The sequence below is a fragment of the Acidocella sp. genome, from assembly GCF_035535915.1.
Classification (GTDB): Bacteria; Pseudomonadota; Alphaproteobacteria; order Acetobacterales; family Acetobacteraceae; genus Acidocella.
Map to the genome: position 1 here is coordinate 1 of NZ_DATLPB010000048.1, position 55,912 is coordinate 55,912.

The 55,912-nt window shown below is 63.3% G+C and carries 51 protein-coding genes; 23 read left to right on the forward strand and 28 right to left on the reverse strand.

The annotated features are described in order from the left end of the window. The 5 genes from VNC39_RS05910 to VNC39_RS05930 form a co-directional block, all read left to right on the forward strand. On the forward strand, positions 1–397 hold a 397-nt coding region (locus VNC39_RS05910), incomplete at its 5' end, for a hypothetical protein (protein ID WP_325397145.1). Positions 398–527: 130 nt separating this feature from the next. Next, on the forward strand, positions 528–716 hold the full coding sequence (locus VNC39_RS05915) for a hypothetical protein (protein WP_325397147.1): 189 nt from the start codon (positions 528–530) through the stop codon (positions 714–716). A gap of 219 nt (positions 717–935) precedes the next feature. Further along, positions 936–1,121: a hypothetical protein gene (locus tag VNC39_RS05920; protein WP_325397149.1), complete on the forward strand. Its 186-nt coding sequence runs from the start codon at positions 936–938 to the stop codon at positions 1,119–1,121. Positions 1,122–1,194: 73 nt separating this feature from the next. Beyond that, positions 1,195–1,362, forward strand: coding sequence for a hypothetical protein (locus tag VNC39_RS05925; RefSeq protein ID WP_325397151.1), 168 nt, complete (start codon positions 1,195–1,197; stop codon positions 1,360–1,362). 238 nt (positions 1,363–1,600) lie between these two features. Continuing rightward, positions 1,601–2,419: a class I SAM-dependent methyltransferase gene (locus VNC39_RS05930; protein ID WP_325397153.1), complete on the forward strand. Its 819-nt coding sequence runs from the start codon at positions 1,601–1,603 to the stop codon at positions 2,417–2,419. On the opposite strand, the gene VNC39_RS05935 is transcribed toward VNC39_RS05930, so the two are convergent. After that, positions 2,416–3,585, reverse strand: coding sequence for an acyltransferase family protein (locus VNC39_RS05935; RefSeq protein ID WP_325397155.1), 1,170 nt, complete (start codon positions 3,583–3,585; stop codon positions 2,416–2,418). The genes VNC39_RS05930 and VNC39_RS05935 overlap by 4 nt on opposite strands. 843 nt (positions 3,586–4,428) lie before the next feature. Here VNC39_RS05935 and VNC39_RS05940 point away from each other — a divergent pair. Further along, positions 4,429–4,635 carry a hypothetical protein gene (locus VNC39_RS05940; RefSeq protein ID WP_325397157.1) on the forward strand — a complete coding sequence of 69 codons (207 nt, stop codon included), beginning with the start codon at positions 4,429–4,431 and terminating at the stop codon, positions 4,633–4,635. A gap of 144 nt (positions 4,636–4,779) precedes the next feature. Here VNC39_RS05940 and VNC39_RS05945 read toward each other — a convergent pair whose 3' ends face one another. After that, positions 4,780–5,061 carry a hypothetical protein gene (locus VNC39_RS05945; protein WP_325397159.1) on the reverse strand — a complete coding sequence of 94 codons (282 nt, stop codon included), beginning with the start codon at positions 5,059–5,061 and terminating at the stop codon, positions 4,780–4,782. A 16-nt stretch (positions 5,062–5,077) separates the two neighbouring features. Here VNC39_RS05945 and VNC39_RS05950 point away from each other — a divergent pair, with 16 nt between their 5' ends. After that, positions 5,078–5,521, forward strand: coding sequence for a hypothetical protein (locus tag VNC39_RS05950; RefSeq protein WP_325397161.1), 444 nt, complete (start codon positions 5,078–5,080; stop codon positions 5,519–5,521). 155 nt (positions 5,522–5,676) lie between these two features. On the opposite strand, the gene VNC39_RS05955 is transcribed toward VNC39_RS05950, so the two are convergent. From VNC39_RS05955 to VNC39_RS05970, 4 genes are all read right to left on the reverse strand, one after another. Then, a complete protein-coding gene (locus VNC39_RS05955) occupies positions 5,677–6,528 on the reverse strand; it encodes a class I SAM-dependent methyltransferase (RefSeq protein WP_325397163.1) in 852 nt (283 codons plus the stop codon). 733 nt (positions 6,529–7,261) lie between these two features. Continuing rightward, positions 7,262–8,290, reverse strand: a complete 1,029-nt coding sequence (locus VNC39_RS05960) for a phosphotransferase family protein (protein WP_325397165.1) — start codon at positions 8,288–8,290, stop codon at positions 7,262–7,264. Positions 8,291–8,304: 14 nt separating this feature from the next. Beyond that, on the reverse strand, positions 8,305–9,078 hold the full coding sequence (locus tag VNC39_RS05965; RefSeq protein WP_325397167.1) for an SDR family NAD(P)-dependent oxidoreductase: 774 nt from the start codon (positions 9,076–9,078) through the stop codon (positions 8,305–8,307). Beyond that, positions 9,075–9,257, reverse strand: coding sequence for a hypothetical protein (locus VNC39_RS05970; protein ID WP_325397169.1), 183 nt, complete (start codon positions 9,255–9,257; stop codon positions 9,075–9,077). Before VNC39_RS05970 ends, VNC39_RS05965 begins: the two co-directional genes overlap by 4 nt. Positions 9,258–9,288: 31 nt before the next feature. On the opposite strand from VNC39_RS05970, the gene VNC39_RS05975 reads away from it, so the two are divergent. The 3 genes from VNC39_RS05975 to VNC39_RS05985 are packed head-to-tail and all read left to right on the forward strand — an operon-like array spanning position 9,289 to position 12,478. Beyond that, complete coding sequence (locus VNC39_RS05975) at positions 9,289–10,572, forward strand: acyl-CoA dehydrogenase family protein (RefSeq protein WP_325397171.1); 1,284 nt, start codon at positions 9,289–9,291, stop codon at positions 10,570–10,572. Between the two features lie 41 nt (positions 10,573–10,613). Then, positions 10,614–10,949 carry a carboxymuconolactone decarboxylase family protein gene (locus VNC39_RS05980; RefSeq protein ID WP_325397235.1) on the forward strand — a complete coding sequence of 112 codons (336 nt, stop codon included), beginning with the start codon at positions 10,614–10,616 and terminating at the stop codon, positions 10,947–10,949. Next, entirely contained in the window at positions 10,946–12,478 is a 1,533-nt protein-coding gene (locus VNC39_RS05985) for a UxaA family hydrolase (protein ID WP_325397173.1), read from the forward strand. The genes VNC39_RS05980 and VNC39_RS05985 overlap by 4 nt, the downstream gene beginning before the upstream one ends. Positions 12,479–12,618: 140 nt before the next feature. Here the strand turns inward: VNC39_RS05985 and VNC39_RS05990 are convergent, their stop codons facing one another. Beyond that, a complete protein-coding gene (locus VNC39_RS05990; protein ID WP_325397175.1) occupies positions 12,619–13,983 on the reverse strand; it encodes an MFS transporter in 1,365 nt (454 codons plus the stop codon). Between the two features lie 323 nt (positions 13,984–14,306). On the opposite strand from VNC39_RS05990, the gene VNC39_RS05995 reads away from it, so the two are divergent. After that, positions 14,307–16,097 (forward strand): IlvD/Edd family dehydratase, encoded by a 1,791-nt coding sequence (locus VNC39_RS05995; RefSeq protein ID WP_325397176.1) that lies wholly within the window; start codon positions 14,307–14,309, stop codon positions 16,095–16,097. Between the two features lie 156 nt (positions 16,098–16,253). Here the strand turns inward: VNC39_RS05995 and VNC39_RS06000 are convergent, their stop codons facing one another. After that, a complete protein-coding gene (locus VNC39_RS06000; protein ID WP_325397178.1) occupies positions 16,254–16,607 on the reverse strand; it encodes a hypothetical protein in 354 nt (117 codons plus the stop codon). A gap of 103 nt (positions 16,608–16,710) precedes the next feature. Further along, positions 16,711–17,619, reverse strand: a complete 909-nt coding sequence (locus VNC39_RS06005; RefSeq protein WP_325397180.1) for a LysR family transcriptional regulator — start codon at positions 17,617–17,619, stop codon at positions 16,711–16,713. A gap of 115 nt (positions 17,620–17,734) precedes the next feature. Between VNC39_RS06005 and VNC39_RS06010 the strand changes: the two genes are divergently transcribed. After that, positions 17,735–18,340: an FMN-dependent NADH-azoreductase gene (locus VNC39_RS06010; RefSeq protein ID WP_325397182.1), complete on the forward strand. Its 606-nt coding sequence runs from the start codon at positions 17,735–17,737 to the stop codon at positions 18,338–18,340. Positions 18,341–18,489: 149 nt separating this feature from the next. Here VNC39_RS06010 and VNC39_RS06015 read toward each other — a convergent pair whose 3' ends face one another. Then, positions 18,490–19,542 carry a glycosyltransferase family 4 protein gene (locus VNC39_RS06015; protein ID WP_325397184.1) on the reverse strand — a complete coding sequence of 351 codons (1,053 nt, stop codon included), beginning with the start codon at positions 19,540–19,542 and terminating at the stop codon, positions 18,490–18,492. A 157-nt stretch (positions 19,543–19,699) separates the two neighbouring features. On the opposite strand from VNC39_RS06015, the gene VNC39_RS06020 reads away from it, so the two are divergent. After that, a complete protein-coding gene (locus VNC39_RS06020) occupies positions 19,700–21,481 on the forward strand; it encodes an ABC transporter ATP-binding protein (RefSeq protein ID WP_325397186.1) in 1,782 nt (593 codons plus the stop codon). Positions 21,482–21,637: 156 nt separating this feature from the next. Here VNC39_RS06020 and VNC39_RS06025 read toward each other — a convergent pair whose 3' ends face one another. Further along, the gene (locus VNC39_RS06025; RefSeq protein ID WP_325397188.1) at positions 21,638–22,372 is read right to left on the reverse strand and encodes a glycerophosphodiester phosphodiesterase family protein; all 735 of its coding nucleotides are present in this window, start codon (positions 22,370–22,372) and stop codon (positions 21,638–21,640) included. A 74-nt stretch (positions 22,373–22,446) separates the two neighbouring features. Between VNC39_RS06025 and VNC39_RS06030 the strand changes: the two genes are divergently transcribed. Next, the gene (locus VNC39_RS06030) at positions 22,447–23,769 is read left to right on the forward strand and encodes an LLM class flavin-dependent oxidoreductase (RefSeq protein WP_325397190.1); all 1,323 of its coding nucleotides are present in this window, start codon (positions 22,447–22,449) and stop codon (positions 23,767–23,769) included. Positions 23,770–23,986: 217 nt separating this feature from the next. Beyond that, positions 23,987–24,673: a 2-C-methyl-D-erythritol 4-phosphate cytidylyltransferase gene (gene ispD / locus VNC39_RS06035; protein WP_325397192.1), complete on the forward strand. Its 687-nt coding sequence runs from the start codon at positions 23,987–23,989 to the stop codon at positions 24,671–24,673. A gap of 86 nt (positions 24,674–24,759) precedes the next feature. On the opposite strand, the gene VNC39_RS06040 is transcribed toward ispD, so the two are convergent. From VNC39_RS06040 to ribA, 9 genes are all read right to left on the reverse strand, one after another. After that, complete coding sequence (locus VNC39_RS06040) at positions 24,760–25,194, reverse strand: hypothetical protein (protein ID WP_325397194.1); 435 nt, start codon at positions 25,192–25,194, stop codon at positions 24,760–24,762. Between the two features lie 183 nt (positions 25,195–25,377). Continuing rightward, positions 25,378–26,070, reverse strand: a complete 693-nt coding sequence (locus VNC39_RS06045) for a response regulator transcription factor (RefSeq protein ID WP_325397196.1) — start codon at positions 26,068–26,070, stop codon at positions 25,378–25,380. Further along, on the reverse strand, positions 26,067–28,706 hold the full coding sequence (locus VNC39_RS06050; RefSeq protein ID WP_325397198.1) for a sensor histidine kinase KdpD: 2,640 nt from the start codon (positions 28,704–28,706) through the stop codon (positions 26,067–26,069). Before VNC39_RS06050 ends, VNC39_RS06045 begins: the two co-directional genes overlap by 4 nt. Before the next feature lie 76 nt (positions 28,707–28,782). Next, entirely contained in the window at positions 28,783–29,421 is a 639-nt protein-coding gene (gene kdpC, locus VNC39_RS06055; RefSeq protein WP_413788784.1) for a potassium-transporting ATPase subunit KdpC, read from the reverse strand. 12 nt (positions 29,422–29,433) lie between these two features. Then, positions 29,434–31,473, reverse strand: a complete 2,040-nt coding sequence (gene kdpB, locus VNC39_RS06060; protein ID WP_325397200.1) for a potassium-transporting ATPase subunit KdpB — start codon at positions 31,471–31,473, stop codon at positions 29,434–29,436. An 18-nt stretch (positions 31,474–31,491) separates the two neighbouring features. After that, positions 31,492–33,189 carry a potassium-transporting ATPase subunit KdpA gene (gene kdpA, locus VNC39_RS06065; RefSeq protein WP_325397202.1) on the reverse strand — a complete coding sequence of 566 codons (1,698 nt, stop codon included), beginning with the start codon at positions 33,187–33,189 and terminating at the stop codon, positions 31,492–31,494. 10 nt (positions 33,190–33,199) lie between these two features. After that, complete coding sequence (gene kdpF, locus VNC39_RS17420) at positions 33,200–33,286, reverse strand: K(+)-transporting ATPase subunit F (protein WP_408840271.1); 87 nt, start codon at positions 33,284–33,286, stop codon at positions 33,200–33,202. Between the two features lie 372 nt (positions 33,287–33,658). After that, positions 33,659–34,123, reverse strand: coding sequence for a L,D-transpeptidase family protein (locus tag VNC39_RS06070; protein ID WP_325397239.1), 465 nt, complete (start codon positions 34,121–34,123; stop codon positions 33,659–33,661). A gap of 19 nt (positions 34,124–34,142) precedes the next feature. Beyond that, positions 34,143–35,264, reverse strand: coding sequence for a GTP cyclohydrolase II (gene ribA / locus VNC39_RS06075; RefSeq protein ID WP_325397203.1), 1,122 nt, complete (start codon positions 35,262–35,264; stop codon positions 34,143–34,145). 123 nt (positions 35,265–35,387) lie between these two features. On the opposite strand from ribA, the gene VNC39_RS06080 reads away from it, so the two are divergent. Beyond that, positions 35,388–36,125, forward strand: coding sequence for a response regulator transcription factor (locus VNC39_RS06080; RefSeq protein WP_325397205.1), 738 nt, complete (start codon positions 35,388–35,390; stop codon positions 36,123–36,125). A gap of 531 nt (positions 36,126–36,656) precedes the next feature. On the opposite strand, the gene VNC39_RS06085 is transcribed toward VNC39_RS06080, so the two are convergent. Both VNC39_RS06085 and VNC39_RS06090 read right to left on the reverse strand, forming a co-directional pair. Next, the gene (locus VNC39_RS06085) at positions 36,657–40,601 is read right to left on the reverse strand and encodes a Pls/PosA family non-ribosomal peptide synthetase (protein ID WP_325397207.1); all 3,945 of its coding nucleotides are present in this window, start codon (positions 40,599–40,601) and stop codon (positions 36,657–36,659) included. Between the two features lie 79 nt (positions 40,602–40,680). Then, positions 40,681–42,018, reverse strand: a complete 1,338-nt coding sequence (locus VNC39_RS06090) for a KamA family radical SAM protein (protein ID WP_325397209.1) — start codon at positions 42,016–42,018, stop codon at positions 40,681–40,683. Between the two features lie 572 nt (positions 42,019–42,590). Here VNC39_RS06090 and VNC39_RS06095 point away from each other — a divergent pair. Next, positions 42,591–43,070, forward strand: coding sequence for a hypothetical protein (locus VNC39_RS06095; protein WP_325397211.1), 480 nt, complete (start codon positions 42,591–42,593; stop codon positions 43,068–43,070). 67 nt (positions 43,071–43,137) lie between these two features. Here VNC39_RS06095 and VNC39_RS06100 read toward each other — a convergent pair whose 3' ends face one another. Then, positions 43,138–43,791 carry a BON domain-containing protein gene (locus tag VNC39_RS06100; protein ID WP_325397213.1) on the reverse strand — a complete coding sequence of 218 codons (654 nt, stop codon included), beginning with the start codon at positions 43,789–43,791 and terminating at the stop codon, positions 43,138–43,140. Positions 43,792–43,921: 130 nt separating this feature from the next. On the opposite strand from VNC39_RS06100, the gene VNC39_RS06105 reads away from it, so the two are divergent. Beyond that, a complete protein-coding gene (locus tag VNC39_RS06105; RefSeq protein WP_325397215.1) occupies positions 43,922–44,905 on the forward strand; it encodes a zinc-dependent alcohol dehydrogenase family protein in 984 nt (327 codons plus the stop codon). A gap of 156 nt (positions 44,906–45,061) precedes the next feature. Here the strand turns inward: VNC39_RS06105 and VNC39_RS06110 are convergent, their stop codons facing one another. The 5 genes from VNC39_RS06110 to VNC39_RS06130 form a co-directional block, all read right to left on the reverse strand. After that, entirely contained in the window at positions 45,062–46,186 is a 1,125-nt protein-coding gene (locus VNC39_RS06110; RefSeq protein WP_325397217.1) for an ABC transporter permease, read from the reverse strand. Positions 46,187–46,389: 203 nt separating this feature from the next. Further along, positions 46,390–47,526 (reverse strand): ABC transporter permease, encoded by a 1,137-nt coding sequence (locus VNC39_RS06115; RefSeq protein ID WP_325397219.1) that lies wholly within the window; start codon positions 47,524–47,526, stop codon positions 46,390–46,392. Next, positions 47,523–48,452, reverse strand: a complete 930-nt coding sequence (locus VNC39_RS06120; RefSeq protein WP_325397221.1) for an ABC transporter ATP-binding protein — start codon at positions 48,450–48,452, stop codon at positions 47,523–47,525. Before VNC39_RS06120 ends, VNC39_RS06115 begins: the two co-directional genes overlap by 4 nt. Then, positions 48,449–49,381: an ABC transporter ATP-binding protein gene (locus VNC39_RS06125; protein WP_325397223.1), complete on the reverse strand. Its 933-nt coding sequence runs from the start codon at positions 49,379–49,381 to the stop codon at positions 48,449–48,451. Before VNC39_RS06125 ends, VNC39_RS06120 begins: the two co-directional genes overlap by 4 nt. Then, positions 49,378–50,454, reverse strand: coding sequence for an HlyD family secretion protein (locus VNC39_RS06130; protein WP_325397225.1), 1,077 nt, complete (start codon positions 50,452–50,454; stop codon positions 49,378–49,380). The genes VNC39_RS06125 and VNC39_RS06130 overlap by 4 nt, the downstream gene beginning before the upstream one ends. Before the next feature lie 254 nt (positions 50,455–50,708). Between VNC39_RS06130 and VNC39_RS06135 the strand changes: the two genes are divergently transcribed. The 5 genes from VNC39_RS06135 to VNC39_RS06155 form a co-directional block, all read left to right on the forward strand. Next, positions 50,709–51,179 carry a host attachment protein gene (locus VNC39_RS06135; protein WP_325397227.1) on the forward strand — a complete coding sequence of 157 codons (471 nt, stop codon included), beginning with the start codon at positions 50,709–50,711 and terminating at the stop codon, positions 51,177–51,179. A 221-nt stretch (positions 51,180–51,400) separates the two neighbouring features. Then, positions 51,401–53,224 carry an ATP-dependent zinc metalloprotease FtsH gene (gene ftsH / locus VNC39_RS06140; protein WP_325397241.1) on the forward strand — a complete coding sequence of 608 codons (1,824 nt, stop codon included), beginning with the start codon at positions 51,401–51,403 and terminating at the stop codon, positions 53,222–53,224. 78 nt (positions 53,225–53,302) lie between these two features. After that, complete coding sequence (locus VNC39_RS06145) at positions 53,303–53,881, forward strand: NnrU family protein (protein WP_325397229.1); 579 nt, start codon at positions 53,303–53,305, stop codon at positions 53,879–53,881. A 230-nt stretch (positions 53,882–54,111) separates the two neighbouring features. Further along, the gene (locus VNC39_RS06150; RefSeq protein ID WP_325397231.1) at positions 54,112–55,062 is read left to right on the forward strand and encodes a 3-hydroxyacyl-CoA dehydrogenase NAD-binding domain-containing protein; all 951 of its coding nucleotides are present in this window, start codon (positions 54,112–54,114) and stop codon (positions 55,060–55,062) included. Further along, positions 55,059–55,912: alpha-hydroxy acid oxidase (locus tag VNC39_RS06155; RefSeq protein ID WP_325397233.1), on the forward strand; the 854-nt coding region annotated here is incomplete at its 3' end. The genes VNC39_RS06150 and VNC39_RS06155, both read left to right, overlap by 4 nt.

Here is a 55,912-nt window from a genome sequence, read left to right on the forward strand (position 1 = left end):
TAGAAAAAATTCTGGAGACGGAAGTATGATCGGACGCGATTGGCTGGGATATATCGGCTTTCTTACCAACAGGATATCTGAGGCGGAGGATGCCGATGACAAGTTACAGGACATTGAAGATTGTTTTGCAGCGATCAACACCCTTGCGGCCGATACCACGGCCAGCCCAGAAGATCGCAAGACCGCGTGTGAACTACAAGCCGCATTGTCTTCGCACGTTCGGCCCCACATCGGAGCGGCCATAGCCGCACTAGCAAAAATCGCCAATTCAGATGTCGCTGAGCCTGAGGAGAGGGACGAAGCAAGAAAATATCTTAAGCATGTAACAGAGAGACTGCGCGAACAGGGCAGTGACATTAGTCAATGGGTAAAGCCAGAAACCAACCGCCTCCATTAATAAATGGTTCCCGATTGGTCCGTTACTTGATTCGTTGTTTGTGGACCACCAGTGCCCACGGTGGTTGTTCAAAACAGCCAAACCGCGCGAATCCCGGCCAAAGCTCAAATAAAATAACAGCAGGTGGATTATGAACATCGAAGAAGTCAAGATTGCCAGTGGTTTGTCAGATGCCAGCCCAGACGACCACGCCACGGCTGCTGGCCTGGATTGGAAACGGGAGGCGGGCGAGGGGGTGGAGGACTTCCGATTAAGGGTAGTTGCCGAGGCTCGGGCCGCGGGGGCGGATTTCGTTATTTTCGGGGGCTTGCCCCTTTAGCTAGATGGCTCGCGATCACTGAGCGATCCTGGACCCGTGTGTCTATGCGCTGATATGCGCCGGTATGGCACGTAATTTAATGGGTGGGTTTGTGGGATATATAAACGCAAATAATAATCAATTGATTTTACTAAGTAATTAGACATATTAAGCGGACATCTCCTCCGCCAGAACCCCTTGCACACCCCTGCATCCCTGATCAAAAAAGCCAAGCTTCCCGTGACCGAGATCGAGACCGGCCATGTGACCAAGATCTTGGAGCCGATCTCGACAACCAAACCCGAGACAGCCTCCCGCGTGCGGGTGCATCAAGACGGTGCTGAGCTACGCCACGACGCATGGATCACAAATCACCTAAAAGCTGCCCCTCATCTCCTGACAAACAAGGAAGGAAATAGCATCTAACGGTTTCCCTAAAGCGCACCCGTCTCTGCCTGCTTAATGCCTCCGCACGCACACTCAAGCACTGGAGGTTTGGATGAATTTGACCATCAAATCTGAAGCTACGCCGCTAACGGGACCCGTTCCAAAATTCGGTTCCATCGATACGTGGTGCTCCCTCACGGGTATGGGACGCCGTGCCACGTATGCCGCGCTTGGTCACGGCACCCCGATGCTGATCAATATCGAGAAGGGACTGGCCTAGCTGGAATCTCAGCCGCCCGGGCAGATCAAAGCGTCTCTCTCGCCGTCTAACCGGAAAACCCACATGACAGATATTATAGCTTCCGCTGACGGGTAGCGAACGTGTAACCATTCTGCAGATGCAGAATAGTCTACTGACAAAATGCACTGCACCTCTATCGGCGATCGTATCGCCATTTGCAGCTCTCGCCAGAGCTGTTATAGTTTTCGGAGCAGAAACGATCCAGGAAAGAGTGGCGATGGCGATTGATTTGGCATCGGGCATCAATATGCCGACCGAAAAGTGGATTGATCTGAATGGTAGGCTTGCATTCGAAAGTCCAGGCCTGGCGGTCCATGTGGCTCCCTTTCCTCCCCAGGAGCTTATGTACATAGTTTCGGGCCTGACTTCGGAGCGGGATTTTGCGGCCCATGGCATTGCCATCTACGAAGCTCTTCAAAAGGCAAGTCCAAAACCTCTTTCAGAGTTTTCTGACCTTTTTGATTTTGGGTGTGGTTGTGGCCGGTTGGCGCGTATGTTCAAAGGCTTTAAGGGGAACATGATCGGTTGCGACATCGACGCGCGGCACGTCGAATGGATCAACAAAAATTTCTCTCATATGAAGGCCGTTCTCTCGTATCCGAACGCCGCGTTGCCCTTTGGCGATGAATCGTTCGACGGCGTGATCAGCATCTCTGTTTTTTCGCACATGGATGAAAGAGCTCAACGATTCTATCTATCGGAGCTGAACCGGATTTGCAGGCCGGGGGCTTATCTGTTCCTGACGACACACGGAGCGCGGGCGCTGGAGCGCGCAAACGCTGAAACCCGTATCTTTGAGATGCTGTCGATTGACCGCGAGGCGCTTAAGACGGCGACAAGAAAGATCCGGGACGGCGGGTTCCATTGCATCGTCCAAGACGAGGGACATTTGACTTCGGACGATTATCAATATGGCATCACATTCATTGCCTCAGATTATGTGAGGCGAGTGTGGGGCGAATACTTCGAAGTGGTCGGGATCACGGATGGCGCAATTCACGATTTTCAAAAAATAATAACCTGCAAGAAGCGCTAAGCGGAAAATGTTTGGTGATGCCTTTCCTCAGACGCGACTGTTGGTGGCGAGGCCAAGACGTATGTAGCGATGTCCGTAGGTTGCCTAAACGACTTTTCAATGAATCTTCGGGCCCGAGAATATGTCGGAACCTCGATAAGGTAGTGGCACAGCGCGGCTATAAGCAGGATCGCACCAAATACGCAGAGAAATTTCGCGGGTAGAATTGGACCGGGAAATTGCATGCTGACGAAGCGTAGGATCGGATCATGAACCATATAGATCGCAAAGCTTATGTTGCCGAGGATAACCGGGAGGCGAAGCGAAAGTAGCCGCGCGAAGCCGCCATGGCTCACAGAAAACACAGCTATAAGCAGCGCGAACGAAGGAAGTCCTCCTGCGGTCGCAACGTAATACGCCCATCCAGATCCTACATAAACATGCCACCAGCGCGCTATAATCGGAATGGACAAGCTATTGATGGAAACGCCCAGAAACGCCACGACCTCAAGGGTCGTCCAGAAGATGAAGGGCCGGCTGTTGTGTCGCAAACGGCTCATCGCCTCACACAGCACGACGCCTGCAACAAACTCTGGCAGGCGAACGAGCGGATTGACCGCATAGAGGCCGTCATTAAATGAAGCGTCGAGGTGCAACGCTGCCATGAATGACATGTAGGTAAAAAGAATAGCAAGGACGGCGAGCGCAACAAGAAGAGGGGCCCTTTTGGCGCGCACGCAAATTATCGCGAAGGCGGCATAAAAAAACATCTCGTCTGAAATCGACCAAGATGGCGCATTCAGTGAGAAATAGTGATCGCTGAGGGGAACCCACGTTTGGACCAGGGCAAGATTTTCGACCCATATTGGAAAGGCGACGCGATGGGTTGCCCAGTAAAAATATCCTGGGATCGCAAGAAAAATGGCCAGAGATACTATATGCATTGGCCATAATCTTGAAAACCGAATCGCAACAAATTTTAAAACGGAAAGCGAATTCGCGTTTTTCCGGTAGGTGTGCTGCATGATGAAGCCGGAAAGCACATAGAAAAAAGACACCGCCTGATACAATTGGAATTTGTTTAGAAACGACACCCCGATGAGGTGGAAGCCCGTGGCGTGAAGCGCGAGCACCGCAGACGCCGCGAAGAACCGCAGCGAAGTCAGCGGTTTAATGTTTTCTTTCATGCAGGCTCCCTTGGGGCCGGTTCTTATCTATCCCGTCGCTCGCCTCGCCACATGTGCGCCAATTGTTGCGTTTGTCAACCATTTCTAATCCGGTATTATCTGCCGCCTTAAAGCTAACCCAAGGATTCCCATGCCCCCCATCCAATCCGTGCCCGGCTTGGTGGCTGGCGCCGCACGCTCGCTTGTGTCCTGGTTCACGTGCCGAATTTCGGCGTGTCAGCGAGGAGCCCTGACATTGCAAGAGAAATTAACCAACGGTTTGTTTGTAAACGTCGTTTATCAAACAAGGTAGAACGCTGGCTCGGCGATATCGTGGAAAGTCGTGCGGTGGCGGCCACCGAGATGCGCAATCATCAGTGGGGGCTGCCGTTCTCGGCATTGTTACCGGGATTGCCCATGCATCTGAACCATGAGCAAGTTCGCCGGAGCGGAAAGCGGCCGGATGGGGACAGGCATCCCATCCGGCCTAGCCCTGGCCCCCCAGGAGCGAGTGGTAGCCGTGGCTGAGGGGTTATATACACAGTAATTATGAGTCGCATCTAAAAAAGGAATTAATCAAAACGATCGCCCCGCGTCGTGAGAAGACGGACCGATTTTTGCGTGATTCGTCGCGTGCCAGGCGGTGCCGTGGTCCGGGAGCCTTTCCGGAACGCCGGTGCTGGAACTTCATCGTGCGGCAGGCGATTGAGTCGGCCCGAAATCTGGCGAATAATGACCCGGTTTCCACCTAAGGATGAAAGGCTCAGGCATGCCGGACATAGGGGCGCAGGCCCGAGCAGACACGTGGCTTGATGAGGGGGCTCATGGCCATGGGCGGCATTCCGTTCGGCGGGCGTTGATTCGATGCGGCTGAGATCCTGTCTGGTCTTGCTGGCGGCCGCGGCCGGGCTCGCCTCCTGTGCCTCCGACCCGCATGTGCAGGCTTACCGCGCGCACCCGCAATCCTTCCTGCAGGAGCTGGTCTATTGCCAGAACAACTATGCTGCCGTTGGTAACACGCCGGAATGTCGCGCGGCGTTTCGCGTGAATTCCCAGCTCTTTCCGGAGTAAGCCGGCCGGGGATCCGCGGGGGGAGTTGACCGGCCGGCGAACCCGCTCTGCCGATGGCTCACAGGGGCGGGAACAAGCGGCATCTTCACCGGTGCAAATTTGTTACAAAGGAACAGCCCCCGGAAATATTAAATGTTTAGGGCTCTAAGCCATATGATGATCGACCGGCTTGGCGCCGCGATAATGGTCTCGCATTGCTCGATCACGTCGATCTCGGACCAGCCTTTTTGCTGGCGCGATGGCGGCGCGCGCCAATCTTGGGAAACGTCCTCGTAGGGCGAGGTCACGGCAAGGATTGGTGAAAGACATGAAAGCGCGCTTTTTCGGAGTTGCATTTTTAGCGTTGTGCCTGTCAGGCTGCGCCTTGGAGGGGCCACAGCCTTCAACCGGGTTCATGCCGCAGGATGCATTCGGCAATTCGGTCATCGGGCAGGATCCGGCCATGGCGACCTTCAATCAGGCGTTGTTCGCCTTCGCACATCCGGACATGATGCAGGATCGACCGGCGCAGATGGCGCTGGCGGTGGCCTCGTTGGACGCGATGGCCGGGCAGTTCTCCACCGGCGGCCGCTGGTGGACCATGGACCCGATCGCCAAAATGCAGATGCTACAGGCCCGCACGCGGGTGCGCGCGATTCTGGGGATCTCGGAGGCCGCGCCGTCCCAGGCGGTGATCAACCAATTGGTGAGCGCATCCAAGGCGCTTGACGCGGGTGATCAGGATGCGGCGCTGCGGGCCTTGTCGGGCGGGGTGTTCACCCAGCCGGCGCCGCAGACGCTGGCGCTGCTGACGCATTTCCCGGCGGTGCCGATTGCGAACCACGCCACCGTGGCCGCCAGCCAGGATCTCTACCCGATGGGCGGCGGCGGCAGGGGCATGCACTAGGTTAGGGAAGAAAGCGGCCGCTTTTTGAAAAAAGCGGCACCAAAAACTTTTATTATGCTGGGCTATGGGCGGTGTCGCGGACAACGCCCACGGCCCAGAGTCATAAAGTTTTTTTGCTACTTTTTGTTCACAAAAAGTAGCCTTTCTTTCTCCATCTAACGCTCGCCGACGAGCAGAATATGCGCGGCCCGGTCGATGAAATGCGGGTCGCAGGCATAGCGCTGTTCCAGCTGCTCCAGATCCGAAACAAATTCGGCCTCGCCCTCGAAGCGGGCGGGGTTCCAGCGGCGGTCGGTGGCGAAGCGGCTATGGAACACGTCCAGGCCGACCAGCGAAGCCTGCCGCAGATGCGGGCGGAACAGCCCGTCGAGCTCGATGCTCGTGAAGAGGTGCGAGGTGAAGCCGATATGCTCGCCATTGAGCATGTCGATCTCCATGCGGTCGGACTCGTTATCCTGCTGGAAGTTGCGGGCATGGTCGAGCGAGTCGACATAGATGGTCGGCAGGCTGCCGGCCGCGCGCACCGTGACGAACAGCGTGTCCTGCGTCACCCGGGCCAGCTCCTGGGCCACCTGGTCATGCACGGTCACCGGAAGGTGGTTCAACACGCCGTAAAGGCACAGGCAGAGATCGAATTCCTGGTCGGTGAAGGCCGGCGCGGCGGTGACGTCGCGGACCAGAAAATGCATGCGGATGGTGAGATCGTCGAGGCCGGCGAGGCTGGATTTCGCCAACGCGATCATGGCCGGGGAAATATCGAAACCGAAGGCGTTGATCCGCTCGAAGCCGAGTTCACGGGCGCGCAAGGCGGTGCGGCGCAGCCAGGTTCCGGGGCCGCAGCCGGCATCGAGGATCGAGAGGGTGCGCCGCCCGGAGGCCGCCAGGCGCATCAGCGTGGCATCGATCCGGCGCCAGATGTCCCGGTCGGCGAAGCTGTATTGGCTGGTGAAATCGAAAAGACGGCTGGCGTCGCCGTCAGCGTAGCGGAGATAATCGGTTCCGGCCATGTCATAGGCCTGTGCGGCCTGGTTCGAAGGGACGGGTTGGGTGGAAAAAGAAAGCCGACTGGTCGTTTGAGCTCTCACAGCGTTCTCCAGATTTGTCGGAGGCAGCCTGGTGGCTGGTCCGCCAGCGGCTTACATGCCGTGCTGGCGCCGTTATAGAAAACGCGGGCGCCGTTAAGCCACCATGAGAAAGAGGGGCGCTTTGCCTAAAATGTTGATAAATTTATGCATCTCCGGCCGCCATCCCGGGCGGCAAAGGGGCGGCGACGCTGGAAACCGGCGCCCGCCCGACGGCGTAAAATTTTGATGTTTTCTTTATGCGACGGTTCGGATTCCGCATCGCGAATTTATCTGCCGGTGTTTAGCTAACAAGGCACGGACAATCGTGAGAACCGAAATTGATACCGACAACGACCTTGACCGGGACCCGACAACGGGACCGAGAAGAGAGTAAGAGTCCCAAGTCGAACACGGCTTCCCTTCTAAGGCAACAGCGCAGCGCCGTAAGACTGTGCCGCTTCGACCGGGCGATGATTTGCGGTTACGGCCTGTTGGCCTCGATCTTAGTGTTGCGCCTTGTCTTCGGCGGCGCCGTCGCCCTGCCCACAGGAAGCCAGACGGTAACCTCGCCTCATCCCGCACCGCATATGCTCGCCGCGTCCGCGCCGGCGCTCCCGACAAAATTTGTTGCGGCCTCCTGGACGGGGCATACCGAAACGCCGGCTGTCCGCCAGTATTAGCCGACCAGGTCCCAGCCGCTCTGCGCCAGCACTTTCATGACGCCATGCATGGCGATGCCCCGCGCGTCGGCGGCGTTGCCGGCCAGAGCGCGGGCATAGACGCCCTCGGCAATGGCGGCGCTGCGGAACAGCGCGAAACCGAGAAAGAATTTCCAGTCGGCGATTTCGGCCCGGCCCGTGATGCGGCAATAGAGCGCCAGCATGTCATCCTCGCCGGCAAGACCATGAGCGGCGAGGTCGAGCCCGCCATAGCCCTGTAGCGGCCCCGCGATTTGCGGCAGATGGAAGGGCATGCAGCAATAAGCGAGATCGGCCAGCGGGTGGCCGAGTGTCGCGAGCTCCCAGTCCAGCACGGCGATGATCAGCGGCTCCGCGGGATGCACCATCATGTTGCCGAGCCGGAAATCGCCATGGGTGATGGCGGTTTCATCCCGGTCCGGCAGATGCGCGCCGAGCCAGTCCATGAGTTTCGTCATAGCGGGGATATCCTCGGTCTGCGCGGATTCGTACTGGCCGCGCCAGCGCGCGAGCTGCCGCGCCACATAATTGGCCGGCCGGCCGAAATCGCCGAGCCCGCAAGCGCCATAATCCAACCGGTGCAGCCGCCCGAGGGTGGTGAACAAATCGAGCTGCAAAGCGCGGCGTTCCGCAGACGCCAGGTCCGGCATCAGCACGTCGCCGAACACCCGGCCGGGCAGAAAATCCATGACATAGAATTCCGTGCCGATGATGGCGGGGTCGGCGCAATAAAGGCGCAGCGGCACGACCGGGATGTCCGTGCCTCGCAGCGCCTGCTGGATGCGGTATTCCCGATCGATCTGATGCGCCGAAGCGAGCAGCCGGCCGGGCGGCTTTTTGCGCAGGACATATTTGTGCGTCGCGGTTTCCAGCAGAAATGTGGGGTTGGACTGGCCGCCCTGAAATTGGCGCAGCCGGGCCTGCCCGGGAAAACCTTCCAGGTGATCGCGCAGATAAGCGAAGAGGGGCGCGGGGTCGAAGCGATGCGCCGGGAGCGGTTCGATCAATGGGGCGCCGTTCGTCACAGCGCCCCGGCGATGGTGAAGCCGCCATCGACGGTCAGGGCATGGCCGTTGATATAGGCGGCGGCTGGCATGGCCAGGAAGGCGCCGACGGCGCCGATATCCTGCGGCGCGCCGATGCGCCCCAGCGGAGTCGCGGCCTCGACGTCCTTCAGGAGCGCCGGGTTGTCCCAGAGCGCGCGGGCGAAATCGGTTTTCACCAGCCCCGGCAGGATGGCGTTGACGCGGATATTTTTGGGCCCCCATTCCACGGCGAGATTCTGCATCAACCCGATCTCCGCGAGCTTGGAAATATTATAGGCGGGGGTGGCCGTACTGCCGCGCAGCGCGCCGATCGAGGAGACAAGGGTGAAACTGCCACCGCCCTGCCTGGCGATTTCCGGGAGCGCGAGATTGGCGAGCCAGAGCGTGGATTTGAGATTGACCGCCATGATCTTGTCCCACGCCCCATCGCTGATGCCCGAAAGCGGGCCGAAATAAGGGTTGGCCGCGACATTGGCGACCACCGCATCCAGCCGCCCGAATTCTTCCAGCGTGGCGCGGAGCAGGGCCGCCAGATCGTCCCGCGAGCTGGTGTTGCAGCGCAGAGCGATCGCCTTGCCGCCCTGGGCGATGATGGCATCGCGCGCGGCCTCGCAGGCATCCAGCTTGCGCGAGGAAATGACCATTGCGGCGCCATAGGCGGCCATGGTCTCGGCGATGGCGCGGCCGATGCCGCGAGATGAGCCGGTGACGATGGCAACCTTCCCATCCAGGCGAAACAAGTCGCTCATGCGGGCGTTTCCTTTAAGAAAGTGGCCGCTTTTTGAAAAAAGCGGCGCAAAAACTTTTGTTTACGCTGGGCCATGGGCTGTGTCCGGGACAACGCCCCCGGCCCAGCATAATAAAGTTTTTTTGCTACTTTTTGTTCACAAAAAGTAGCCTTCCTTTCTGATTGATTTACAGTGCCCATGGACTAACGCCAAAAAAAGAGGAACGCCGGAATGGCCATGACCTATTCGCCGAAGGTCGAGGCGCTGCGCGAGCGCGTGGCGGATTTCATGGCGGCCTATATCTATCCGAACGAGGCGGAATTATTCGCCGCGCCGGCGCGGGCGGATGACCGCTGGCAGACGCTGGCGCTTTTGGAAGAGATCAAGGACAGAGCGCGGGACGCGGGATTGTGGAACCTGTTTCTGCCGGACAGCGCGTTCGGCGCGGGGTTGAGCAACAGCGAATATGCGCCCTTGGCCGAATTGATGGGGCGCTCGCCTTTCGCGCCGGAGGCGTTCAATTGCTCCGCGCCGGATACGGGCAATATGGAAGTGCTCGTGCGCTACGGTACGCCGGCGCAGAAAGCGCAATGGCTCCAGCCCCTTCTGGACGGCAAGATCCGCTCCGCGTTTGCGATGACCGAGCCGAATGTGGCGTCTTCCGATGCCACGAACATCGAAACGTCGATCATTCGTGACGGCGATGAGTATGTGATCAACGGCCATAAAGGGTGGATTTCCGGTGCGCTCGATCCGCGCTGCAGGATTTTCATTGTCATGGGCAAGAGCGATCCCGGCAATGTGGACCGCCACCGCCAGCAATCGATGATTCTGGTGCCGAATCCGCATCCAGGGGTGACCATCAAGCGGCCGCTCCCGGTGTTCGGTTTCGATGATGCCCCGCATGGTCATGCCGAAATTGTTTTCGAGACTGTCCGCGTTCCGGCTGAAAATATTTTATTGGGCGAGGGCAGGGGGTTCGAGATCGCGCAAGGGCGGCTGGGGCTGGGGCGCATTCATCACTGCATGCGGTCGGTCGGCGCGGCGGAGCGGGCGCTGGAACGGATGGTCCGGCGGCTGGAGGCGCGCGTCGCGTTCGGCACGAGGTTGGTCGAGCAGAGCCTGTGGCGCGAGCGCATCGCGGAATCGCGCCTCATGATCGACCAGGCGCGGCTGCTTTGCCTGCACGCGGCCGATTTGATGGATCGGGTGGGCAACAAGGCGGCGCGCGCCGAAATCGCCATGATCAAAATTGTCGCGCCGAACATGGCGTGCAAGGTGATCGATTGGGCGATCCAGGCCTATGGCGGCGCCGGTGTTGCCGATGCCTGGCTTGCCAGCGCCTATGCCTGGCAGCGCATTTTGCGCATTGCCGATGGGCCGGACGAAGTGCATCGCGACCAGTTGGGGCGGATGGAGCAGAAGGCGGTGCAAAATATCGACCCCGCGCGCAGCGGCGGCGGCGCGGACATCTTCATCGCCGACGGGTTGTCGAGGCCGGGCGTCTGGCCATAAAAAATGGAAAACAACGGAGGAATAAAAATATGACTCAAACGATGAACGACTGGGCCGGCTATCGTGAAAAGCTCGGCGCGACGCTGAAAGAGCTTGGGGCAATCAATCCGGACATCCTGCGCGCCAATGATGTGATCTCCCACGCCGCGCCGAAGCCGCAGACGCTGGATGCGAAGACCAGGGAACTGATCGCGCTGGCGGTGGCGGTGACGACACGCTGCGATGGTTGCATCGCCTTTCATGCCGAGGCCGCGAAGAAGGCCGGCGCCAGCAAGGAGGAACTGGCGGAGGCGCTGGGGGTTGCCATCGCGCTGAACAGCGGCGCGGCTTTGGTGTATTCGGCGCGCGCCATGGATGCGTTCGGGGCCTCGTCATGAATGAACTTCACGCGCCGGTGATTGTGCTCGACCCCACAGACAATGTTGCGGTGGCGCGGGTGAATCTGCCTTCCGGCACAAATTTGACGGCGCCGCTTTTGCAGGTGGAAAGCGCCGTCGGCCGTGGCCATAAAATCGCGCTGCGGCCGATCGCGAGCGGCGCGCCGGTGGTCAAATACGGCCAGATCATCGGCGTGGCGACGCGCGATATCGCTGCCGGAGAACTCGTGCATACCGGGAACCTCGCCATCAGCGCGGTGAATCTGCAGCATGAGTTCTGCGTCGATGCGAAGCCGACCGATTTCGTACCCGAGGCGCGCCGAGCGAATTTCATGGGTTATCGGCGGCCAAACGGAAAAGTAGGCACGCGCAATTATATCGTTATCATCTCTTCGGTGAATTGTTCCGCCACGGTGTCGCGTGCCGTTGCCGCGCATTTCACCCGCGCGGGCGAATTAGCCCCGTTCGAGAATGTCGATGGCGTGGTCGCGCTCACCCATGCCGGGGGCTGCGCGATGGGCGTGGGCTCGGAAGGGGCGAGACTGCTCACCCGCACGCTGGCTGGTTACGCGCTGAACCCCAATGTCGGTGGCGTGCTGATGATCGGGCTGGGCTGCGAGACCAACCAGATTCCGGGCATTCTCGCCGAGCACGGGCTGAGCGAGGGGCAGGGGCTGCGGACCATGACGATCCAGCAGAGCGGCGGCACGCGGCGAACGATCGAGGCCGGGGTTGCGGCGGTGCGCGCGATGTTGCCGGAGGTGAACGCGGTGGCGCGCAGCCTGGCGCCGGCCTCGGAGCTGATGATCGGGCTGGAATGCGGCGGTTCGGATGGGTATTCCGGCATTTCCGCCAATCCGGCGCTGGGCGTCGCTTCGGATCTTCTCATCCGTCATGGCGGCACCGCGGTGCTGGCGGAGACGCCGGAAATTTACGGTGCTGAGCATCTGCTCACGCGCCGCGCGGCGACGCCGGAGGTGGCGCAGAAACTGCTCGCGCGCATCGCCTGGTGGGAGGATTACACCGCGCGCAACAAGGGGGAGATGAACAACAACCCGTCGCACGGCAACAAGGCCGGTGGACTCACGACGATTCTGGAAAAATCCCTCGGCGCCGTGGCGAAAAGCGGTTCGGCGCGGCTGGAGGCGGTGGTGGAATATGCCGAGATGGTGAAGGACCATGGCTTCGTGTTCATGGACACGCCCGGCTACGACCCGGCGGCGGTGACCGGGCAGATCGCCGGTGGCTGCAACCTGATCATTTTCACCACCGGGCGCGGGTCGACCGCGGGTTACAAACCGGTGCCCTGCATCAAGCTCGCCACCAACACGCCGATGTACCAGCATATGTCCGAAGATATGGACGTAAATTGCGGCACCATCGTCACCGGCGACGCCAGCGTCCAGCAGGTTGGCGAGGAGATTTTTGCGAAAATCCTGGCCGTGGCTTCAGGAGAGAGAAGCTGCAGCGAAGGGTTCGACTATGGCGACAATGAGTTTGTGCCGTGGCAGGTTGGCGCCGTGATGTAGGAAGGAAAGCAGGCGCTTTTTGAAAAAAGCGCCGCAAAAACTTTTTTGAAACTGGGCCCGTGGCGGTGAAACCGGCACGGGCCAAACTAACAAAGTTTTTTTGCTACTTTTTGTTCACAAAAAGTAGTGCTTCCTTTTGCTTACGCAAGCTCCCGCGCCGTGGGGCGGCGGAGGCTGACGGGTGTCTCCTCTTCCTCCTCATGCAAAGCGGGGTTTTCCAGCTTGTGATCATGTTGCAGAGACAGCGCCACGAGCATCGCGAAGCCGAGGATCACGCTGATCGCCAGCAGCGCGATCGTGTAAGATCCGGTGGCATCCTTCACCTTGCCCATGACATAGGGGCCAAAGAAGCCGGAGAGGTTGCCGAGCGAGTTCACCGCGGCAAGGCCGGCAGCGGCGGCGGGGCCGGAGAGGAACGTGGCCGGCAGCGCCCAGAAGCAGGGTTGCGAGCCGAACATGCCGAAGCCGGCGATGGTGAAGAGGATCATTTTGCCGACCGGATTGTCCACCACCGTGGTGCCGGCAATGCAGAGGCCGGCGATCAGCAGCGCCAGGCCGACATGTTCGCGGCGCTCGTGTGAGCGGTCGGAATGGCGGCTCCAGAACACCATGCCAATAATGCCCATAATATAGGGCAGGGTGGTGACGACGCCGGTCATCCCGAAGGACAGGCCGAAACTGTGCACGATTTGCGGCATGAAGAAGCTGAGGCCGTACACCGCCGCGTTGATGCCGAAATAAATGAAGGCGAGCAGCACCACGCGGGTGTTGGTGATGGCTTGCAGTGCGGAGAAACGATTGGCCTTCTCGCGGATGCGGGTTTCGGTCGCATGCCGCTCCACCAGCCAGGCGCGCTCTTCGTCGCTCAGCCATTTGGCGTCTTTCGGCCGGTCGGTGAGATAGTTGAGCACGACAAAGGAGAGCAGCAGCGCCGGAATGGCTTCCAGAAGGTACAGCCATTGCCAGTTGGCGAGGCCGAAGCCATGGACATAAAGCAGCATGCCCGAGATCGGGCCGCCGACCACGGTGGAGAGCGGAATCGCCGCCATGAACATGCCGATCATCCGCGCGCGGTAAAGGGCGGGGAACCAGATCGTCAGATAGAAGATGATGCCAGGGAAGAAGCCGGCTTCCGCGACGCCGAGCAGCACGCGCAGTGTCACGAACACGGTGGCGGGGCTCAGGCCCGTGGCATGCGAGATCTGCGGAATGAAAGCCTCGGCGCCGGCGACGATGCCCCAGCTGAACATGATGCGCGCGATCCATCTGCGCGCGCCGACGCGGTCGAGCAGCAGATTCGACGGCACTTCGAAGAAGAAATAGGCGATGAAGAAAATGCCGGCGCCGAACCCAAAGACCGTGGCGGTGAAACCGAGGTCTTTGTTCATGCTGAGCGCCGCGAAGCCGACATTCACGCGGTCGAGATAGGCAACGAAATAGCAGAGAATAAGGAACGGCATCAGACGCTTCGTGACGCGCCCGATCGTACGTGCTTCCAAGTCCATTGAGGATCACTCCTACCCTAGAAATGCCGGATTTTTCCGGCTTGTTGGTTCGCGCCGGGACTATGAAGCGTGCGACGGGATGGCGTCAACATAAGATTCTCGCAACAATTTTGGAATGTTTGCGCTTTGGGCGCGCAACTTCAAACGTTTTGGAGAAAAAACCAGTCGTTTTTTTATCTGTGGGTGGCGTCCGGAGGCGGGGATGGTCAGGGATTATAAGGGAAAGGTGGTGTTCAATGGATGGAACCAAAGATCGCGGGGGTTGATGAGGTCCGAAACGTGACCTAAAGCTTTCATAAATAACGCGCCCGGGAGGAGGGGCCATGAAACATTCCGAGGGTGCGGTGCCGCGCTTGCGCAGCCGCCGCTGGTTCGACAATCCTGAAAATCCGGGCATGACGTCGCTCTATATCGAGCGCTACCTCAATTACGGCCTCACGCGCGAGGAGCTGCAATCGGGCAAGCCGATCATCGGCATCGCGCAGACCGGTTCGGATCTTTCCCCCTGCAACCGGCATCATTTGGAACTCGCGTCTCGCGTGCGTGACGGCATTCGCGAAGCCGGCGGGATTCCGTTGGAGTTTCCGCTGCATCCGATTCAGGAAACCGGTAAGCGGCCGACCGCGGCGCTCGATCGCAATCTTGCCTATCTGGGCCTTGTGGAAGTGCTGCATGGCTATCCGATCGATGGCGTCGTGCTCACCACAGGTTGCGACAAGACCACGCCGGCCTGCCTGATGGGGGCGGCGACCGTGAACATTCCCGCCATCGTGCTGTCCGGCGGGCCGATGCTCGATGGCTGGTTCAACGGCAAACTGGCCGGGTCCGGCACCGTGGTGTGGGAGGCCCGCAAGCAATTTGCCGAAGGCAAGATCAATTACGATGAGTATATGGACATGGTGGTGTCCTCCGCGCCGTCGGTCGGGCATTGCAACACCATGGGCACGGCGAGTTCGATGAATTCGCTGGCCGAAGCTTTGGGCATGAGCTTGCCGGGCTGCGCCATGATCCCGGCGCCCTATCGCGAGCGCGGGCAGATGGCTTACGCGACCGGCAAGCGCATCGTCGCGATGGTGGCGGAAAATCTCCGCCCCTCCGATATCATGACGCGCCGGGCGTTCCAGAACGCGGTGGTGGCGGCGGCGGCGCTGGGCGTTTCCTCCAACTGCCCGATCCATATGGTGGCGATCGCCCGGCATATGGGGGTCGACCACACGCTGGAGGATTGGCAGGAGCTGGGCGCCCACACGCCGCTGCTGGCGGATGTGCAGCCGGCCGGGCGGTTCCTCTCGGAAAGCTTTTTCCGCGCCGGCGGGGTGCCGGCGGTGTTGCGCGAGCTGCTCGCCGCGGGGCGGCTGCATGGCGACGTGATGACCGTGACCGGGCGTACGCTGGCGGAAAATCTCGCCTCCGCGCCTTCGGTCGATGGTGAGGTGATCCGCCATTATGCCGAGCCGCTCAAGGAGAATGCCGGCTATGTCGTGCTCTCCGGCAATCTGTTCGACAGTGCGGTGCTGAAGACGGCGGTGATCGACGCGGAATTCCGCGCGCGTTTCCTGTCCGACCCTGACCATCCCAACGTGTATGAGGGCAAGGTCGTGGTCTTCGAGGGGCCCGAGGATTACCACGCGCGGATCGAGGATCCCGATCTCGGCGTCGATGACCATTCCATGCTGGTGATTCGCAATTGCGGCCCGGTCGGCTATCCGGGCAGTGCCGAGGTGGTGAACATGCAGCCGCCGGCGGTGTTGCTGAAAAAGGGCGTGGCCGCGCTGCCGACCATGGGGGATGGGCGGCAATCCGGCACCTCGGGCAGCCCGTCGATCCTGAACGTGTCCCCGGAGGCGGCGGTGGGCGGCGGCCTGGCGCTGCTGCGCACAGGTGACAAAATCCGTGTCGACCTGAATCGCAACAAGGTAGATTTGATGATTTCCGATGAGGAGCTCGCCGCACGCCGTGCGGCTTGGGTGCCGCCTGTGTTCAAGAACATGACGCCTTGGGAAGAAATCTACCGCTCCCAGGTGGGCCAGCTTGGCACCGGCGGCTGCCTTGAACCGGCGACGCTGTACCTCAACATCCTGGAGACACGCGGAGAATCGCGCGACAATCACTGAGGGTAGGAAGGAAGCAGCCGCTTTTTGAAAAAAGCGGCGCAAAAACTTTTGGTTACGCTGGGCCTGTGGCGCTCGAGCGGCACGGGCCCAAAGTAAACAAAGTTTTTTTGCTACTTTTTGTTCACAAAAAGTAGCGCTTCCTTGCTTACGGCACGCTCAATGGCCGCCATGGCCCCATCCGCCGCCACCATGGCTCCAGCCGCCGTGATAACCGCCGTGATAGCCGCCGTGATACCCACCATGCCAGTAATTGCCATGGTAGCCATGCCAGTAGCCGCCATGCCAGTAATTGCCGTGGTAGCCATGCCAGTAGCCGGGATGGCCGTAATAGTAATGGCCATGCCAATAATAGCGGCCGCCATACCAGCCGTAAGGATACCCATACCCACCGTAGGGATAGCCGTAATAGCCGCCATAATAGTAGCCGCCATAAGGGTAGGAGGAGGCGTAGCAGCCGGTGAGGCTGGCCAGGAGCGCCGCGCTTGTCAGGAGCCGCCTCGCCAATCGCAAGATTGTCCTCCGTCAAACAGAAATTATTTAAGCATGTATGTGTGGCGTGGCTGCACGCAAGCGGCCGGAGGGGGCAGACGGGTAACGAAGAGAAACGCCGCGCCTATTCCTCGCTGCCGGCGCCGAAATGGCGCAATTGCTCGATAAACCAGCGCCCGGCCGGGCCGGGCGGCGTATCGGCGGGGTAGACGGCGGACATCGCCATGGTCTCGCCTTCCGGGGGTAGATCCTGCAAGGCGATCTGTTTCAGCGTGCCTTCCTCGAGGTCGCGCGCCACCATGGCATAGGGCATGCCGCCCCAGCCGAGTCCGGCGCGCAGGAAGGCGTGCTTGGCGCCGAGATCCGCGAGGCGCCAGTTGCGGTGCGAGAGCACGCGGAATTCCCGCCCCGCTGACAAATCGGTGCGGTCGGTCAGCACCAGCTGCACATGTTTGCCCAGTTCCGCGGCCGGGATCGGCCCCTCGATCTGCGCCAGCTTATGGGTCGGGGCGGCGACGAACACGATGCGCACGCCGAGCAGCCTTTCGGCCACCAGCGCATCGGTACTGAGCGGCAATGTGCCGACCACGCCGAGCTGGCACTGGCGGTCGAGCACGGCCTTCGCCACGCCGCCCAGGACTTCCACGTACAGGCGCAGCGCGGTGCCCGGGAATTGCGCGCCGAACGCGGCCGCGGCGCGGGTCAGCGCCGCCATCGGGAACATCACGTCGATGGCAATGGAAAGTTCCGGCTCGATGCCCGCGGCCATGCCGCGGGCGCGGGCTTTCAGCGCGTCCACCCCCGACGACACGGCCCGCGCATCCGCCAGTAGCAGCCGGCCAGCCTCCGTGAGCACGGGATAGCGGCCGGAGCGTGCGAACAAGGCCACGCCGAGCTGCCCTTCCAGATTGGCCACGGTCTGGCTGATCACCGATTGCGCGCGCCGCAATTTGCGGCCGGCGGCGGAAAAGCTGCCGGCCTCGGCGGCGGCGATGAACACGCGGAGCTGGTCGAACGAAACGCCGTCGAGCATGGCAGTCTTTTGCCCTCTATCTGGAATAACGATGGTTTATATCGGAACATATTGGCTTCACAGTAGGGAGCAAAAGCCCGATGACGTCGCCATCACTGGCACAAGGCATGTCATTATGAAGCTTCTGCACATCGATTCCAGCATTCTTGGATCGAATTCCATCTCCCGCAAACTCACCGCTTCCATCGTGCAGCGCCAGAAGGCGCTGCATCCGGGGCTTGAGGTCACATATCTCGACCTGGCGGCGGCCGCGCCGATGCATCTCTCCCCGGCGCATATCGGCGCCATGTTCGGCACGGCCCCGACCGACCCGGCGGTGATCGCCGATATCGCGGCATCGGCGCCGTTCATCGACCAGCTGTTCGCGGCCGACATCATCGTCATCGGCGCGCCGATGTATAATTTCGCCCCGCCGAGCCAGCTGAAGGCCTGGATCGACCGCGTGCTGGCCGCCGGCAAAACCTTCCGCTACGGCGCCGACGGCGTGCCGGTCGGGTTGGTGTCGGGCAAGAAAGTGTTCATCGCCTCGTCGCGCGGTGGCGCGTACCATGAGGGGCCGTTGGCGGCACTGGACCATCAGGAAGCCTATCTCAAGGCGGCGCTGGGCTTCATCGGCATCACGGACGTGACGGTGATTCGCGCCGAGACCATGGCGGTGCCGGACCTGAAGCCCGCCGCTCTGGCCGCCGCCGAAGCGCAGATCGCCGCGCTGGTGGCTTAAAGCCAGTATGAAAGCAGCCGCTTTTTGAAAAAAGCGGCGCAAAAACTTCCATGAAATTGGGCCGTGCTGGCGAAACCGGCACGGCCCAATTTAGTAAAGTTTTTTTGCTACTTTTTGTTCACAAAAAGTAGCCTTCCTTTCCTTCGGCTTTAGCGCACCAGCGCCAGACGCCGCGGCTTCGCCACGGCGGCCAGGGATTCATAAAGGTCGAGATACCCCTGCGCCATGCGGCGGGCGGAGAAGCGTTCCTCGAACCGGGCGCGCACCGCGCGGCGGTCCAGCGTGTGGATGCGCTTCAGGGCCTCGATCGCCTCATCTTCGTTGCTGACGATGAAGCCGGTCACGCCGTCCTCGATGATCTCCGGCACGGAGCCGTGATTATAGGCGATCACCGGCGTGCCGCAGGCCATCGCCTCGATCATCACCAGGCCGAACGGTTCGGGCCAGTCGATCGGCATCAGCAGCGCCTTGGCGCCGGAGAGGAAGGCCGGCTTTTCGGCATCGCCGATTTCGCCGATCAGCGTGGCGCGTTCATTCAGCATCGGCGCGATCTGGGTGGTGAAATAATCCTGATCGACGCGGTCGACCTTGGCGGCGAGGCGCAGAACTTCACCGGCACCGGCGGCGATGCGGATGGCACGATCGGGGCGCTTCTCGGGGCAGATGCGGCCGAGGAAGGCGACGTAATCATGCGGCACGGGCTGTGGGAGCAGCAAGCTCGACGGCAGGCCGTGATGCACCGTGCCGATAAAATTCCCCTCAGGCAGGGGCCGGCGCTGGGAGTCGGAGATCGACACCAGATTCTGCTCCGGCAGGCCGGCATACACCCGCTTCAGCTCCGGCAGGTCCAGCCGTCCGTGCAGCGTGGTGACGAACGGCACCGGCTGGCGCGAGAACAGCGAGGCCGGGAAATAGTCGTTATGGAAGTGCAGGATGTCGAACTCGTCGGCGAGGCGGTAGACCTCTTCCATCAGCAGCATATGCGGCGCCAGGGAGTCACGGATGGTGGGGTCGAGGCGCAGGGCCTGCGGCCAGACCGGGATCAGCTTGGCGTTGGTGACCGAATCGCCGCTGGCGAACAGGGTCACATCATGTCCCATGGCGACCAGTTCCTCGGTGAGGAACGAGACGACCCTCTCCGTGCCGCCGTAGAGTTTGGGCGGGACTGCCTCATACAGGGGGGCGATCTGAGCAATGCGCATCGTTCACCGGAACCTTTCTTCGCTGGTGGTGATGGCTCCAGAAAAAACAGGTCGGTGCGGCAGCATTGTGGCGGTCTTTGACTTTTTAATGCCGCATTGTCGGGGTTTATGGGGGGCAGACGCGAATTTTACCAAAGCGGAGAGATGGGGCGAAGAAATGGGTGACGAATTGTTAAGGCCGAGAGACGGCACCCCAGCGCCGTTGGAGCGCCGGCCGGTTCGTTTTGTGTTGAAGGCGGTCTCGCGCCATGCCTGGTCGCATATCGTCATTCTGCTGTCGGTGCTGACCGGCGTCGGCTGTTCGGTGACGTCGCAATATGCCGTCAAGAACGTGGTGGACGTGCTGGCGCGGCATGACGTGTCGGCGGTCTGGGCCGCCTTCGCCTTGCTGGCGGGGCTGATCGCGGTGGACAATCTCTCCTGGCGCCTCGGCGGCTGGGTCGCGGCGCGCTCCTTCGTGCAGGTGACCGGCGACATCAGGCGCTATCTGTTCGACCACACGCTGGGCCATTCGCCGGGCTTCTTCACCACGCGCCGCGCCGGCATGCTGGCCGGGCGCATCTCCGCGACCGGCAATGCGGTGTTCCGCATCGAGAGCCTGACCGTGTGGAATGTGCTGCCGCCGATGACGGCGGTGCTGGGCGCGGTGCTCATGATCAGCCTGGTCGACCCGCTGATGGGCGGGACGATGGTGGTGATCGCCCTGGCACTCGGCCTGGTGCTGGGCCGGCTGGCTTATCTCGGCCGCAATTTGCACGAGGTTTATGCCGAGGCGGCGGCCTCGGTGGACGGGCAGTTGGTCGACGTCATCAATAATGTGAGCGTGGTCCGGGCCTTCGGCGCGACGCTGCGCGAACGCAAGAAATTCGCGGCCGAGGTCGGCACGGAGATGAAGGCGCGGCATACCAGCCTGCGTTATCTGGAAAAAATCCGGCTGATTCACGCCTTTTCGACGGCGATCCTGACCGCTTGCCTGCTGTTCTGGGTGTTGTGGCGCTGGCAGCAAGGGCATGCGACGCCGGGCGACGTGGTGCTGGTGATCACGCTGGGCTTTACCGTGCTGCACGGCACGCGCGATCTGTCGGTGGCGCTGGTGGAAATGGTGCAGGACTGGGCGCGCCTCGGCGAAGCCTTGAAGGCGCTGCTGGTGCCGCATGACATGCCGGACGCGCCGGACGCGCGGGCGCTGGAAGCGCCGCGCGGCAAGGTGGAATTCGCCCAGGTGGATTTCTCCTATGGCGAGGCGCAGCCGGTGCTGCGCGACATCAATGTGGTCATTAAAGCCGGCGAGCGGGTCGGGCTGGTGGGGCGCTCGGGTTCGGGCAAATCGACCATGCTGGCGCTGCTGCAACGGCAATATGACACGTCGCACGGCGTCATCGCCATTGACGACGTGGACATCACCACGCTGAGCCGGGATAGCCTGGTCGCGGCCATCTCCGTCGTCTCGCAGGATGTCCAGCTGTTCCACCGCTCGGTAATGGAGAATATCCGCTACGGCCGGCCGGAGGCGAGCGACGAGGAGGTGCGCGCCGCGGCACGCGCCGCCTATGCCGACGATTTCATCATGGCCATGCCGATGGGCTACGACACGCCGGTGGGCGAGCGCGGCCTGCGGCTGTCCGGCGGGCAGCGCCAGCGCTTGGCGATCGCCCGCGCCTTTCTGCGCAACGCGCCCATTCTGCTCCTGGACGAAGCGACCTCGGCGCTGGATTCGGAATCGGAGGCCAGTGTGCAGCAGGCGCTCAACCGCCTCGCGGCCGGGCGCACGGTGATCGCGGTGGCGCACCGGCTTTCGACCCTGCGCGATTTCGACCGGATCATCGTCATGCAGGACGGACGGATCATCGACGAGGGCACGCCCGACGAACTGGCCAACCGGCCCGGTCCGTATCTCGACCTGCTGCGCCAGCAGCATCAGCAGGTCATGGCGGAGTAAGGGAAGGAAAGGCAGCAAGCGCTACTTTTTGTGAACAAAAAGTAGCAAAAAAACTTTATTTACGCTGGGCCATGGGCGTTGGCGCTGGTACAGCCCCAGGCCCGGCATAGTAAAAGTTTTTGCGCCGCTTTTTTCAAAAAGCGGCTTCTTACTTACTTATTCCTGCGGGGCTGTCGCCGCGTAACGCGACGGGTGGTCGGTGATGATACTGTCCACCAGCGGCGCGAGCCGGACGAAATCCTCCGGTTCGTTCACGGTCCAGGCCAGGACTTTCAGGCCGAGTTCGTGGGCCTCGTCGATTTCGGCTTCGGTGAGATTTTTCTGTTCCGCGGCCCAGCCCCAGGCGCCGGTGGCCGCCACGGCTTGCGGGATCGATGAGCCCTCGAAGCCCGGCCCCCACCATAGGGCGCGCTGCTGCGCCGTTTTCGGCGCGGTTAGGCAGACGCGCCGAAGCGCCGGATTGCGCGCCGCGACCGCGCGCAGCACCGCCCAGTCGAAGGCGAGGGTGGCGACATCGAGCATCGGGAGCTTTTCCAGCACGTCGAGAACCCGCGCGGCGACCAGTTCGGGCGGGTGGGCGCGTTCCGGCGCGTCCGGAAAGGTCTTGATTTCCAGGAGCCACTCAAGGTCGGGCAGGCACGTGAGTGCTTCTTCCAGGGTCGGCACCGAGGGCGGCAGGTCTGCCAGGTTCACCTCCTTGATCCGGCGCCCATCGGCGAGTTCGGGGTCGTGGTGCAGCACCGGGCAGAAATCGGCTGTGAGCGCGATGTCGGTCTCGATGCCGGCCACGCCGGTGGCGACCGCGTGCAGGAAGCCGTCCATGGTGTTTTCCGGCCGCTCGGCACGCGCGCCGCGATGCCCATAGATCGCCGCTCTGGGGTTCGTCCGCATGGTCCCGCTCCTTCAGGATGGCCGTTTCATGATCCATTCCTATCTAGGGTGCAATTGACGAGGAGTAATTGAGCATGTCGCAACGGCAACTGCATTTCGGCGCGTTCATGCGCCCGGTCAGCATTCATACCGCCTGGTGGCGCTATCCCGGCGCCTTTCCGGACGCCAATTTCAATTTCTCCCATCTGAAGCGGTTCGCGCAGACCCTGGAGCGGGGAAAATTCGACGCGTTCTTCATGGCCGACCATCTGGCGGTGCTGAACATGCCGGTGCAGGCGCTCAAGCGCAGCGGCACCGTGACCTCGTTCGACCCGCTGGTGCTGTTGCCGGCGCTGGCGGCGGTGACGGAGCGGATCGGGCTGATCGCGACCGGGTCGACCAGCTTCAACCAGCCTTACGATCTGGCGCGCAAATTCGCCTCGCTGGACGCGTTGAGCAACGGCCGGGCGGGGTGGAACATCGTGACCACCTCGAACCCCGACGCGGCGCTGAATTTCAACATGGACGAGCATATGCAGCATGCCGACCGCTATCGCCGCGCGCGGGAATTTTACGACGTGGTGACCGGGCTGTGGGACAGTTTTGCGGACGACGCGTTCATCCGCGACCCGGAATCGGGGATTTTCTTCGATCCGGCGAAAATGCATGTGCTCAACCACAAAGGCGAAAATTTCTCGGTGCGCGGGCCGCTGAACATCGCCCGGCCGCCCCAGGGTTGGCCGGTGATCGTGCAGGCCGGGGCGTCCGAGGCCGGACGTCAACTCGCAGCCGAGACGGCGGAAATGGTGTTCGCCGCCGGCGGCTCGATCGAGGGGGCGCGCGCCTTCTATGCCGATGTCAAAGGGCGGATGCCGAAGGCTGGCCGCGACCCGGAGCATTTGAAGATCCTCCCCGGGGCGCTGGTGATCGTCGGCGAGACGATGGCAGAGGCGCGCGCGAAGAAAGAAAAATTGGACAGCCTGGTGCATCCCGATAGCGGGCTTGCCTCGCTCTCGGTGGCGCTGGGGTGCGACGCCTCCGGGTTCGAGCTGGACGCGAAGCTGCCGGAAATCCCCGAGACGAATGACAGCAAATCCTCGCGCGAGCGGGCGATCGAGCTGGCGAAGCGGGAGAATTTGACCGTCCGCCAGCTCGCGCAGCGTGTCGGCGGCTATGGCGGGAAAAGTTTCATCGGCACCGCCGCCAGCATCGCCGACGAGATGGAGGAATGGCTGGAAACGCGCACCTGCGACGGCTTCAACGTGATGTTTCCGACCGTGCCGGCGGGGCTGGACGAATTTGTCGACATGGTGGTGCCGGAGCTGCAGCGGCGCGGGCTGTTCCGCAAGGAATACGAAGGCACGACGCTGCGCGAGCATCTCGGCCTGCCGCGCCCGGCGAACCGGTTTTTTGCTTAGAAGGAGGATAAGGAAGCGCTACTTTTTGTGAACAAAAAGTAGCAAAAAAACTTTGTTATGCTGGGTTCTGGGCGTTGGCGCGGACACAGCCTCAGGCCCAGCGTAAACAAAAGTTTTTTGCGCCGCTTTTTTTCAAAAAAGCGGCTGCTTCCTTTCTCTGTTGAAGCTTCTTCCGCGTCATGCTTATGGCGGGGCGGAATTTTCTCTGGGGTAACGTATGAATATCGGGTTGATCGTGGCGGCGGGGCGGGGGCATCGTTTCGGTGGGCCGTTGCCCAAGCAGTATCGCGAGCTGGCCGGCATGCCGATCCTGCGCCACACCATCCTGCGGCTGCAGCGCCATCCGGGCATCGATGCGCTGCAGGTGCTAATCCATCCTGACGACCAGGCGCTTTACGATGTCGCGACCGCGGGGCTGGGGCTGCGCCCGGCTTTGCATGGCGGCGCCACGAGGCAGGATTCGGTGCGGCTCGGCCTGGAGGGGATTGCCGATCTGCGGCCGAAACATGTGCTGATCCATGACGGCGTGCGGCCTTTCGTGGCGATGGAGACGATTTCCGCGGTGCTGACGGCGCTCGAGCGCGTGCCGGCCGCGATTGCCGGTGTGCCGCTGGCCGATACGCTGAAACGCGTCGGCGACAAGGTGATCACCGAGACGGTGGATCGCCGCAACCTATGGCGGGCGCAGACGCCGCAGGGCTTCGATTACGCCGCCATCCTGGCCGCGCACCGTGGCGCCGCCGCGCGACAGGACGGAGTCGAACTGACCGACGACGCGATGGTTGCCGAGCAGGCGGGGCTGGCGGTGGAAATGGTTGCCGGCTCGGAAGAGAATTTCAAAATCACCACCGAGACAGATCTGCAGCGGGCGGCGTTTTTGCTCCGGCTGGAGGCGGGGGGCTAGAGGCGTTGTCGCCAACACAGCCCATGGCCCAGCATAAACAAAAGTTTTTGCGCCGCTTTTTTTAAAAAGCGGCTTCTTTCCTATGCTTACTGGCGCCCGTAGCCTTCGCGCACCGCGATCACATCGAGTTCCGTGAGCGAGGGGGTGGCGACCGGGGCTTCGCAGGTGGTTACCGGCGTCTGGTCGGCCGAGGAGACCTCGGTATGGATGGCGCGCGCCACCGGGTCGAGGGCGGCGGTCCGGTTGAAGAAAGATTGGGGGGCGTATTCATCAGACCAGAGGCGCTTGGCCTGCCGGGTGATGCGGGTGGTCAGGCCGTAGGAGACGGCGGAGAACCAGGCCGGGGTCCTGGTGCCGCAATTTTCATAAAAGCGGGCCTGACCGTAAAGCGGCACCAGCGGCTGCCAGTAAGCCTCGAACGCCTGCAGGTTCTTGTCATTGGCGGCGGGAGTGGTCGGGTGAGCGCAGCCCGCGCAGGCCAGCACCGTGAGAAGCGCGGCAGGGAGACGGAATGAACGCAAGAGCCACATCCTTCTGACAAACAGGGAGATTTTAACACCATTCCGGCATGTCGGAAAGATTTTCACGCATAAGTTGTTTTGCGCGGAGGGCGTGGGCGTTGGCACCGACACAGCCTCAGGCCCAGCATAACAAAAATTTTTGCGCCGCTTTTTTTAAAAAGCGGCTACTTGCTCCTGCGTTCGCTAATTTTCCCCGTCCTGCAGCCGGTAGCCGATGCCGGGTTCGGTGATGATGAGGGCCGCGAAAGCCTCGCCAAGCTTGCGCCGGAGCTGGCCGATATAGACGCGCAGATAGGCCACATCTTCCGTATGCGCGTGGCCCCAGATCGCGGTGAGGATCTGCCGGTGCGTCAGAACCCGGCCGCGATTGCGTGCAAGCAGCAGCAGCAAGGCGTGTTCGCGGCGGGTGAGCGGCAGCACTTCTTCGTCGAGCGTGACGCGGTGCAGGATCGGGTCGATCGTGAGGCCGCCGACGGTGAGGGGCTTTTCCGCGTTGTCCTGCTTCAGCCGGTGGCGCAGGGCGGTGCGGATGCGCGCCAGCAATTCGCCGAGGCCGAAGGGCTTTTCGATATAATCGTCGGCGCCGGCATCGAGGGCGGCGATTTTTTCCGTTTCGCGGTCGCGGGCGGAGAGGATGATGACCGGCACATCGGTGAACTCGCGCAATTTGGCGAGAACCTCGTGCCCATCCATGTCCGGCAGGCCGAGATCGAGCAGGATGGCGTCGGGGGCGCGGGACGCGGCGAGACGCAAGGCTTCGTCGCCCCGTTCGGCGCGCACCGATTCGTAGCCGGAAGCGGTCAGCGCCGGGTTGAGAAAGCGATGGATTTGCGGCTCATCGTCGACGACGAGGATCCGGCCTGTGGGAATGCTCATGCAGCCTGCAATTCAATGATGACGCTGGTGCCGGGCAGACCATCCGCCGGCAGGTCGAGACGGGGGCTTTGGGCACGGATGGTGCCGCCCATGGCCTCGGTGAAAGCTTTGGCGATGGCGAGGCCGAGCCCGGTGCCCGGGGCCACGCGGTCGCCACGCGTGGCGCGGAAGAAGCTGTCGAACACGGCGCCGACCTCGCCGGGGGGAATGCCGATTCCCTCATCCTCCACGCTCAGGATCACTTTCGGGCCATCGCGCAGCGCCGTCACGGAGATGCGGCCGCCCTCAGGCGAGTATTTAACCGCGTTGTCGAGCACGTTCACCAGCACCTGCTCCAGCAGGGTCGGGTCGGCCAGCACATAGGCGGCGGAGTCGGCGATATGCACGCCGGCATACATGGCGCCGCTGACGCGGCTGATCGCCGCCTCGATGATGTCGGCGAGGTGGAGGCGTTCGCGCTTGGCGGTGGTCTCACCGGTATCGACCCGCGCCATTTCCATGATGTTGGCGAGGAATTTGGTCATCCGCTCGGTATCCTGAGTGATGCTGGCGAGCAGGTCGGCGCGGGTGGCTTCGTCCAGCGCGTTGCCGGCGCTGGTGAGCGTTTCGGCCGCGCCGCGAATCCCGGTGAGCGGCGTCCGCAAATCGTGGCTGAGCGAGGAGAGCAGAGCGGTGCGGAGCTTCTGATTGTCTTCCTTGGCGACGGTCTGCGCCGTCTGCAGGGTAAGCTGCACGCGCTCCAGGGCCATCGCGGCCTGGTTGGCAAGCGCGCTGAGGGTCTGGCCGAGCGGGGCGGGCGGGACGGATTTGGGCAGCGCGCCGAGCACGCCGATGGCCTTGCCGTTCGCGCGCAGCGGCAGGAAGCGCCAAGGGACGGAGGGCAGGGTGCCGGTGCCGATGCCGGTTTCCGTATCGTTGCTGAAGGACCATTCGGCGGCGGCCTGGGCGGCCTCGTCCAGGACGGTGTCGGTCGGCACGGCGGCGCCCACTTCCAGCCCTTTTTTGCCGGAGATCATGACGATGCCGGCGGTGGTCATGGCCGCCGCCTCCTCGGCGCTGTCGCGCAGCAGGTCGCTGAGCGTGGCGGCGCGGGAGAAACGTTGGCCGAACAGCGAAATGCGGCGCAGCGCCTCGATGCGGGCGGTGGCGGCTTCGGCGTCGCCCCGCACTTTGCCGGCCAGCGTGCCGGTGACGAGGCCGACCAGCAGGAACACCGCCAGCGCGACCACGTCCCGCGGGTCTGCGACCGAGAATGTGTAGACCGGCGGCAAAAAGAAGAAATTCCACAGCAGGAAGGCGGCGAGGGCGATCACCAGCCCGACCGTGCGACCGAAGCGGCTGGCGGTGCCGGCGATGAGGCCGGTGAAAACCAGCCCCATCGCTTCCCGGGGCAGGGCATTATTGCCAAGGCTGAATCCGAGGATCGTGACGCCGGCAAGGATCCCGCCGGAAATCGCGTAGGGCTTCCAGGGCTCCATGGGGGGCGGGGTGGTTGCGATCCGTGTGACGGGCGCGGCCGGGAGCGGCACGAAATGCAAGGTATAGGCGGTGCATTCGCGGGTGAGCACCTCGGCGAAACTGCGCCGGCTGAGGCGCCACCACCAGGGGCGCGTGCCATGCCGCCCGACCACGATATGGGTGACGTTATGCGCCGCCGCGTAGTTCAGCACCGCGTGGCTCATATCGGAATCGCTGACGGTGACGACGGTGCCGCCGAGCTGCACCATCAGGTCCAGGGCCGATTGCACATACAGATTGTCGTTGGTGCGCTCGACATGGAAGGCGACCATCGGCGCGCGCAGCGCATCGGCCAGCCGGGCCGCGTGCCGCACCACGTTCTCCGCGGAAATATCGGGGCCGATCAGGGCCATCACGCGCTCGGTCGCCGGCCAGGGGCCGGGGATGGCGCGGGCGCGCATATAAGAGGTGACATCCTTGTCGACGCACTGCGCGGCGCGGCGCATCGCCATCTCGCGCAGGGCGCCGAGATTGCCCTCGCGGAAAAACCCCTGGAGCGCGCGGCCGGCGACATCGGGGCGGTAGATCCGGCCTTCGGTGAGGCGGGCACGCAATTCGGCCGGCGGCAGGTCGATCAGCTCGATCTCGTCGGCCATGTCGAGCACGGTGTCGGGAATGGTCTCGGCCACGCGGATGCCGGTGATCCGCGCCACCGGGTCGTTCAGGCTCTCCAGGTGCTGGACGTTGACGGTGGTCCACACATCGATGCCGGCTTCCAGCACGTCTTTCACGTCCTGCCAGCGTTTGGCGTGGCGCAGGCCGGGGGCATTGGTGTGCGCCAGCTCATCGACGAGCAGCAAACCGGGACGCCGGGCGAGGGCGGCGTCGAGGTCGAATTCCTCGAGCACCTGGCCGCGATAGGGAACCTGCAGGCGCGGCAGCATCTCGATGTCGCGGATTTCCGCGAGGGTGCCGCTGCGCCCGTGCGTTTCGATCAACCCGGCGACGACGTCGACCCCCGCCTTGCGCTTGGCATTGGCCGCGACCAGCATTTCCCAGGTCTTGCCGACGCCGGGGGCGGCGCCGAGGAAGATCTTCAAATGCCCCCGCTGGCCGCGCTCCGCATGGGCGAGCAGCGCGTCGGGGTCCGGCCTGGCGTCGGAGTCGTCAGGCACCATGGAGGCAGTCCATAAAAAATTCGGGGGGGCAACGCCCCCCCGTTCCGTTCATATCGGTTGCGATGCGCATGCCTTGTTATGGGGCCGCGGTCGTGCCCTGTGCAAGGTTCTCCGCCCCTGAAAGATGATTCAGGGCCAGGTTCAGCTCCAGCACGTTCACATGGTCGGTGCCGACGACGCCGAGGAAGGAATGGTGCGTCATCTGCTGCACCAGCCCGGTCACGGTGCTTGCCGGCAGATGCCGGGCGGCGGCGACAGCCGGCGCCTGGCGCAGCGCGTTGGCCAGCGAGATGTCGGCGTCGAGACCGGACCCCGAGGCGGTGACGGCATCGGCCGGCACCGGTCCCGGACCGAACGCCTTGGTGTAGGCGGTGATCCGCTGCTTGACCGTGGTCTGCAGGGCGGCGCTGGTCGGCCCCAGGTTAGAGGCGCCGGATTCGCTGGCGTCATAGGGCGTGGCAATGGAATTGCCCTTGGCGTCGGTTCCCGACAGCGCCGAGGGGCGCGGCTGGAAATAGGTCGGCGCGGTGAAGTTCTGGCCGATCAGTGCCGAGCCGACGACCTGGTTGTTCACCACGATCTGGCTGCCATTCGCCTGGTAGGGAAGGACCGCCTGCATGATGCCGGTGAAAACCTCGGGGAGGATCACACCGGTCAGGATGGTGAAGAGGATGACCAGCGACAATGCCGGTCGTAGTTCGCGAAGGATCAACATTGATTTTGTCCGTTACGAAAAGATATTGAAGGCGCCGAGCACCATGTCGATGAGCTTGATGCCGATGAACGGCGCGATGATGCCGCCGAGGCCATAGACCATCAGGTTGCGCCGCAGCAGCGCGGCTGCGCCGATGGGGCGGAACTTCACGCCGCGCAGAGCGAGCGGCACCAGCACCACGATGATCAGCGCGTTGAAGATCACTGCGGAGAGGATGGCGCTCTCCGGCGTGCGCAGATGCATGATGTTGAGCGCCTGCAGCTGCGGGTAGGCGGCGATGAAAATCGCCGGCAGGATCGCGAAGTATTTCGAGATGTCGTTGGCGATCGAGAAGGTGGTGAGCGCGCCGCGGGTAATCAGCAGCTGCTTACCGATCTCGACGATCTCGATCAGCTTGGTCGGGTCGCTGTCGAGGTCGACCATGTTGCCGGCCTCGCGCGCCGCCTGCGTGCCGGTCTGCATCGCCACGCCGACGTCGGCCTGCGCCAGCGCCGGAGCGTCGTTGGTGCCGTCGCCGCACATCGCCACCAGACGGCCGTCCGCCTGAACCCTCCTGATATAATCAAGCTTGTTCTGCGGGGTTGCCTCGGCGATGTACTCGTCCACACCGGCCTCCGCCGCGATCGCGGCGGCGGTGATGCGGTTGTCGCCGGTCACCATCACGGTGCGGATGCCCATGCTGCGCAGGGAGGCAAAGCGCTCCTTGATGCCGGGCTTGACGATATCCTTCAGCTCGATGACGCCGAGCAGATGGCCATTGGCGGAAACCGCCAGCGGCGTGGAGCCGGCGCGGCCGATGCGCGCGACAGCTTCGGTGAAGGCGGCGTCGCCGGTGGCGCCCAGCGCCTTCAGCACCGAGTCCACAGCGCCCTTGCGGTAGGAGCGGCCGGCGAAATCGATGCCGGACATGCGGGTGTTGGCGCTGAACGGAATGATCTGCGCCTGATCAGGCATGGAAGGGACCAGATTATAGCGGTCGCGGGCCAGGGCCAGGATCGAGCGGCCTTCCGGCGTGTCGTCGCCCAGGCTGGCCAGGGCGCAGGCTTCCGCGAGGTCACGCTCCTGCACGCCCGCCACCGGGTAGAAGCCCGAGGCCATGCGGTTGCCGAAGGTGATCGTGCCGGTCTTGTCGAGCAGCAGGGCATCGACGTCGCCCGCCGCTTCCACCGCGCGCCCGGAGGTGGCGACGACGTTGAAGCGCACCAGGCGGTCCATGCCGGCGATGCCGATGGCCGAGAGCAGGCCGCCGATCGTGGTCGGGATCAGGCAGACCAGCAGCGCCGCCAGCACGGGGATGGCGAGGTTGATGGTCGAGTATTTGCCGAAACCGACCAGGGTGACGACGGCGATCAGGAACACCAGGGTCAGACCGGCGAGCAGGATGTTCAGCGCGATCTCGTTCGGCGTCTTGCGGCGCTCGGCGCCCTCGACCAGCGCGATCATGCGGTCGAGGAAGGTGTTGCCGGCATCGGCGGTGATGCGCACCACCAGCCAGTCGGACACCACCTGGGTGCCGCCGGTGACGGCGGAACGGTCGCCGCCGGCCTCGCGCACCACCGGGGCGGATTCACCGGTGATGGCGCTTTCGTTGACGCTGGCCACACCCTCGACGATCTCGCCATCGGAAGGCACCAGATCGCCGGACTGGACGAGGACGACGTCGCCACGCTTCAGGCTCGTGGCGGGCACCGCGGTGGTCTTGGCGCGGTTGGCCGGGTCGCTCATCAGGCGGGCCATCGCGTCGGAGCGGGCGCGCTTCAGGCTTTCCGCCCGGGCGCGGCCGCGGCCTTCCGCCACGGCCTCGGCGAAGGTGGCGAACAGCACCGTCAACCATAGCCAGACGGCGATGGTGACGGGGAAGGCCGCGCCCTTGCCGTGGGCGAGGTCCTCGGCGCCGACGATGGTCACCATCGCCGCGACGATCTCGGTGACGAAGATCACCGGGTTGCGCATCAGGGTGACGGGGTTGAGTTTCGCAAAGGCGTCGATCGTCGCTCGGCGCAGAATGCTCGCGTCGAACAGCGAAATTACTTCAGCATTCGCAGTTGTCATTGTCTTGATCTCTAACCTTTAAAATGTCTTGCCGGCGTAGAGCAGGAAATGCTCCGCGAGCGGCCCGAGCGTATCGGCGGGCAGATACTGCAGGCCGCCAAGGATGATGATCACGCCGATCAACAGGCCGATGAACAGCGGGCCATGGGTCGGGAACGTGCCGGCGCTTTCGGGCAGTTTCGGCTTCGCGGCGAGGGACCCGGCGATCGCCAGGATCGGCACCATGAAGGCAAACCGGCCGAACAGCATGGCCGAACCCAGGCCATAATCGAGCAGCGTCGTGTTGGCGCTGAGGCCAGCAAAGGCGCTGCCGTTGTTCTCGGTCGCGGACGACCAGCCATAGAGCATCTCAGAGAGCCCGTGCGGCCCGGCGTTCTCGAGCGAGGCGAGGCCGGAGGCGGTGAGCAGCGAGAAGCCCGCGCCGGCGAGGATGAACAGCGCCAGAATCAGCACGCCGAGCATCGCCAGCTTGATCTCCTTGGACTGCACCTTCTTGCCGAGATATTCCGGCGTGCGTCCCACCATGAGCCCGGCGACGAAGACCGAGAGCAGGGCGAAGACGATCATGGTGTAGAAGCCGGAGCCGACACCGCCCGGGGAGACTTCACCCAGCTGCATCAGGAACATCAGGATGCCGCCGCTGAGCGGCATGTAGCTGTCGGAGAAGCTGTCCACCGCGCCGGTCGACGTACCGGTGGCGGCGACGTTGAACATCACTGAGGAAGGCACGCCGAAGCGGACTTCCTTGCCTTCCATGTTGCCCTGTGTGGCGGATACGCCGGCATGGACCTGCAGCGGGTTGCCACCGGCCTCGGCCGCGTAGGCACCGATGGAAGCAGCGCCGAGGATGATCGCCATGACCGCCATCAGGGCGCGGCCCTGCTTCTTGTCCTTGATCATGTAGCCGAAGGCGATGGGCAGGCCGAAGCCGATCACGAGGTCGAGCCAATCTTCGAGCAGGTTGGTCCAGGCATTCGGGTTCTCGAACGGATGGCCGGAGTTGGCATTGAAGAAGCCGCCGCCATTGGTGCCGAATTCCTTGATCGCTTCCTGGAACGCGACCGGGCCGATGGCGATGGTCTGCGACCCGGCATTCACCGTGTGGGCGGTGAGGAAGGGACCGAAGGTCTGCGGCACGCCGGCAATCACCAGCAGCGTCGCGGCCACCAGGCAGACCGGCAGCAGCAGGTACAGGGTGACGCGGGTGACGTCGGCATAGAAATTGCCGATCGATTTCAGACCGCCGGCCGTGAAGGCGCGCATGACCGCGGCCGCGGCCGCGATGCCCGCCGCGGCGGAGACGAACATGTGCACAGCCAGGCCGAACACCTGCGCGCCGTTGGAGATCTGGCTCTCCGGCGAGTAGGCCTGCCAGTTGGTATTGGTGGTGAAGCTGGCCGCCGTGTTGAAGGCGAGGGCCGGCGCCATGCCGGCGATGTGCTGCGGGTTCATCGGCAGGTAATATTGCAGCCGCAGAATCGCATAGAGCAGCAGGAAATGGATCACGCTCAGCAGCAGCAGCGCAACGGCATAATTCTGCCAGCGCATGGCGCGGTTGGGATCGATGCCGGAAAGCTTGTAAAAGCCCGTCTCCAGAGGAGCGAGGAAGTTCACGCGGCCTTCAAAAATGGCCGCCATATAGCGGCCCATCGGGAAGGCGCAGCCCAGCACCAGCACGAACACCAGTGCGATGTACAGCAAACCCTGAATTGTCATTGGTAAAACCTTAAAAATCTTCGGGGCGTATCATCGCCCAAACGAGATAGACGAGGACCGCGGCGGAAATCACGCCGCCCAGAATCAGATCGAACATTTTTAAACCTTCTCGCAGCCGAACACGTAGCCGATCAGCAGCGCAAATATTACGATGCCGTACAAAATGCAGACGACGTCACCCATGGCGCACTACCTTTTCCTTTCAAGCGGCCCGTGATGAATGAGTTGTCATAAAGCGACGAGACGAAAGGGAAGGGGTAGGCATAAAGGCGGTATAAAAATTCTCACGGCCGCGTTACGCGGGGCGCCTCGGCGAGCATGCAAAGGAGAAGGCTTCTTTTTGTGAACAAAAAGAAGCAAAAAAACTTTATTACGCTGGGCCATGGGCGTTGTCCGGACAACGCCCATGGCCCAGCGTAAACAAAAGTTTTTGGCGCCGCTTTTTTCAAAAAGCGGCCGCTTTCTTTCTTCAGACCACCACGCGAATGGCGGTGAGGCCGGCGGCCAGAATGCGCCGCAATTCGGGCAAAGGCAGAGCGATGCAGCCGGCCGTGGGGGCATAGTCGGGTGTTGCGACGTGAAGGAAAATCGCCGAGCCCCGGCCGGGAATGACGGGCTCGCGATTCCAGCCGAGCACGCCGACAACATCGTACAACCCGTCATCACGCCATAAAGTCTCATGCCGGGCGGCATAGGGGAGGCGGATCTGGCGGTTATAGGCCGGGTCGGCCGGGTCGTCGCACCAGCCGTCATTGGGGGCGATCGGCTCCACCGGCACCGCGCAGTGCGGCGTCTCGCACCGGTCGGCGCGGAAGAGGATTCGCGACAGAGGCAGTACGCCGAGCGGTGTGGCGCCGTCGCCCTCGGTTTTATGCGCGCTTAATCCGTTACGGCCGCATGCGGCGCGCAAGCGCAGCCCCGCACCTTCGAGCATGCCGGCGCGGAACAGGAACTCAACCAAGCAGATGGCCGAAGCGCCGCGCCTTGGTGGCGAGGTAATGGTCGTTCACGCCGTTCGGGGCAAATTCATGCGCCACGCGCTCCACCACCTCGATGCCGCAGGCTAGCAAGGACGTGACCTTTGCCGGGTTGTTGGTCAGCAGCCGGATGCGGGGCAGGTTCAGCGCTTCGAGCATGGCGGCGGCGATATGGAAGTTGCGTTCATCGGCGTCCCAGCCCAAAGCGCGGTTGGCATCCAGCGTGTCCAGCCCGCGATCCTGCATCGTGTAGGCGCGCAGCTTGTTGATTAGCCCGATGCCGCGGCCCTCCTGCGCCAGGTAGAGCACGGCGCCGGCCCCTTCCTGCGCCATGCGGGCGATCGCGCCTTGCAGTTGCGGGCCGCAATCGCAGCGCAGGCTGCCCAGCAGGTCGCCGGTGAAACATTCCGAATGCACCCGCACCAGCGGCGCCGTTTCCGCGTTGGGGTGGCCGACCAGGATGGCCATATGCTCGATGCCCTGGTCCAGGGCGCGGAAGGCGATCAGGCGCGCATCGCGGGCGGCTTCCAGCGGCACTGCCACCTCCGCCACCTTGGTGAGCGAGGCGGCGAGCTCCAGCGGGTAGGCCAGCAGGTCCCCGGCCGGAACCGAGAGCAGTTCCGCGCCGCCAGGAAGGCTGGCCCAGCCCGGCTTGACCGGGGCGACGACCATCGCCGGCAGCAGCCGTGCGAGCTTGCCCAAGGCGAGCGCGGCGGCGGCGGCGTCCGGCGGGGCGGTGCGCTCGAAGGCCGGCAGGATCTGCTCCATGGTCGGGTCGGCGGCGCGCTTCAATGTTTCCGCGTCGATCAACGGCCGCGCCAGCCTGAGCGCGACGGCCGGGGCGGCGTCCTTGATATCGTGGTGCAACACCGCGGCCGCGCGCGCCGGCGCCAGGAGCAAGGCGGCCTGACCGGAGGACAGAAGGTCGATCAACCGCAGCCCCTCGGCCCCGACCGTCTCGACGGGGGCGATGATCAAAGGCTGGCGCGCGGCCAGGACCACCGGCACGCCCCGCCTGGCTTCGGCGATGGCACGATGTACGGCGCGGGTGCGGGGGGTGCCGAGGCCAACCGCCGCGGAAGGTAAGGCTTCGTTCATCCGTCTCAAATAAGGTGCGAAACCGAGGCCCGCTAGGGCCGGATAAGTAGGACAGGAGTCAAGACGTGCTGACACTATTGTGAACAGACACTATATTATTTCACGGATCATAGGAGAGACCTAATGGCCAGTCAGCATCCGATCTTAGTCGTCGACGATGACGCCGCCTTGCGCGCTGCATTGATCGAGCAGCTTGTTCAGGATGGTGAGTTTTTGCCCAGCGAGGCGGCGAGCCTGGCCGAGGCGGAGAGCAAGCTCACCGGGGCCAATGCGCGGTTCGACGCGATCTTACTCGATGTCGGCCTGCCGGACGGCGATGGCTGCGATTTCTGCCGGCGGCTGCGCAGCCAGGGCCTGCGGACGCCGATCATCATGCTGACCGGCTCCGCGGAGGAGACGGATGTGGTGCGCGGACTCGATTCCGGCGCGAATGACTATATCGCCAAGCCGTTCCGCCTGAACGAGCTGCTGGCGCGGCTGCGGGCGCAGCTGCGCAGCTTCGAGAGCTCCGAGGACGCGGTGTTCACCATCGGGCCCTATACGTTCCGTCCCGCGGTCAAGCAATTGCTCGAGCCGACGCGCAACAAGCGGATCCGCCTCACCGACAAGGAGACGGCGATCTTGAAATTCCTGTACCGGGCCGCCGGCAAGGCGGTGTCGCGGCAGGTGCTGCTGAACGAGGTCTGGGGCTATAACGCCGCGGTGACGACGCACACGCTGGAGACCCATGTTTACCGGCTGCGCCAGAAGATCGAGCCCGATCCGGCTGTGTCGCGGCTGCTGCTCACGGAAGGCGGCGGCTATCGGCTGAACGTGGAGGCCGAGCGGCCCAGCGCCATGGCGCACGCCAACCAGGGTTAGCCGGCCCGCGCCTGCCGCAGCCGGATTTGGCAGGCCGGCATAATTCGGATAGATCGGGCCTACCAATATGCGCTCGTAGCTCAGCCGGATAGAGCACAGGATTCCTATGCAATTGGGCGGTTTCGCCGGAAACGGCTTAGCCGGATTTGCTCAAATTCGGGGAAGGCTTCGGTGCGCGCGCACCATGCTAATCCCGAGCCAAGCCCGGTGACGGGAAGGTGTAGAGACTCGACGGGCAAGACCTAAGGGCTTCGGCCTATGGTCAAGAGAGAGTCCAGACTGCAAACGCCGCAAGGCGGTGGCGAAAGCCATAGCGGTACGAATCCTGGGGCCGTGGGTTCGAATCCCGCCGAGCGCAGACCCCTCCCTCACGTAGGCAAGCAAGAAAAGGAAGCGCTACTTTTTGTGAACAAAAAGTAGCAAAAAAACTTTGTTTACTTTGGGCTATGGGCTGTGTCGCCGACACCGCCCATAGCCCAGCGTAACAAAAGTTTTTGCGGCGCTTTTTTCAAAAAGCGCCTGCTTTCTTTCTTACTTCGCGCGCACGGTCGGAATGCCGTGCCAGCTTCTGCCGGCGGGCATGATTTCGCCTTTCATCAGCAGGGACATCGGCCCGAGTCGGGCTTGTTCCTCCATGCGCGTGTCGTACAGCACCACGCTCATATTGCCGACCGAGCACCCTTGTTCGATCCGCAGATAGGAAGATTTCATGATGCGGTCCTCGAACAGATGGGTCTGCATGACCGAACCGGTATTGAGCGCGACATGGTCGCCGATTTCCACCAGGTCGAATTCCGACATGAGGCTGGCGGCGATGTAGCAATGGCGGCCGATTTTGCAGCCGAGCAGGCGGAGCAGCGGCGCGGCAAACGGCGTGCCGTGAAACATCGCGACCACCGGCGCCATGAGCGATTCATACGCGCCATTGACCATTTCGTTGAACCAGACATAGGGCGACCAGAGCGGGACGATCACTGGCCTGAAGCGGCCCATCACCGCCCATTTCAGCCCGACCACGACCGCGACCGCGCTGGCGGCGGCCAGAAGGCCGAGCGGCAGCGTCGCCAGGAACGTGCGCCACAGGCCGGCGGCATTGTAGAGATAGAGCGAGGCGATCAGCAGGCCGGTCCCCAGGGCGAAAACGGTATAGGCCGGGATGAGGATGCGCAGCGCATCGACGAGGGCGCGCTGGGCATAGAGCTTTCGGGTGGGGCGATAGGTGGCCTCTTCGCTGAAGCCGCCGACTTTTTGCCGGTTGGGCAGCGGGAAGGCGGGCGAGCCCAGCCAGTCGGTGCCGTTCGGGGTGGTCTCGCCGGGCACCGGGGGCGCGGACAGCACGCCCAGCAGGCAATGATCGCCAAGGCCGCCACCGGTCGGCAGGATGGCGCCGTTGCCGATGAAGCTGCGATGTCCGACATGGTTGATGCGGATTTCGAACCGGCCGCCATACACGCGTTTGCCGCCGAACATGCTGCCGTCGGCGAAAAAGGCGGAGTCGCCGGCCTGGAGCAGTTCCGGCATGAAGCTCCAGATCGTGGACATTTCGGCATATTTGCCGATCCGCGCGCCCAGCAGACGCATCCAGGGCGGCAGATAGAGGGTGGTGAAGACCGGCAGCAAAGCGAAGCGGGTTGCACGCATCAGCCCGTAAGCGAGCCAGTACCGAAGATAATAGACGGAATACAGGGGGTAGATGCCCGGCTTCGCGCGGCGGAGGATGAGGGCCTTGAGCAGCACGATCCACAGGCAGGCGAGCGCCACCAGCGCGGGCATCAGGACCGCGACGACGCCGATGGCGGCCGGCAGATGGTGAGCCCTGAACGCGAGCAGCAGGAACAAGGCCACGACGAACGCGGGAAGCATGGCGACCAAAGCGAGCAGACTGCCGGCGAGCCAGGCGAGCGACACAAAAACGATCTGGCGCAGCCGGCCGGGGCGGGAGAGCTCGCCGGGGGGCACCAGGACCTGGGCGGCGACCCCCGGCGAACCGCGAAGCTGCGCCCCTGGGGCGAGGTTCGTGCCGTCCGGCAGCAGGGATTGGGCGTCGAGCCGCGAGTCGTCGCCCATGCGCACATTCAGGCCGAGGGCGGAATGCGCCCCGACGAAGCAATTGTTGCCGATGTCGATGCGGCCGATGAGCAGATAGCCATCCTCGACCCGGGCGCCGTAAAGCTGCGTGTCGGCGCTGATGCTGCTGTCATCGCCGATCGAGACGAGGTCCCAGGCGGAGACCAAAGCGGAGTCGAGCGCGCAGCCTTTTCCGACCGTGGCGCCCATCAGCCGATAATAGACCGGCATCAAAGGCGTGCCGAGGAACAGGCCGGCGCCGGACAGGGCCTGCAGCCGGCTCACCAGCCACCAGCGCATGTAATAGCTGCCCCAGAGCGGATAGGCGCCGGGCTTGTAGCGGCCGATGATCAGCCATTTCGCACCGATTCCCGCGGCCATCAGGACCGGGGTGAGCCAGAGATAGAAGGGCACGAGCATCCCGATGACCTCCAGGACCGTGAGGCGTTCCCACAGGAGGTCGTTGAGCAGGGGCAGGGCCAGCAGGAGCGGTGTCGCGAAGATGTACCAGCTGAGCAGGAACAGCAGCGCTTGCAGCGCGGCGACCCGCAGGCCGGCCTTCGGGCGCAGGGCCGGCCGTTCTGCGCCCGGCGCGGCCTGCGCCGCGGCGGCGGGCAGTGCCAGCCCCGCCACATAGGCGGCGAGCTTGCGCACGTCGGGGAAAGCATAGATGTCGCGCACCGCGACATGCACGTCGACGCTGCGCAGCCGCGCCACGGTCTGCGCGGCGATCAGGGAATGGCCGCCGAGATCGAGAAAGAAATTCTGGTCCGTTCCGACCGCGTCCATGTTGAAGATTTGTGCCCAGATTCCGGCGATTTTGGCTTCCAGTTCCGAGGCTGGCGGGGTGAGCGTGCCGGCCTCGTCCACCAGTTTTTGCGCCGGTGCCGGCAGCCGTTTGCGGTCGACCTTGCCGGTGGTGAGCATCGGCAGTTCGTCGAGCCGGTCGAGATAGGAGGGCACCATGTAAGGCGGCAATTTCGCACGAAGGGCTTGCAGCAGTGCGCCGCGCGCCAGTTTTTGGCCAGGATCAGCGGCGACCACATAGGCGGCCAGAACCGGCAGTTCGTCCTTGCTGTGCGCCACCACGGCGGCCGAGGCGATGTTCTCCTGTTCCAGCAGCACCGAGGCGATTTCCGACAATTCGACGCGAAAGCCGCGGATTTTCACCTGGTCGTCGATCCGCCCGAAAAATTCGATTTCGCCGTCCGCGTTGCGCGCGGCAAGATCGCCGGTGCGGTAGAGCCTGCCAAAGGAAGGGGCGGTGATGAAATGGCGTTCGGTCAGTTCAGGCTGGCCGAGATAGCCGCGCGCGAGACCCGGACCGCCGATATAGAGTTCGCCCATTTCCCCGGCGGGCAGAGGCCGCATTTCGGCATCGAGGATCCAGGCGCGGTAGCCGGCGAGCGGCCGCCCGATCGTCACCGCCTCGCCGGGCCGGCAGAGTTTCGCGGTGGTGTTCACCGTCGCTTCGGTCGGGCCGTAGACATTGTGCATTTGCCGGCCCGGCCGGGCCCAGCGCGCCACCAGCTCCGGCGGGCACACTTCACCGCTGACGACCAGGTGCGTGAGGCTGGGAATGTCCTCCGACATCGTCGAAAGCATGGTCGGCACGGTGGAGAAATAGGTGACGCCGGCGCGTGCCAGATATTGCGCGAGGTCGTTGCCGAAGCGCGGCGTGTCTCTTTCGCCCACGACCAGAGTGCCGCCATTGGAAAAGGCCATCCAGATTTCTTCGACCGAGCCGTCGAAACTCAATGAAAACCCCTGATAGACGCGCCCGCCTTGGGCGCGGCAGGCGGCGTTGAAGGCCTGGACGAAATGGCGCGCGTTGCGATGTTCGGTCATCACACCCTTGGGCCGGCCCGTCGTTCCCGAAGTGTAGAGCACGTAGCAGAGATCGAGCGGGGTGACGCCGGTCTCTTCCGGCGACAATCTGGTTGCGCTGCGTTGCGCGATGTCCGCGGCGTCTTCATCCCAGTCGATCAGCGTACCGCCGAAGACGCTGCGGATCCGGGCGCGGGTCGCCTGTTCGCCGATCAGCAGACTCACCTCAGCTTGCTCAAGGATATAGCGCAGGCGGTCGTCGGGATGAGTCGGGTCGAGCGGCACATAGGCCGCGCCCGCTTTGAGGCAGGCGAGCAGGGCGATGATCGGCCGTTCGGAACGCTCCAGGCAGAGTCCGACGATGGCGCCGGGGCCGAGGCCGAAGCTGCGCAAATGACGGGCGAGGCGATTGGCTTGCGCTTCCACGGACGCATAGCTGAATTCGCGCGCGCCGCAGATGAGCGCGAGGCCGGCACCGGCTTCATCGGCGCTGGTCTCGAAGAGTTCATGCAGACAGCCTGTGGCGTCGGCCTCGCTTATGTCTCCGGGACGGTCCGCCGATGCCGGCGAGGAACTCAGCATGAATGCCTCCCGGCGCGTGCCGCATGCCGTGGCGCGGAATGAGCAATGTTCGCAATGTTCATGGGGGCGAGGCCTCCGCTTAGGACGAAAGCGGCAGGGCGGCGAGGCGGTTGGCGTCGTTTGGCATGGGGAACCAGGGAACGTCGCCGGTAAAATCGCCGCATCGGATCTCGGCCATGATGTCTGCGCGTGACCGGAGCTGCCAGGCTTCCTGCCCCGCGCGCGGCAGGCAGCGGACCGGATCGAAATATTCAAACATCTTGCCGGGGGCGACGACCGGCGCGGTGAACGAGGAAATGCCGTATTTTTCGATGTAAAACTCGGCGCTGTGCACGTCGCGCTTGCCGGCCGGCGTATCGACGATGAAGAGCGGCGTATTGAAGCCGGCGGTGGCGCCGCGGACCTCTTTCTCCAGTTGCTGGGCCTGCCTGAGCGACACGCGGAAATGCTCGGTGCCTTTCACCATGTCGCAGAGATAGACGTAATACGGGTGGATATGGAGCCAGCCGAGGCGCTTGATGAGGGTGCGCAGGGTCTCGGCATCGTCGTTCACGCCGCGCAACAACACCGCCTGGTTGCGCACCAGCACGCCGCGCGCATGCAGGCAGCGCATCACCCGCTCGACCAGCGGTGTGATTTCGGCGGGGTGGTTGAAATGCGTGTGGAGGCAGACTTCCTTGAACTGCGCGCGGGCCTGGTCCATGACTGCAAGCAGGGCTTCCACCCAGCCATGGTCGGTGAGGAATTTCATCGGCTGCACCGACACCGCCTTGGTGGCGAAACGCAGGCGCCGGACATGTTCGATGCGCAGCAGGGCATCGCCGAGTTCCTTCACGTGCGCGGCCTTCAATCTTGCCACGTCACCGCCGGAGACCACGACATCCTCGATTTGCGGATGGTCGCGGATATAATCGAGCGCTGCCTGCCAGTTCTTCGTACTGGTCACGTGTTCTTTCTGGACCAGCGGCGTATCCGTGCCGACCGCGTAGCTGCGCGTGCAATATTGACAATAGACCGGGCAGACGGCGGTGACGAGAAACAGGACCTTGTCCGGATACCGATGCACCAGGCTGAGCGTTGGTGAGTGGCTCTGTTCTTCCAGGGAATCGACGACCAGGCAGGGATGGTCGTGTTCGAGCTCGGAGAGCATCGGCATGAACTGGCGCCGGATCGGGTCGCGCGCCGCGTTCGACCAATCGATGAGCGAGACGATGTAGGGATTGACCCGCAGCGACATGCCGACTTTGGCGAGGCCCGCTTCGATTTCGGTCATCAGCTCTGGCGCCACCAGGCCTTCCAATGTGCTTCTGATCTGGTGGGGATGAATGAGCGCATTCTTGTCTTGCCATAACGAGTTCTCGAAGACCTCCGGCGCGAGGTCCTGCCAGATTTTGAAGCGTTGCCAATCGTAAGACATGACGATCCTTTCCGATCTTTGCGACGTTTGGCTGTTGACAGGAGGAGGCTGAAATCGCCTCACCGCGCCACGCGCGTATGGTTGTTGGCGTGCGTCAAGGCTCGTTCAAGGTTGGTTATTCCCTGAAATTCAAGCCATGGCCGTCGCTTGATGAAAAATAATGGACGTTGGGAACTATCGAACGTCGCTTATAGAGCCGCGAGTTTTACCACGCCCGTTCCATTTCCGCGCCACAATAACACGGCGTCAGAGCGGTTTCGTTCGGAAGCGGCTGCGCCTGTCCCGAAATCGTTTTGTTCAAAGTGCATTACCGAAATTATAAGGTCCGGATTTTTAAGGTTGCGACATCAAAATAAAGAAAAAACTTTTCTGAAAAAAGTGTCAAGCTTCAATTTGCTTGCATCGTATAATTTGTGATATTTATCAGCTTGATTATTTATACAACAACGCGAAATTGCATGATATTCCCACAAGAAATAGGAATGGTGTCATAGATCGTGTTGTTTTATCGATTGTCGTCGTGATCTTAGGTTGATCACGCCTCATCATAAATTTCGCAGGGAGTCTCCGCCATGGCAGCTTTATCTTGTTTGTCGTTTTTGTTCCGGAAGAAGCGCGGGGCGGCCGGTCGTCTCCTGTTTCCCGTGACCGTTGCGATCTTGGCGGCGGGGGCGTTGCTGGCCAGTTGCGCCAATGCGAACAGCTCGGATGTTTCCGGCTTTCGCGGCGAGGCCGATGGTTGGGTTGGAAATTGTCCCGCGCAGCTCGCGGTCGGTACGCCGACCGGCGGCATGATCGATGCAACGCTGACCGTGCTATGCGACCAGAAGCCGGCGGTCGAGGAAACGATGAGCGGACCGTATGTGCCGAACAACGGGCATTACCATGCGGTCGTCACGGCGATCAAAACGGCACCGAGTTTCAGTTACGATCAGGATAAGAATTTTGACCTGGCCTTGATCTCAGACGGTTGCATGATGTCCGGGACCGTTACGGATGCAGATGGAACCAACAATGTCACCTTTAATTCCCTGGCACAAAATTGCCCGTGAACGCACCGTTCGACGTTCCTGGTGCCACGACGGTTCGCGCGGATGCGGGAACCGTCGCGTAGCGCGCTCAACGCCCCAGGGTGATCTGGTCCAGAACCCGGGTGACGCCCGGCGCCGACCATGCGGCGGATTCCGCCACCGACCGTTCGTGCCAGGATTTCACGTTGCCGGTCAGGGTCACCGTGCCGCCGCTGGCCGCGACATGGATGTTTTCCGCCTCGACCTGCGCATTGCGGTGCAAAGCGGCCTTGATCCGCGTTTCGATGTCTTTTGGTGCGAGATGCGGCTTGACGGCGATCGCATTGGCCACGCCCCGGACACCGCGTATATGATGCGCGTCTTCGCCGGCAAGATCTTTCTGATATTGCCAGTCCAGATTGCCGGTCAACGTGACATAGCCTTGCTCGACCTTCACCTGCACCGCATCCGACGGAATGGCGCAGTGCCAGCGCAACACGTTGATGATGCTGAGCGCGATGTCTTCGTCGGAACGCTGGTCCAAAGCCGGCAATTCGATGGTGAGCTCCTCGGCGATCCCCTTGACGCCTTTCACACGGCGCGCGGCGCGCTCGGCGGCGAGCTTCTGCATGTAATTTTGCACGTGGCCGGAAAGGGTGACGATGCCGTCATGCGCGGCGACGCCGATATGCGCGGCTTCCACGGTCGGCTCCCAGGCAAGCTCAGCGAGAACGTCCTTCTGCAATTGTGCGTCCGTGATCATGATTTTCTCCGTTGGACATGAGCCGCAAGGATAAACGCGGCCGGGTCCGGGGGGCATTGATCGGCATCAAGAGCCCGTGACGTTTTCGGGGCTAAGAATGCTTGGCCGACAAAGCCACGGAGATCGCGCCATGCATGCCATGCGGTTGCCCAGACCCGGAGCGGGCCTGGTCTGGACGGAATTGCCGGACCCGGAACCGCAACAAGGAGAGGTGCGCGTCCGCGTTTGTGCCTGCGGCGTCTGCCGGACGGATCTGCATGTGCAGGATGGCGAATTGGCGGCGCAGCGTTACCCGATCATTCCGGGGCATGAAATCGTCGGGCGCATCGACCGGCTGGGGCGCGGCGTGACCGGGCTGGAGGAGGGGCAGCGGGTCGGCATTCCCTGGCTCGGGCATACATGCGGCAATTGTTTTTATTGCCGTAGCGGCCGGGAGAATCTGTGCGACCATCCGGAATTCACCGGCGCCACGCGCGATGGCGGTTACGCCACCGCCGCCATCGCCGATGCGCGCTATGTGTTTCCCTTAGGGGAGGCGGGCGAGGATGCGGCGTTGGCGCCGTTGTTGTGCGCGGGGTTGATCGGCTGGCGCGCGCTCAGCGCCGCGGGCGAGGGAAGGCGCCTCGGCCTGTATGGCTTCGGCGCCGCCGCGCATATCATCGCCCAGCTCGCCCGCGCGCAGGGACGCTCGGTGTTCGCTTTCACCCGGCCGGGAGACGAGGCCGCCCAGGAGTTTGCCAGGAGCCTGGGGGCGTGCTGGGCCGGCGGGTCCGACCAGGCGGCGCCGGAACCGCTCGATGCCGCGATCATTTTCGCCAGCGTCGGGGCGCTGGTGCCGGCGGCGCTCAGCGCCGTCCGCAAGGGCGGAATCGTGGTCTGCGCCGGCATCCATATGAGCGACATTCCCGCGTTCCCTTACCGTCTGCTGTGGGAGGAACGCCAGCTCCGCTCAGTGGCAAACCTTACCCGCCAGGACGGGTTGGATTTCCTGCGCGCGGCGGCACACCACAAGATCGTCACGCATGTGCGGCCTTATGCCTTGCGCGACGCCAACCAGGCGCTGGCCGATTTGCGCGCCGGGGCTTTCTCAGGGGCGGCGGTGTTGAAGGTGTAGAAAGGCAAGGGAAAGGAAGGAGCCGCTTTTTAAAAAAAGCGGCGCAAAAATTTTTATGACTCGGGGCCATGGGCGTTGTCGCGGACAATGCTCATGGCCCAGAGTCATAAAGTTTTTTTGCTACTTTTTGTTCACAAAAAGTAGTGCTTTCTACCCCTAATCCAACGACTTGCGGAAGCGCAAAACGCTCACCCCCAGCATGGCGGCGCCGAGCAGCGCCAGCGCCGTGAGCGACGGCCACAGCACGCCTACGCCGACGCCTTTCAAAAACACCGCGCGGATCACGATGAGAAAATAGCGCAGCGGGTTCACCAGCGTGCACCATTGCATGATTTTCGGCATGGCGGCGATGGGGAAGGCGAAGCCGGAGAGGATGAACAGCGGGAACACGAGAAAGAAATTGAGCGCGAAGGCCTGTTGCTGCGTCTTGGACACGGTGGAGAGCAGCAGCCCGAAGCCGATGGCGGCGATGAGGAACAGGAATGTGCCAAGCAGCAGCACCAGGGGGCTGCTGACGAAGGGGATGTGGAACCACAGCACGCCGAGTACCGTGATCAGCGCGACATCGAAGCAGCCGATGATGAAATACGGCACGGTCTTGCCGAGAATGAACTCCAGCGGGGTAATCGGGCTGACCATGATCTGTTCCAGCGTGCCCAATTCGCGCTCGCGCACGATCGCGAAGGCGGTGAGGCTTACCACCTGGATCAGGGTCAGCGTGCCGATGACGCCGGGAATGAAGAACCAGCGGTCCTCCAACCCGGGATTGAACCAGGGGCGGGGCTGTAAGGTGATGGCGAGGCTGCCGGGCGCGGCGCCGGAAACCGGGGGAGAGGGCGCCATGTCGGCCTGATATTGCGCGACGATCTGGCTGATATAGCCGAGCGCGATCAAGGCGGTGTTGGAGTTCGTGCCATCGACCGCCACCGCCAGCGGCGCGGTCTCGCCGTTATTCAGATGCTGCGCGAAGCCGGCATGGATGATGATGGCCGCGACCGCGTTGCCACGGTCGATGTCACGCGTCACCTGTGCCTGGGTGGCGGCGATATCCACGAGGTCGAACCGCCCATTGCCGGTGAAATACGAGATCAGCGTGCGGCTGGCCTGGCTGTGGTCGAGATCCAGCACCACGGTCGAGACATGGTTCACCGTGAAGGTCGCGGCATAGCCGTAGATGAGCACCTGCACCACCAGCGGCATCACCAGGCGGAACATCGCCCAGGGGTCGCGCCTGAGTTCCAGAAACTCCTTCATCAGCATGACCTGGATGCGCTGCCACATGTTAAGGCCTCAGGCTGACAATTGAAGAAAGTGGCCGCTTTTTAAAAAAAGCGGCGCAAAAACTCTTATTATGCTGGGGCATGGGCGTTGTCAGCGCCAATGCCCGCGGCCCAGCATAAAAAAGTTTTTTTGCTTCTTTTTGTTCACAAAAAGAAGCGCTTCCTTCCGCTTTCCTGCATATGATCGATCGTAAACCATCAGCCTCAATCCAGCCGCTTGCGGAAGGCGCGCGCCGCCAGCCAGATGATGATGCAGGCGGTGACGACGAGCGCGAAGACCGGCGCCGCCAGCCAGGCGAGCGGGCTGCCTTTCAGGAACACGGCGCGCAAGATCGTCACGTAATAGCGCGCGAACACGATCAGGCTGATGGCCTGCACCGCCAGCGGCATCTGGTCGAGCGGAAACGTGTAGCCGGAGAGCATGGTGGTCGGCAGCAGAGTGACCAGCAGCGCCACCTGGCTTGCCCCCACCTGGTTATGGATGCGCACCGAGAGCAGATAGCCGATGCCGAGCACGACCAGTGCGAACAGGCCGGTGGTGACGGTCAGGGCCAGCAGGTTGCCGCGGAAGGGCACATGAAACCAAAAGACGGTCGCGGCGAGGCAGAAGGCGGCGTCGAGCATGCCGATGAGAAAATACGGCGCGAGCTTGCCGAACATCATTTCCAGTGCGGTCACCGGCGTGGAGATCAGCTGCTCCATCGTGCCGCGCTCCCATTCGCGCGCCACGGTGAGGGAGGTGAGCTGCGAGCCGACCAGCGCCAGGATCACCGCCACCACGCCGGGCACGATGAAATTGCGGCTGTCCAGCCCTTCGTTGAACCAGACGCGCGGCTCCAGGTCGACCACGCCGCGCGTCGGCGCCGGCAGTGCGTGCGCCTGGCCCCAGCGTGACTGGAAATCCGCGCTCGCCTGGGCGATGATGGCCTGCGCATAGCCGGTGGCGATGTTGGTGGTGTTGGCGTCCGTCCCGTCGAACACAATTTGCACATTCGCGGCCCCGGTGCTCGTCAACACGCGGGTGAAATCCACAGGAATCGTCAACGCGCCGGCGCAGGTGCCGCGATCCATGGCGGCGCGCAAGGCGGGTTCGTCGGGCAGGCGGGAGACGACATCGAACCAGCCGCCGTCGGTGAAATCGGCGACCAACGCGCGGCTGATCTGGCTCTGCTCCTGGTCATAGACGCAAAGCGGCACGTGCCGGATATCGAGGCTGACGCCGTAGCCGAGCAGCACCATCTGCATCGCCGGCATCAGCAGCGCCACGGCGAGGCTGCGCGGGTCGCGCCAGACCTGCAGCGTTTCCTTGTAGGCGATGGCGGAGAGCCGGCGCAGTTTCATGACGACGCCGCGCGGTGCGAGACCAGCTGCACGAACACGTCCTCGAGGCTGGGCATGATCGGCCGTGGCGCGGTGGCGGTGATGTTTTGCGCGCGCAGTTTTTCCGGCAAGGCAGGGGCGTCCTGCGCGTCGTGCAGCAGCACATGCAGCCCGTCGCCGAAGACCGTGGCGTCGATCACGCCCGGCATCTGGCGCAAGGCGGCCAAAGCGGCGCCCAGAGGCGTGCCCTCCAGCTCGAACAGCGCCCCGCCCAGATGGCGGCCGCGCAGCGTGCCGGGGCTGCCCATCGCGACCAGATGCCCCGCATCGATCAGCGCGATGCGGTTACAATACTCCGCCTCGTCCATGTAATGCGTCGAGACCAGGATGGTGACGCCGTCTGCCGCCTGGGCCTGGATCAGGTCCCAGAAGCGCCGCCTTGCCTGCGGCTCCACGCCCGAGGTCGGCTCGTCGAGGAACAGCACCGGCGGCCGGTGCAGGATCGCGCACCCCAAAGCGAGGCGCTGCTTCCAGCCCCCGGCCAGCGTGCGCACCAGCGCCTCCTCGCGGCCCGCCAGCCCGGCCATGTCGATGGCGAATGCGCTGCGTGTTTCGAACTCGGACGCCGGCACGCGATACAGCCCGGCAAAGAAGCGCAGATTTTCCCGCACGGTGAGGTCGGGATAGAGCGAGAATTTCTGCGACATATAGCCGATATGCGCGCGCACCGCCTCGGGCTGGCGGGCGATGTCGAACCCGGCCACGCTGGCGGTGCCGGCGCTCGGCCGCAACAGGCCGCAGAGCAGCCGGATGGTGGTGGATTTGCCCGCGCCGTTCGGGCCGATGAAGCCCACCACCTCGCCCGGGGCGATGTCGAGATCGAGCTGATTTACGGCAATGAAGGCGCCGAATTTCTTGGTCAGGCCGCGGGCGAGGATCGCGCTCATGAAGCCGGCTCCGTGTCCAGTGCGACGAACACGTCTTCGATGCTCGGCCGGATGGGAGCGATGTCCGCGCCGCTGACGCCGCGCGCGGCCAGCCAGGTTTGCAGGCAAGGCAGGCGGCGCGGCGCGTCATCCACCCGCACATGGACGCGGTCGCCCATCAGCAGCAGGCCGAGCACGCCCGGCGCGCCCTCGAGCGCCGCCTTTACCGCGCGCGGGTCAGCCGCGCTCACGGCCAGCATCATGCCCGGCATCATCTGCTTGAGCCGCGCCGGCGTGTCGCAGCGGCGGATCTCGCCGTGCCCCATCAGCGCCAGCCGCGAGCAGCGTTCCGCCTCATCCATATAGGCGGTGGAGAGCAGCGTGGTGACGCCGCTGTCGCGCAGGCCATACAGGATCGCCCAGAAATCGCGGCGCGAGACCGGATCGACGCCGGTGGTCGGCTCGTCCAGCAGCAGCACCTCGGGCGTGTGGATCAGCGCGCACACCAGGCCGAGCTTCTGCTTCATCCCGCCCGAGAGCCGGCCGGCCAGGCGCGCGCGGAACGCGCCGAGATTGGCCGCCGCCAATAATTCACCCTCGCGCCGCCGCCTGAGGGCGCGCGGCACGCCGAACATTTCGGCATAGAAAAAAATATTCTCGGCGACCGTCAGGTCTTCGTACAGGCCGAAACGTTGCGGCATGTAGCTGAGTTTCTCTTTCGCCGCTTCGGGATCGGCCACCACATCGACGCCGGCGATGATGATGCGCCCGGTATCCGGCGGCAGCACGCCGGCCAGCATCCGCATCATCGTGCTTTTGCCGGCGCCATCCGGCCCGACCAGGCCGAAAATTTCGCCGCGCCGCACGCTGAGACTGACCTCCCGCACGGCACACACCGTGCCGAACCGCCGGCTCAGCCCCGCGGCGAAGATCGCGATGTCGTCGCTCATGGCTTGGCCGGCCCGAGCAGCCGGATCGTCGCATCCGCGGGCATGCCCGGCAGCAGCTCATGGCTCGGATTGTCGATATCGATGCGGATCCGGTACACCAGCGTCACCCGTTCCGCGAAGGTCTGCACGGTTTTCGGCGTGAATTCCGCTTGCGGTGAAATGAAGCTGATGCGGCCGTGATAGACATGGCCGGGATAGGTGTCGGTGGTCACGTCTACGGCCTGGCCGAACCGCACCTTGCCCAGGTCCGGCCCGTTCACATAGGCGCGCAGCCAGACATGATCGAGATCGTCGAGGCTGAAGATCGGCACGCCCGGCCCGGCGAGTTCGCCCAGCTCCGCCTGCCGGACCGCGATCACCCCGGCAAAGGGGGCACGCAGCACGGTGTAGCCGAGCGTGATCTGATCCAGGAGCAGCCGCTCGCGCAACGCCGCCACATTGGCCTCGGCCAGGCCGACGGCCGCCTGCCCGGCCAGCACCATTGCCTGGTCATGCGACAGCAAGGCGGCGGATTGGCGGGCGGCGGTCTCCGCCCGGTCTCGCTCCTGCACGGAGACCGCGTTGCTTTGCGCCAGCCGCGCCGCCCGCGCGGCATCGCTCTGCTTCTGCGCGAGATCGTAACGGTCGCTCGCAACATTGCTCTGCGCTGCGGTGAGATTGTTCTCGCTCTGCGTCACCTGCGCCATCTGCACTTGCAGATTGCTGGAGTCGATCTGCACCTGCTGCCGGTAGAGCCGGTCATCGACCCGCGCCAAGATTGTTCCGGCGGCGACTGTTGCGCCTTCGTCGAAGGGCAGGAAGACGATCGGCGCCTGCACCTGGGTAAAGCTCAACAGGCTCTCATGCGCCTCGATGTTGCCCGAGGCGGTCAACACGCCGGCCACCGGCCGGGGGCCGAACACGGCATCGCGGGCGCCGGGCCAGAACCAGAGGGCCAAGACCGCTACCGCCGCCAGCGCGAGCAGCGCGGGCAGAAGCAATCTGCGCCGGCGTTGCGGCGCCAGGAAAGGGCGAGCGGCCGCCGGCGTAGCGGCGGGACGGTCGCGCGGTTCCGTGGGGTGGATTTCATCCATGGCCTACGCCCTCTGCCCGGCCAAGGCCCGGATCGCCGCACTTTGCATCATGTTTGCCAAAACGTCCTCTGCATGAGCGGACCGTAGAGGCAGGACAGGGCGGCTTCCTTGATATGACGCAAAGTGACGCCCATCGGCAGGCGGATCATTTCGCGCGCCCGGGTTTGACCTGCGTCATATCGGCGCCGCCCGGGCGGACTTAGAGCTGAAATACGAGGATGCAGGTTCTTGCAGGCGCGATGAGGAGGCAAACAATGCCGAAGCGGTCAAATCTGGTGATTATGCTGGCCGATGGCGAACATGCCCGCCTGGTTCGCCGTGATGCCCATGGCGTGTTGAGAACGGAGCAGACATTCGATTCGATCGCCGCCCATAAGCGGTCAGGCGATCTGGGCACGGATGCGCCCGGAGCCTCGTTCCATAGCGATGCAACGGCGCATCATGCGTTCACCCCGCGGCACGATCTCCACGAATTGGAAAAAGCGCAATTTGCCCGGTTCGTCGCCCAGCAGCTGAACGGCATGGAAGGCAAGGGCGCCTTTGACGCTTTGCTCATCGTCGCCTTGCCCGACACGGCCGCGGCGATCGAAAGCGCGCTCAGCGGCGCCGTGAAAACCACCCTTCGCGGCACGGTCAACAAGGATCTGGTGAAGACGGTGGACGATCAGCTCGCCGCCCATCTCAGCCCCTGGGTATCTGCGCCGACGCGTAATGTTCGCCCATAGCTCATTGTGAGGGAAGGATTAAAAACATGATGCTGTTTCTGGTGACGTTTCTCGCCTTACTCCTCTGTGTGGCGATGCGCCCGGCCCGGGCGGTCGCGCCGCGGCGCGTCAGGGTTGATGAGCCGCGCCGAGGCCGGCGCGGCTGACGCGCGCGTGCCATGGCCGAGCCGCGCGACAACCCGCCGTCGAACGTCAAAACCGCTCTGACGGTATTCGGCGTCATGGTTTCATTGTTGTTGCTGCTCGGCCTGCTCCCGCTGTTTTTTTCGCCTCCGTCTACCGAGATCCCCTACAGCCAGTTCCAGTCGCTGCTCGCCGCCAACGAGGTGGAAAATCTCGTCGTCAGCCCCAACACGATCAGCGGCACATTGAAACATCCCAGCCCCGGGCAATCGGATCGGTTCGTCACCGACCGGGTGGACCCGGCGCTGGCCGCTATGCTGGAGAAGAGCAAAATCACCTTCACCGGCCAGCCGGCCTCCGGCCCCTTGGTCGCGCTGCTCGGCTGGTTGTTGCCGATTTTGCTCTTCAGCGCCGTTTTCTATTTTGTTTCGGGCGGCCGGCTGGGGGGCGCAAGCGGGATTCTGTCCATCAGCAAGAGCCGTGCCCGGGTTTATGCGGAAGATGACGTGCCTGTTCGCTTTGCCGATGTCGCCGGCGTGGACGAGGCCAAAGCCGAGCTCGAGGAGGTTGTGGAGTTTCTGAAAGCGCCGGCCGATTACGGCCGGCTTGGCGCGCATATTCCGAAAGGCGTGCTGCTGGTCGGCCCGCCCGGAACCGGAAAGACCCTGCTCGCGCGGGCCGTTGCCGGCGAGGCGGGGGTGCCGTTCTTCTCCATCTCCGGTTCGGAATTCGTCGAGCTTTTCGTCGGCGTCGGCGCCGCCCGCGTGCGCGATCTCTTCGAACAGGCGCGCCGCCGCGCACCCGCGATCATTTTCATCGACGAGCTGGATTCCCTCGGCCGCGCCCGCAATGCCGCCATCCCCGGCAGTAATGACGAGAAGGAGCAGACGCTCAACCAGCTTCTGGCGGAAATGGACGGGTTCGATCCCTCCAGCGGCGTGGTGCTGCTGGCGGCCACCAACCGTCCGGAGATTCTCGACCCCGCCTTGCTGCGCGCCGGCCGGTTCGACCGCCAGGTGCTGGTCGACCGGCCGGACCGCAGCGGCCGGGCCGATATTTTGCGGCTGCATATCCGCAAAGTGCGCCTCGCGCCCGATGTCTCGCTCGAGGATGTCGCCGCCATGACCCCGGGCTTCACCGGCGCCGACCTTGCCAACCTGGTGAACGAGGCGGCCTTGCTCGCCACCCGCCGGCGCGCCGATGCCGTCACGCTCGAAGATTTCAACCAAGCTTTGGAGCGCATCGTCGCCGGCCTGGAAAAGCGTAGCCGCCTGCTGGCGCCGAAGGAGCGCAATGCCGTCGCCTATCATGAAATGGGGCACGCCATCACCGCCATGGCCCTACCGGATGTCGACAAGGTGCAAAAAATATCGATCATCCCGCATGGTATCGCCGCGCTCGGCTACACCATCCAGCGCCCGCTGACCGACCGTTTCCTCATGGAGCGCGGTGAGCTGATCAACCGCTTGACCGTTCTGCTCGGCGGCCGGGCCGCGGAGTCCCTGGTGTTTGCGGATATTTCCACGGGCGCGGCCGACGATCTGGCGCGCGCCACGGAAATCGCCCGCAGCATGGTGGTCCGCTACGGCATGGATGAGAAGCTCGGCCAGGTCACGTACGAAACCGAGCCTTCTCCCATACTGACGTCGGGTGGCATGATGGATTACCGGCCACGGCGGTACAGCGAACAGACGGCGGCTGCCATCGACATGGCGATTCACGATCTGCTCGACGATGCCTATGGCCGGGCCCGCGCGATCCTGAAGCAGAATTTGGCGCTCCTGCGTGACGGCGCCGCGGAGCTGCTCGCCCATGAAACCATTTCCGGCGCCCGCCTCAGTGACATCGAAGCCGCGGTCCTGCCTGCCAGGGACGAAATATTTTTGCCCCGACGTGAAATCCCGACCCGGCAGGCGGGGTGAAGCGCGTTTTGCTCCTCTGCCGCAACTCAGATACAAGCGAAAACGAAATGAATATGGCCGGGGAGTTGCGGCGCCATCATGCTTTTGCTGATTTTGGGTTTGATCATCTTTCTCGGCGTCCACTCGCTCGGGATTTTTGCGGAAGACTGGCGGCGGCGCCAGATTCTGCATTTCGGCGCGGCGGGCTGGAAGGGGCGTTTCGCGCTGGTGTCCTTGGTGGGGTTCGTCATGATCATCGTCGGCTTCGGGGAAGCGCGGGTGACGCCGGTATTGATCTACGCGCCGTCCGATTGGCTCCGCCATCTCAACATACTTTGGACGCTGATTGCCTCCGTCCTGGTGGCCGCGGCCTACACGCCGGGTAACCGCATCAAGGCGCGGATCGGCCACCCGATGCTGGCGGGCGTGGCGATCTGGGCCTTCGGCCATCTGCTCGCCGTCGGCACGCTGAGCGACGTGGTGCTGTTCGGCGCCTTTCTGGTCTGGGCGCTCGTGGATTTCGTGGTCTCCAGCCTCCGTGACCGCCGCGATGGGACGGTTTACCCCCCGGGCTCGCGGCAAGGGGATATCACCGCCATTACGGTGGGCGTGGTCGTTTGGATCGCCTTCGCGATCTGGCTGCATCGATGGCTGATCGGCGTGAACCCGCTGGCGTAAGAGACAGGAAGGCAGGCAAGGAAGCGCTACTTTTTGTGAACAAAAAGTAGCAAAAAAACTTTGTTAATTTGGGCCGTGGTGGTTTCAACGCCTCGGGCCCAGCGTCAAAAAAGTTTTTGCGCCGCTTTTTTCAAAAAGCGGCTGCTTTCTTCCTCTTAACGCCGCCTCCCTTGATAAGTCAGACGGGATGCCCAAAACTGCCGCCAAATATAATGGGAGGGGCCGGGCACATGGACACTGGCAGCAACAAGATTGAACATATCGGCATCGTCGGCGCGGGGCTGATCGGCGCGCATTGGGCCGCGTATTTTCTGGCGCAGGGTTTTGCGGTTTCGGCGTTCGATCCCGACCCGCGCGCGGCTGCGCGCCTTGCCGCCACCGTCGCGGATATATGGCCGGCTATGGAGCAGGCGGGGCTGGTGCGCATCGCCGGCGCGCCGTCCGCGGTGGCTTTCGCGCCGCTGCGCGAGGTTTGTGGACGCGTGCAGTTCATCATGGAGAACGGGCCGGAAAGCGTGGCGGCGAAGACGGCGCTGATCGCGGAGATCGACGCAATGACCGCGCCGGAGGTGATCATCGCCAGCAGCAGCTCTTCTTTGCTGCCGAGCGATTACCAGAGCCAGGCGGCGCATCCCGGCCGCGTGCTGGGGGCTCATCCGTTCAATCCGCCGTCGCTCATTCCCTTGGTCGAAATCGTACCCGGCCGGCTGACCAATGCGGGGTCCGTTGAACGGGCGATGAAATTCTTTGCCGCGATCGGCAAGCATCCGATTCATGTGCGGCGCGAGCAGGCCGGGTTTGTGGCCAACCGGATGACCGCGGCTTTGTACCGCGAGGCGGTCGATCTCGTCGCTTCCGGCGTGGCCACGGTGGAGGATGTCGACGCGGCGATCTGCCAGGGGCCGGGGCTGCGGTGGGCCTTCATGGGGCCGCATCTTCTCTATCATCTGGGCGGCGGGGAGGGCGGGTACCGGCATTATCTCGAACATCTCGGCCCGTCCCAGGAAGCCCGATGGGCCACGCTGCGGACCTCGCCGCTGACGCCTGCCTTGCGCGAGCAATTGATCGCCGGCGTCGAAGACGAATTGCGCGCTTTGCGGATGGATGAGCCGGCGCGCCAACGCGACCAGGGGCTGGGCGCCCTGCTGCGGCTGCGCGCGGCGATGGGAGACAAGCCATGAGCGCGTCTTCGGCGAAAACGGTTGCGGAACGCGGCGTGAAGACGGAGGCGCGTGCCGCGCCGCAGGTCGCGCGTTCGCTGCGCCGCTATCTGTGTTTGGACGATTTCGAACCGGTCGCGCGCCGGCGGCTGCCGCGCCAGATCTATGGCTATTATGCCGGCGCGGCGGAGACGGGCGCCGCTTTCAGGGCCAGCCGGGACGCGTATCAGCGCTTCGCGCTGCTGCCGCGCGTGCTGGTGGACACACGCGCCCGCTCGACGGCGAAGACATTGTTCGGCAGCAGCTACAGCCTGCCCGTCGGCATCGCCCCGATGGGCATTTCCGGGCTCTCGACGTTCCAGGGGGACCTTGTGCTGGCGCAGGCGGCCCGGGACGAGCAGGCTTTGATGGTGGCGAGCGCAACCTCGCTCATGCCGTTGGAGCGCCTGAGCGCGGAAGGCGGCGCGCGCTGGTTCCAGACCTATCTGCCCGGCGAGCCGGAGCGGATCGAGGCCATGCTCGCCCGCGTGGCGGCAGCGGGCTTTGAGACCCTGGTGCTGACGGTGGATGTTCCCGTCTCCGCCAACCGCGAGAATAACGCCAGGACCGGGTTCTCGATGCCGCTCAAGCCCAGTTTTCGGCTGCTGCTGGACGGCATGAGCCATATGCGCTGGTCGCTGGGGACCTTCGGGCGGACGTTGCTGCAGGGCATGCCGCGCTTTGAAAACATGGATGCGTTCCGGGGCCCGGCGATCCTGTCCCGCACCGTCGAACGAGCGCTCGGCGCACGTGACGGGCTCTCCTGGACGCATCTGGCGCTGATGCGCCGACGCTGGCCGGGCAAGCTCGTGATCAAAGGCATCCTTGCGCC

What these genes read in the sequence shown, in the direction of transcription:
- VNC39_RS05925 (WP_325397151.1), top strand. Translation starts at nt 1,195, where the DNA reads ATGAATTTGACCATCAAATCTGAAGCTACGCCGCTAACGGGACCCGTT.
- VNC39_RS06085 (WP_325397207.1), bottom strand. Translation starts at nt 40,601, where the DNA reads ATGCTGAGTTCCTCGCCGGCATCGGCGGACCGTCCCGGAGACATAAGC.
- VNC39_RS06090 (WP_325397209.1), bottom strand. Translation starts at nt 42,018, where the DNA reads ATGTCTTACGATTGGCAACGCTTCAAAATCTGGCAGGACCTCGCGCCG.
- VNC39_RS06030 (WP_325397190.1), top strand. Translation starts at nt 22,447, where the DNA reads ATGTCGCAACGGCAACTGCATTTCGGCGCGTTCATGCGCCCGGTCAGC.
- ribA (WP_325397203.1), bottom strand. Translation starts at nt 35,264, where the DNA reads ATGAACGAAGCCTTACCTTCCGCGGCGGTTGGCCTCGGCACCCCCCGC.
- VNC39_RS06010 (WP_325397182.1), top strand. Translation starts at nt 17,735, where the DNA reads ATGAAGCTTCTGCACATCGATTCCAGCATTCTTGGATCGAATTCCATC.
- VNC39_RS05945 (WP_325397159.1), bottom strand. Translation starts at nt 5,061, where the DNA reads ATGACCGAATTGCCGAATGCATCCTGCGGCATGAACCCGGTTGAAGGC.
- VNC39_RS05965 (WP_325397167.1), bottom strand. Translation starts at nt 9,078, where the DNA reads ATGAGCGACTTGTTTCGCCTGGATGGGAAGGTTGCCATCGTCACCGGC.
- VNC39_RS06050 (WP_325397198.1), bottom strand. Translation starts at nt 28,706, where the DNA reads ATGGTGCCTGACGACTCCGACGCCAGGCCGGACCCCGACGCGCTGCTC.
- VNC39_RS06095 (WP_325397211.1), top strand. Translation starts at nt 42,591, where the DNA reads ATGGCAGCTTTATCTTGTTTGTCGTTTTTGTTCCGGAAGAAGCGCGGG.
- ftsH (WP_325397241.1), top strand. Translation starts at nt 51,401, where the DNA reads ATGGTTTCATTGTTGTTGCTGCTCGGCCTGCTCCCGCTGTTTTTTTCG.
- VNC39_RS05950 (WP_325397161.1), top strand. Translation starts at nt 5,078, where the DNA reads ATGGCGACCTTCAATCAGGCGTTGTTCGCCTTCGCACATCCGGACATG.
- kdpC (WP_413788784.1), bottom strand. Translation starts at nt 29,421, where the DNA reads ATGTTGATCCTTCGCGAACTACGACCGGCATTGTCGCTGGTCATCCTC.
- VNC39_RS05975 (WP_325397171.1), top strand. Translation starts at nt 9,289, where the DNA reads ATGGCCATGACCTATTCGCCGAAGGTCGAGGCGCTGCGCGAGCGCGTG.
- VNC39_RS06025 (WP_325397188.1), bottom strand. Translation starts at nt 22,372, where the DNA reads ATGCGGACGAACCCCAGAGCGGCGATCTATGGGCATCGCGGCGCGCGT.
- kdpB (WP_325397200.1), bottom strand. Translation starts at nt 31,473, where the DNA reads ATGACAACTGCGAATGCTGAAGTAATTTCGCTGTTCGACGCGAGCATT.
- VNC39_RS06130 (WP_325397225.1), bottom strand. Translation starts at nt 50,454, where the DNA reads ATGGATGAAATCCACCCCACGGAACCGCGCGACCGTCCCGCCGCTACG.
- kdpA (WP_325397202.1), bottom strand. Translation starts at nt 33,189, where the DNA reads ATGACAATTCAGGGTTTGCTGTACATCGCACTGGTGTTCGTGCTGGTG.
- VNC39_RS06135 (WP_325397227.1), top strand. Translation starts at nt 50,709, where the DNA reads ATGCCGAAGCGGTCAAATCTGGTGATTATGCTGGCCGATGGCGAACAT.
- VNC39_RS06100 (WP_325397213.1), bottom strand. Translation starts at nt 43,791, where the DNA reads ATGATCACGGACGCACAATTGCAGAAGGACGTTCTCGCTGAGCTTGCC.
- VNC39_RS05930 (WP_325397153.1), top strand. Translation starts at nt 1,601, where the DNA reads ATGGCGATTGATTTGGCATCGGGCATCAATATGCCGACCGAAAAGTGG.
- VNC39_RS06020 (WP_325397186.1), top strand. Translation starts at nt 19,700, where the DNA reads ATGGGTGACGAATTGTTAAGGCCGAGAGACGGCACCCCAGCGCCGTTG.
- VNC39_RS06105 (WP_325397215.1), top strand. Translation starts at nt 43,922, where the DNA reads ATGCATGCCATGCGGTTGCCCAGACCCGGAGCGGGCCTGGTCTGGACG.
- VNC39_RS06005 (WP_325397180.1), bottom strand. Translation starts at nt 17,619, where the DNA reads ATGCTCGACGGCGTTTCGTTCGACCAGCTCCGCGTGTTCATCGCCGCC.
- VNC39_RS06110 (WP_325397217.1), bottom strand. Translation starts at nt 46,186, where the DNA reads ATGTGGCAGCGCATCCAGGTCATGCTGATGAAGGAGTTTCTGGAACTC.
- VNC39_RS05935 (WP_325397155.1), bottom strand. Translation starts at nt 3,585, where the DNA reads ATGAAAGAAAACATTAAACCGCTGACTTCGCTGCGGTTCTTCGCGGCG.
- VNC39_RS05915 (WP_325397147.1), top strand. Translation starts at nt 528, where the DNA reads ATGAACATCGAAGAAGTCAAGATTGCCAGTGGTTTGTCAGATGCCAGC.
- VNC39_RS06120 (WP_325397221.1), bottom strand. Translation starts at nt 48,452, where the DNA reads ATGAGCGCGATCCTCGCCCGCGGCCTGACCAAGAAATTCGGCGCCTTC.
- VNC39_RS05970 (WP_325397169.1), bottom strand. Translation starts at nt 9,257, where the DNA reads ATGGGCACTGTAAATCAATCAGAAAGGAAGGCTACTTTTTGTGAACAA.
- VNC39_RS05985 (WP_325397173.1), top strand. Translation starts at nt 10,946, where the DNA reads ATGAATGAACTTCACGCGCCGGTGATTGTGCTCGACCCCACAGACAAT.
- VNC39_RS06115 (WP_325397219.1), bottom strand. Translation starts at nt 47,526, where the DNA reads ATGAAACTGCGCCGGCTCTCCGCCATCGCCTACAAGGAAACGCTGCAG.
- VNC39_RS05955 (WP_325397163.1), bottom strand. Translation starts at nt 6,528, where the DNA reads ATGGCCGGAACCGATTATCTCCGCTACGCTGACGGCGACGCCAGCCGT.
- VNC39_RS05990 (WP_325397175.1), bottom strand. Translation starts at nt 13,983, where the DNA reads ATGGACTTGGAAGCACGTACGATCGGGCGCGTCACGAAGCGTCTGATG.
- VNC39_RS06070 (WP_325397239.1), bottom strand. Translation starts at nt 34,123, where the DNA reads ATGCTCGAAGGTGCGGGGCTGCGCTTGCGCGCCGCATGCGGCCGTAAC.
- VNC39_RS06150 (WP_325397231.1), top strand. Translation starts at nt 54,112, where the DNA reads ATGGACACTGGCAGCAACAAGATTGAACATATCGGCATCGTCGGCGCG.
- kdpF (WP_408840271.1), bottom strand. Translation starts at nt 33,286, where the DNA reads ATGTTCGATCTGATTCTGGGCGGCGTGATTTCCGCCGCGGTCCTCGTC.
- VNC39_RS05980 (WP_325397235.1), top strand. Translation starts at nt 10,614, where the DNA reads ATGAACGACTGGGCCGGCTATCGTGAAAAGCTCGGCGCGACGCTGAAA.
- ispD (WP_325397192.1), top strand. Translation starts at nt 23,987, where the DNA reads ATGAATATCGGGTTGATCGTGGCGGCGGGGCGGGGGCATCGTTTCGGT.
- VNC39_RS05940 (WP_325397157.1), top strand. Translation starts at nt 4,429, where the DNA reads ATGCGGCTGAGATCCTGTCTGGTCTTGCTGGCGGCCGCGGCCGGGCTC.
- VNC39_RS05995 (WP_325397176.1), top strand. Translation starts at nt 14,307, where the DNA reads ATGAAACATTCCGAGGGTGCGGTGCCGCGCTTGCGCAGCCGCCGCTGG.
- VNC39_RS06125 (WP_325397223.1), bottom strand. Translation starts at nt 49,381, where the DNA reads ATGAGCGACGACATCGCGATCTTCGCCGCGGGGCTGAGCCGGCGGTTC.
- VNC39_RS06145 (WP_325397229.1), top strand. Translation starts at nt 53,303, where the DNA reads ATGCTTTTGCTGATTTTGGGTTTGATCATCTTTCTCGGCGTCCACTCG.
- VNC39_RS06045 (WP_325397196.1), bottom strand. Translation starts at nt 26,070, where the DNA reads ATGAGCATTCCCACAGGCCGGATCCTCGTCGTCGACGATGAGCCGCAA.
- VNC39_RS06015 (WP_325397184.1), bottom strand. Translation starts at nt 19,542, where the DNA reads ATGCGCATTGCTCAGATCGCCCCCCTGTATGAGGCAGTCCCGCCCAAA.
- VNC39_RS06080 (WP_325397205.1), top strand. Translation starts at nt 35,388, where the DNA reads ATGGCCAGTCAGCATCCGATCTTAGTCGTCGACGATGACGCCGCCTTG.